General features: G+C 66.5%; 55 protein-coding genes (1 of these 55 only partly in view). 29 read left to right on the top strand and 26 right to left on the bottom strand.

From position 1 onward, the window contains the following. From IP89_RS03005 to IP89_RS03015, 3 genes are all read right to left on the bottom strand, one after another. Positions 1-1,665, bottom strand: a 1,665-nt coding sequence (locus IP89_RS03005; protein WP_043307612.1) for a methyl-accepting chemotaxis protein, incomplete at its 3' end; no start/stop codon positions are given. 211 nt (positions 1,666-1,876) lie between these two features. Continuing rightward, complete coding sequence (locus tag IP89_RS03010) at positions 1,877-2,680, bottom strand: gamma-glutamyl-gamma-aminobutyrate hydrolase family protein (protein ID WP_043307615.1); 804 nt, start codon at positions 2,678-2,680, stop codon at positions 1,877-1,879. Positions 2,681-3,035: 355 nt separating this feature from the next. Continuing rightward, complete coding sequence (locus tag IP89_RS03015) at positions 3,036-3,959, bottom strand: LysR substrate-binding domain-containing protein (protein ID WP_043307617.1); 924 nt, start codon at positions 3,957-3,959, stop codon at positions 3,036-3,038. 142 nt (positions 3,960-4,101) lie between these two features. Between IP89_RS03015 and IP89_RS03020 the strand changes: the two genes are divergently transcribed. Beyond that, positions 4,102-5,487: a NorM family multidrug efflux MATE transporter gene (locus IP89_RS03020; RefSeq protein WP_043307619.1), complete on the top strand. Its 1,386-nt coding sequence runs from the start codon at positions 4,102-4,104 to the stop codon at positions 5,485-5,487. A 1-nt stretch (position 5,488) separates the two neighbouring features. Here the strand turns inward: IP89_RS03020 and IP89_RS03025 are convergent, their stop codons facing one another. Next, entirely contained in the window at positions 5,489-7,162 is a 1,674-nt protein-coding gene (locus tag IP89_RS03025; RefSeq protein WP_177326836.1) for a bifunctional diguanylate cyclase/phosphodiesterase, read from the bottom strand. Positions 7,163-7,459: 297 nt separating this feature from the next. Between IP89_RS03025 and rep the strand changes: the two genes are divergently transcribed. Together rep and IP89_RS03035 are read left to right on the top strand one after the other, a co-directional pair. Beyond that, positions 7,460-9,469: a DNA helicase Rep gene (gene rep, locus IP89_RS03030; protein ID WP_043307624.1), complete on the top strand. Its 2,010-nt coding sequence runs from the start codon at positions 7,460-7,462 to the stop codon at positions 9,467-9,469. Positions 9,470-9,561: 92 nt separating this feature from the next. Next, positions 9,562-10,134: a xanthine phosphoribosyltransferase gene (locus tag IP89_RS03035; RefSeq protein ID WP_043307626.1), complete on the top strand. Its 573-nt coding sequence runs from the start codon at positions 9,562-9,564 to the stop codon at positions 10,132-10,134. A gap of 3 nt (positions 10,135-10,137) precedes the next feature. On the opposite strand, the gene IP89_RS03040 is transcribed toward IP89_RS03035, so the two are convergent. The 6 genes from IP89_RS03040 to dadA form a co-directional block, all read right to left on the bottom strand. Next, the gene (locus tag IP89_RS03040) at positions 10,138-12,273 is read right to left on the bottom strand and encodes an acetyl-CoA hydrolase/transferase C-terminal domain-containing protein (protein WP_043307628.1); all 2,136 of its coding nucleotides are present in this window, start codon (positions 12,271-12,273) and stop codon (positions 10,138-10,140) included. Positions 12,274-12,386: 113 nt separating this feature from the next. Continuing rightward, complete coding sequence (locus tag IP89_RS03045; RefSeq protein ID WP_043307630.1) at positions 12,387-12,812, bottom strand: cytochrome c5 family protein; 426 nt, start codon at positions 12,810-12,812, stop codon at positions 12,387-12,389. A gap of 127 nt (positions 12,813-12,939) precedes the next feature. Beyond that, a complete protein-coding gene (locus IP89_RS03050; RefSeq protein ID WP_043307632.1) occupies positions 12,940-13,488 on the bottom strand; it encodes a cupin domain-containing protein in 549 nt (182 codons plus the stop codon). Between the two features lie 103 nt (positions 13,489-13,591). After that, a complete protein-coding gene (alr, locus tag IP89_RS03055) occupies positions 13,592-14,680 on the bottom strand; it encodes an alanine racemase (protein ID WP_043307634.1) in 1,089 nt (362 codons plus the stop codon). A gap of 62 nt (positions 14,681-14,742) precedes the next feature. Next, complete coding sequence (locus IP89_RS03060) at positions 14,743-15,096, bottom strand: RidA family protein (protein WP_043307636.1); 354 nt, start codon at positions 15,094-15,096, stop codon at positions 14,743-14,745. Further along, complete coding sequence (dadA, locus tag IP89_RS03065) at positions 15,071-16,369, bottom strand: D-amino acid dehydrogenase (RefSeq protein WP_043307637.1); 1,299 nt, start codon at positions 16,367-16,369, stop codon at positions 15,071-15,073. The genes IP89_RS03060 and dadA overlap by 26 nt, the downstream gene beginning before the upstream one ends. A 212-nt stretch (positions 16,370-16,581) precedes the next feature. On the opposite strand from dadA, the gene dadR reads away from it, so the two are divergent. After that, positions 16,582-17,070: a transcriptional regulator DadR gene (gene dadR / locus IP89_RS03070; protein WP_043307638.1), complete on the top strand. Its 489-nt coding sequence runs from the start codon at positions 16,582-16,584 to the stop codon at positions 17,068-17,070. Positions 17,071-17,184: 114 nt separating this feature from the next. After that, positions 17,185-18,507: an FAD-binding oxidoreductase gene (locus IP89_RS03075; RefSeq protein WP_043307639.1), complete on the top strand. Its 1,323-nt coding sequence runs from the start codon at positions 17,185-17,187 to the stop codon at positions 18,505-18,507. A gap of 268 nt (positions 18,508-18,775) precedes the next feature. Here IP89_RS03075 and IP89_RS03080 read toward each other — a convergent pair whose 3' ends face one another. After that, complete coding sequence (locus tag IP89_RS03080; RefSeq protein WP_043307640.1) at positions 18,776-19,009, bottom strand: DUF1127 domain-containing protein; 234 nt, start codon at positions 19,007-19,009, stop codon at positions 18,776-18,778. A 159-nt stretch (positions 19,010-19,168) separates the two neighbouring features. On the opposite strand from IP89_RS03080, the gene IP89_RS03085 reads away from it, so the two are divergent. Together IP89_RS03085 and IP89_RS03090 are read left to right on the top strand one after the other, a co-directional pair. Further along, positions 19,169-20,590 carry a PLP-dependent aminotransferase family protein gene (locus tag IP89_RS03085; protein ID WP_043307642.1) on the top strand — a complete coding sequence of 474 codons (1,422 nt, stop codon included), beginning with the start codon at positions 19,169-19,171 and terminating at the stop codon, positions 20,588-20,590. A gap of 57 nt (positions 20,591-20,647) precedes the next feature. Continuing rightward, a complete protein-coding gene (locus IP89_RS03090) occupies positions 20,648-22,192 on the top strand; it encodes a phospholipase D family protein (RefSeq protein WP_043307643.1) in 1,545 nt (514 codons plus the stop codon). Here the strand turns inward: IP89_RS03090 and IP89_RS03095 are convergent. Continuing rightward, the gene (locus tag IP89_RS03095; protein WP_043307645.1) at positions 22,189-23,331 is read right to left on the bottom strand and encodes an MFS transporter; all 1,143 of its coding nucleotides are present in this window, start codon (positions 23,329-23,331) and stop codon (positions 22,189-22,191) included. The two genes, IP89_RS03090 and IP89_RS03095, sit on opposite strands and share 4 nt — an antisense overlap. 128 nt (positions 23,332-23,459) lie before the next feature. Then, positions 23,460-24,953 (bottom strand): aldehyde dehydrogenase, encoded by a 1,494-nt coding sequence (locus tag IP89_RS03100; RefSeq protein WP_043307646.1) that lies wholly within the window; start codon positions 24,951-24,953, stop codon positions 23,460-23,462. 215 nt (positions 24,954-25,168) lie between these two features. Between IP89_RS03100 and IP89_RS03105 the strand changes: the two genes are divergently transcribed. Further along, positions 25,169-25,531, top strand: a complete 363-nt coding sequence (locus IP89_RS03105; RefSeq protein WP_043307647.1) for a cupin domain-containing protein — start codon at positions 25,169-25,171, stop codon at positions 25,529-25,531. A gap of 129 nt (positions 25,532-25,660) precedes the next feature. Here IP89_RS03105 and rpmG read toward each other — a convergent pair whose 3' ends face one another. Together rpmG and rpmB are read right to left on the bottom strand one after the other, a co-directional pair. Further along, a complete protein-coding gene (gene rpmG, locus IP89_RS03110) occupies positions 25,661-25,816 on the bottom strand; it encodes a 50S ribosomal protein L33 (RefSeq protein WP_021702025.1) in 156 nt (51 codons plus the stop codon). Positions 25,817-25,826: 10 nt separating this feature from the next. Beyond that, complete coding sequence (gene rpmB / locus IP89_RS03115) at positions 25,827-26,063, bottom strand: 50S ribosomal protein L28 (protein ID WP_021702024.1); 237 nt, start codon at positions 26,061-26,063, stop codon at positions 25,827-25,829. Between the two features lie 322 nt (positions 26,064-26,385). Here rpmB and IP89_RS03120 point away from each other — a divergent pair, with 322 nt between their 5' ends. Next, positions 26,386-27,957, top strand: a complete 1,572-nt coding sequence (locus IP89_RS03120) for an ABC transporter substrate-binding protein (RefSeq protein WP_043307648.1) — start codon at positions 26,386-26,388, stop codon at positions 27,955-27,957. On the opposite strand, the gene radC is transcribed toward IP89_RS03120, so the two are convergent. Further along, entirely contained in the window at positions 27,954-28,628 is a 675-nt protein-coding gene (gene radC / locus IP89_RS03125) for a DNA repair protein RadC (RefSeq protein ID WP_043307649.1), read from the bottom strand. The genes IP89_RS03120 and radC overlap by 4 nt on opposite strands. Positions 28,629-28,794: 166 nt before the next feature. Here radC and coaBC point away from each other — a divergent pair, with 166 nt between their 5' ends. The 4 genes from coaBC to argB all read left to right on the top strand — a co-directional run bounded on the left by coaBC (position 28,795) and on the right by argB (position 34,041). Further along, positions 28,795-30,003, top strand: coding sequence for a bifunctional phosphopantothenoylcysteine decarboxylase/phosphopantothenate--cysteine ligase CoaBC (gene coaBC / locus IP89_RS03130; protein WP_043307650.1), 1,209 nt, complete (start codon positions 28,795-28,797; stop codon positions 30,001-30,003). A gap of 23 nt (positions 30,004-30,026) precedes the next feature. After that, a complete protein-coding gene (dut, locus tag IP89_RS03135; RefSeq protein WP_043307651.1) occupies positions 30,027-30,482 on the top strand; it encodes a dUTP diphosphatase in 456 nt (151 codons plus the stop codon). A gap of 1,217 nt (positions 30,483-31,699) precedes the next feature. Continuing rightward, positions 31,700-33,109, top strand: coding sequence for a phosphomannomutase/phosphoglucomutase (gene algC / locus IP89_RS23590; protein ID WP_218185983.1), 1,410 nt, complete (start codon positions 31,700-31,702; stop codon positions 33,107-33,109). 23 nt (positions 33,110-33,132) lie between these two features. Further along, positions 33,133-34,041, top strand: coding sequence for an acetylglutamate kinase (argB, locus tag IP89_RS03145; protein ID WP_043307653.1), 909 nt, complete (start codon positions 33,133-33,135; stop codon positions 34,039-34,041). 18 nt (positions 34,042-34,059) lie between these two features. On the opposite strand, the gene IP89_RS03150 is transcribed toward argB, so the two are convergent. Together IP89_RS03150 and pyrE are read right to left on the bottom strand one after the other, a co-directional pair. Then, a complete protein-coding gene (locus tag IP89_RS03150) occupies positions 34,060-34,611 on the bottom strand; it encodes a DUF4124 domain-containing protein (RefSeq protein ID WP_256203095.1) in 552 nt (183 codons plus the stop codon). Positions 34,612-34,682: 71 nt separating this feature from the next. Further along, positions 34,683-35,324, bottom strand: a complete 642-nt coding sequence (pyrE, locus tag IP89_RS03155) for an orotate phosphoribosyltransferase (protein ID WP_043307655.1) — start codon at positions 35,322-35,324, stop codon at positions 34,683-34,685. A 91-nt stretch (positions 35,325-35,415) separates the two neighbouring features. Here pyrE and IP89_RS03160 point away from each other — a divergent pair, with 91 nt between their 5' ends. Further along, a complete protein-coding gene (locus IP89_RS03160; protein ID WP_043307656.1) occupies positions 35,416-36,195 on the top strand; it encodes an exodeoxyribonuclease III in 780 nt (259 codons plus the stop codon). Positions 36,196-36,217: 22 nt separating this feature from the next. Here the strand turns inward: IP89_RS03160 and IP89_RS03165 are convergent, their stop codons facing one another. Genes IP89_RS03165 through rph form a run of 3 tightly spaced genes read right to left on the bottom strand, consistent with a single transcriptional unit; the run spans position 36,218 to position 38,321 of the window. Beyond that, entirely contained in the window at positions 36,218-37,153 is a 936-nt protein-coding gene (locus IP89_RS03165) for a DUF808 domain-containing protein (RefSeq protein WP_043307657.1), read from the bottom strand. A 58-nt stretch (positions 37,154-37,211) separates the two neighbouring features. Then, entirely contained in the window at positions 37,212-37,577 is a 366-nt protein-coding gene (locus tag IP89_RS03170; protein ID WP_043307658.1) for a DUF4870 domain-containing protein, read from the bottom strand. 24 nt (positions 37,578-37,601) lie between these two features. After that, positions 37,602-38,321: a ribonuclease PH gene (gene rph, locus IP89_RS03175; RefSeq protein ID WP_043307660.1), complete on the bottom strand. Its 720-nt coding sequence runs from the start codon at positions 38,319-38,321 to the stop codon at positions 37,602-37,604. A gap of 157 nt (positions 38,322-38,478) precedes the next feature. On the opposite strand from rph, the gene IP89_RS03180 reads away from it, so the two are divergent. The 7 genes from IP89_RS03180 (at position 38,479) to IP89_RS03210 (ending at position 44,071) form a co-directional block, all read left to right on the top strand. Continuing rightward, positions 38,479-39,342, top strand: a complete 864-nt coding sequence (locus IP89_RS03180; RefSeq protein ID WP_043307661.1) for a YicC/YloC family endoribonuclease — start codon at positions 38,479-38,481, stop codon at positions 39,340-39,342. A 39-nt stretch (positions 39,343-39,381) separates the two neighbouring features. Then, a complete protein-coding gene (gmk, locus tag IP89_RS03185) occupies positions 39,382-40,002 on the top strand; it encodes a guanylate kinase (protein WP_043307662.1) in 621 nt (206 codons plus the stop codon). 105 nt (positions 40,003-40,107) lie between these two features. Beyond that, positions 40,108-40,374, top strand: coding sequence for a DNA-directed RNA polymerase subunit omega (gene rpoZ, locus IP89_RS03190; protein ID WP_043307664.1), 267 nt, complete (start codon positions 40,108-40,110; stop codon positions 40,372-40,374). A gap of 63 nt (positions 40,375-40,437) precedes the next feature. Continuing rightward, positions 40,438-42,546 carry a bifunctional GTP diphosphokinase/guanosine-3',5'-bis pyrophosphate 3'-pyrophosphohydrolase gene (gene spoT, locus IP89_RS03195; RefSeq protein ID WP_043307665.1) on the top strand — a complete coding sequence of 703 codons (2,109 nt, stop codon included), beginning with the start codon at positions 40,438-40,440 and terminating at the stop codon, positions 42,544-42,546. Positions 42,547-42,591: 45 nt separating this feature from the next. Continuing rightward, the gene (locus IP89_RS03200; protein ID WP_043307666.1) at positions 42,592-42,972 is read left to right on the top strand and encodes a RidA family protein; all 381 of its coding nucleotides are present in this window, start codon (positions 42,592-42,594) and stop codon (positions 42,970-42,972) included. Between the two features lie 5 nt (positions 42,973-42,977). After that, on the top strand, positions 42,978-43,709 hold the full coding sequence (locus IP89_RS03205) for a hypothetical protein (RefSeq protein ID WP_043307667.1): 732 nt from the start codon (positions 42,978-42,980) through the stop codon (positions 43,707-43,709). Positions 43,710-43,714: 5 nt separating this feature from the next. Continuing rightward, positions 43,715-44,071, top strand: coding sequence for a type IV secretion protein Rhs (locus IP89_RS03210; RefSeq protein WP_156114977.1), 357 nt, complete (start codon positions 43,715-43,717; stop codon positions 44,069-44,071). Here the strand turns inward: IP89_RS03210 and IP89_RS03215 are convergent. After that, a complete protein-coding gene (locus tag IP89_RS03215) occupies positions 44,068-44,919 on the bottom strand; it encodes an SDR family oxidoreductase (protein ID WP_043307669.1) in 852 nt (283 codons plus the stop codon). The two genes, IP89_RS03210 and IP89_RS03215, sit on opposite strands and share 4 nt — an antisense overlap. A 168-nt stretch (positions 44,920-45,087) precedes the next feature. On the opposite strand from IP89_RS03215, the gene exbB reads away from it, so the two are divergent. The 6 genes from exbB (at position 45,088) to IP89_RS03245 (ending at position 51,971) form a co-directional block, all read left to right on the top strand. Beyond that, positions 45,088-46,200 (top strand): tonB-system energizer ExbB, encoded by a 1,113-nt coding sequence (exbB, locus tag IP89_RS03220; protein WP_043307670.1) that lies wholly within the window; start codon positions 45,088-45,090, stop codon positions 46,198-46,200. A gap of 3 nt (positions 46,201-46,203) precedes the next feature. Continuing rightward, a complete protein-coding gene (gene exbD / locus IP89_RS03225; RefSeq protein ID WP_043307672.1) occupies positions 46,204-46,629 on the top strand; it encodes a TonB system transport protein ExbD in 426 nt (141 codons plus the stop codon). Then, on the top strand, positions 46,626-47,339 hold the full coding sequence (locus tag IP89_RS03230) for an energy transducer TonB (RefSeq protein WP_043307673.1): 714 nt from the start codon (positions 46,626-46,628) through the stop codon (positions 47,337-47,339). Before exbD ends, IP89_RS03230 begins: the two co-directional genes overlap by 4 nt. A gap of 118 nt (positions 47,340-47,457) precedes the next feature. Continuing rightward, entirely contained in the window at positions 47,458-48,390 is a 933-nt protein-coding gene (locus tag IP89_RS03235) for a hydrogen peroxide-inducible genes activator (protein WP_043307674.1), read from the top strand. Then, a complete protein-coding gene (gene recG / locus IP89_RS03240) occupies positions 48,387-50,462 on the top strand; it encodes an ATP-dependent DNA helicase RecG (protein ID WP_043307675.1) in 2,076 nt (691 codons plus the stop codon). The genes IP89_RS03235 and recG overlap by 4 nt, the downstream gene beginning before the upstream one ends. Before the next feature lie 102 nt (positions 50,463-50,564). Continuing rightward, positions 50,565-51,971 (top strand): aminoacyl-tRNA deacylase and HDOD domain-containing protein, encoded by a 1,407-nt coding sequence (locus IP89_RS03245; protein WP_043307676.1) that lies wholly within the window; start codon positions 50,565-50,567, stop codon positions 51,969-51,971. Between the two features lie 43 nt (positions 51,972-52,014). Here the strand turns inward: IP89_RS03245 and IP89_RS03250 are convergent, their stop codons facing one another. From IP89_RS03250 to IP89_RS03265, 4 genes are all read right to left on the bottom strand, one after another. Beyond that, the gene (locus IP89_RS03250) at positions 52,015-52,743 is read right to left on the bottom strand and encodes a hypothetical protein (RefSeq protein ID WP_043307677.1); all 729 of its coding nucleotides are present in this window, start codon (positions 52,741-52,743) and stop codon (positions 52,015-52,017) included. 69 nt (positions 52,744-52,812) lie between these two features. Further along, positions 52,813-53,211: a hypothetical protein gene (locus IP89_RS03255; RefSeq protein WP_043307678.1), complete on the bottom strand. Its 399-nt coding sequence runs from the start codon at positions 53,209-53,211 to the stop codon at positions 52,813-52,815. Positions 53,212-53,349: 138 nt separating this feature from the next. Continuing rightward, positions 53,350-53,622 (bottom strand): HU family DNA-binding protein, encoded by a 273-nt coding sequence (locus IP89_RS03260; protein ID WP_043307679.1) that lies wholly within the window; start codon positions 53,620-53,622, stop codon positions 53,350-53,352. A gap of 284 nt (positions 53,623-53,906) precedes the next feature. Then, positions 53,907-54,074 (bottom strand): rubredoxin, encoded by a 168-nt coding sequence (locus tag IP89_RS03265; RefSeq protein WP_021702151.1) that lies wholly within the window; start codon positions 54,072-54,074, stop codon positions 53,907-53,909. A 153-nt stretch (positions 54,075-54,227) separates the two neighbouring features. Between IP89_RS03265 and IP89_RS03270 the strand changes: the two genes are divergently transcribed. Both IP89_RS03270 and ubiA read left to right on the top strand, forming a co-directional pair. Beyond that, positions 54,228-54,776, top strand: a complete 549-nt coding sequence (locus IP89_RS03270; protein WP_043307713.1) for a chorismate lyase — start codon at positions 54,228-54,230, stop codon at positions 54,774-54,776. Positions 54,777-54,835: 59 nt separating this feature from the next. Continuing rightward, a protein-coding gene (gene ubiA / locus IP89_RS03275) for a 4-hydroxybenzoate octaprenyltransferase (RefSeq protein ID WP_043307680.1) crosses the window boundary here: on the top strand, positions 54,836-55,545 show its 5' portion. Its footprint extends 184 nt past the window's final position; only the first 710 of its 894 coding nucleotides appear in the window; its start codon is at positions 54,836-54,838; the stop codon falls past the right edge of the window.

Here is a 55,545-nt window from a genome sequence, read left to right on the forward strand (position 1 = left end):
TTCCTCCTGGATGCTGCCGATCATGCTGGAGATCTCGGTGGTCGCCTCGCGGGTGCGCGCCGCCAGATTGCGCACCTCGTCCGCCACCACGGCGAAGCCACGGCCCATCTCGCCGGCCCGCGCCGCCTCGATGGCGGCGTTGAGCGCCAGCAGGTTGGTCTGGTCGGCGATGCCGGTGATCACGCCGACGATGCCACCGATCTCCTGCGAGCGCTGGCCGAGGGTGTTGACCACTGTGGCGGTGGCATCGAGCGAGGCGGAGATCTGCTGCAGCGCCGCCGAGGCCTCGTCCATCGAGGCGCGGCCGATGCGCGTCTGCTGGGCGTTGTCGTTGGCCAGGCGCTCGGTGTTGCGCATGTTGTCGGCGATGTCCTGGGCGGTGGCGCTGAACTCCTCCACCGCACCGGCCATGCTGCTGATCTCGCCGGACTGCTGCTCGATGCCCTCGTAGGCGCCGCTGGACAGGCCGCTGAGCACCTGCGAGCGGCTGCCAACCTGCTGCGCCGCGCTGCGGATATGCTCGACCATGGTCGCCAGCGCCTCGCCCATCTGGTTGAAGCCACGCGCCAGCTCGCCGATTTCGTCGGCGCTGCTGGCGCGCGAACGAGCCCGCAAGTCGCCGGCGCCGAGGGCCTGGGCCTGCTCGACCAGCTCGCCCAGTGGGCGCAGGCGCCGACGCAGCAGCACGATCACCGCCGCCACTGCCAGGACCATGGCCGTCAAGCTGCCGAGGGCCAGCTGGCCACCGACACTCCAGGTCACCTCGCGGATTTCCTCTTTCGGCATGTTGGCCAGTACCTGCCAGGGGCCATCGGCGAACGGTGCGGCGACGCTGAAGAAGTCCTGCACGCCGTCATTCCAGAAGTGCCCCTCGCCCGGCTTGCTCAGCAGCCCCTGCAGGCGGTCGCCGACCGATTCCGGGCGCTGCACGCCGGCCGGCGGCACCAGCCACTTGCCCTGCTCGTCGAGCAGCGCCAGCGAACCGCTGCGGCCGATGCGGAAGCGCGCGAGATCGGCGAACTGGGCGTTCTGCGCGTCGGTGTAGTCGAAGCCGACGAACAGCACGGCGCTGACCTGGCCGGCGCTGTCGCGCACCGGGGTGTACTGGGTCATGTAGAAGCGGTCGAACAGCAGCGCGCGGCCGACGTAGCCCTGGCCGGCGAGCAGCTTCTGGTAGGCCGGGTGGGCGTGATCGAGCACGGTGCCGATGGCGCGGTTGCCGTCCTGCTTGGTCAGCGAGGTGGTGATGCGCACGAAGTCGGCACCATCGCGGACGAACACCGTGGCCACGCCGGCGGTGAGGTGACGGAATTCATCGACCAGGGTGAAGTTGTTGTTCAGCGCCTGGCCGTTGAGGTACAGCGCCGGCGGGGTGAGCCCGGCGACCGGCACGCGCTCGTCGGCATGCACCGACAGGCCGCTGGCGAAACGCTGTTCGAACAGGCCGGCCAGGCGGCTGGTGCTCTCGCGCAGGGTGCCGTGGAAGGTGGTGAGCTGGTCGGCGAGCAGGCGCGCCTCGCTGGCCAGGTGATCTTCACGGGTGGTCAGGCTGGCCTGATCCAGAGAGCGAAGCGCGAAGAGGGTACTGCCGCTGATGAGCAGAATCAGGAGGATCGCGAGGGCAACGGCGAGTTGCCAGGCGATGCGAGACCTGGGCTGGGACATTTTTGTGTCTCTCCGGACGGTATTTGGATGCACGCAAAGGCGCGGGATCACCGCCAGCCCTTGAAGGGCGGCGAGAATACCTGATCGGAAGAGTATGGATTATGAATTTGAAGGCATTGCGCCATCAAAAGTCATCAGACAACGTACCAGCGTGACTTTTCGGTCAGCCCATGGCCGAAACAGCATCGTGTTTCGGCCATGGGGCCGCGTCTTAGCTGGCCAGGTTGAGCGGCACGCCAGCCTGACGCTGGCGGCAGGCTTCGCCGAAGACCTGGAACATCTTCACCGAATCGGGGTTCAGCGCGGCTTGCCATTCCGGGTGCCACTGCACGGCGAACAGGAACGGCGAGATGCTCGGTGCATGAATGGCCTCGACCAGGCCGTCTTCAGCATGCGCCAGCGGCTCCAAGCCCTTGCCCAGGGTCTTCAGGCCCTGACCATGCAGCGAGTTGACGCCGATTTCCTCGGTGCCCAGCACTTTGGCCAGCCAGCTGCCGGCCTCGATGCGCACCTTGTGCGCCTCGCCGTACTGCACGGCGACCGGGTCTTCCGGGTTCTCGCGATGGTCGTTGAAGCCCGGCTCGCTGTAGAGCTTCTGGTACATGTCGCCGCCCAGGGCGACGTTGATTTCCTGCATGCCACGGCAGATGCCGAAAATCGGCAGGCCGCGGGCGATAGCGGCCTTGATCAGTGGCAGGTCGAACAGGTCGCGGTCGCGATCCTGGCCCTTCTCGGGGGTCAGGTTCTCCTGGCCGTAGAGGGTCGGATCGATGTTCGAGCCGGCACCGGTCAGGTACACGCCGTCGGCCATGTCGAGGTACTGCTCGAGGTCATCGGTACCGCAGCAGGTGGGCACCAGCACGGGTACACAGCCGGCGATCTCCACCAGCGGCGTAATGTACTTGTGGGTCATCACCTGATAGTCGTGCCCTTTGCGCTCTTGAGCGCCCATGGTCATCAGCACGACGGGTTTGCGTTTGGCAGAAGTGTTCTTGGCACTGTTGTTGTTGGACATACGTCACCTTGGGGCAGATCGGGTCTGCCGTTGCTGTGCAGGTGGGTCGGGAGATCGACGCACTACCTGTTTGGCACGGTTTCCGTCTGTCGGCGGCGTAGCTGGCCTCGCCTGGAGGCATGGGAATGGAAGGTAACGAGCCTCCCGCGACGGCCGCTTTGGACAGACGAACCGCCAACACAGTCTGCCTGAGCCGTAAAATATGTCAAACAATTCAAGCGCATGGCGTTTGAAAATCAGAGCAAAACCAGGCGCCACAAGGGCCGCATCATGGCGCCTGCAGACGAGCGGCGGCGAATTGACCGCCCAGAAAGTCCATTATTTTTTACGCAGCATGTACAAAATCCTGAATGCATCAGCGGCCGATGCGCGCCACCGCTGGCAGGTGCATCTGCGCCACTTCGGCCAATAGGAAGTCGCGCAGCCGGCGCAGGCGCTCCTCGCCGCGACGGCCCTTCGGCCATACCAGGTAATAGCTGTCGCCACTGGCCACGGCGCTGGGCCAGGGCAGGCCGAGGCGACCCTGTTCGGCATCCTCGGCGATCATCACCAGGTCGCCGATCGACACACCATAGCCGCGCTCGGCGGCGACGATGCCCAGCTCCAGGGTGTCGAACACCTGGCCACCACGCAGCGGTACCTGCTCCTCCAGGCCCATGGCCTGCAGCCAGCGGCGCCAGTCGCGGCGGTCCGGGGTCGGGTGCAGCAGCTCGGCAGCCTGCAGGCGCTGCAGGTCCCAGGGTGTATCGGCGGCCTGCGGCGCGCACACCGGGATCAGCCACTCGGCGAACAGCTCGGTGCTCTCCCATTCGCCCGGGAAGCCGGCGTTGCCGGCCAGCAGCACGGCGCAGTCGAACGGCTCCTGGTGGAAGTCGACCTTGTCCACGTCCATCCAGGCACTGGTCAGTTGCACCTCGATATCCGGGTTGAGCAGCCGAAAGCGCGACAGTCGCGCCAGCAGCCAGCGCATGGTCAGGGTCGAGGGCGCCTTCAGGCGCAGTGTGGTGTCGTCGGTGCTGAGCGCCGTGCAGGCGCGCTCCAGCGCATCGAAACCATCGCGCACACCAGGGAGTAGCATGCGCGCACTCTCGCTCAGGCGCAGGTGGCGGCCGGCACGCTCGAACAGGCTGCAGCCGAAGTGTTCTTCGAGGGTACGGATATGCCGGCTCACCGCACTCTGGGTAATGGCCAGCTCCTCGGCAGCGCGGGTGAAGGAAGCGTGCCGGGCGGCAGCCTCGAAGGCACGCAGGGCATACAGGGGCGGTAGGCGACGCGCCATGGCGATGGCTTTCCATGAGTATTAGTCATGCCAAGCATCGCATTTTTCCTTTTGTGCGTGGCGCTCGCGATCCCGAGAATAAGCGCCATCTTCTCGCCGCCCGGAACTTTCCGGCGGCGCCTCTCGCTGAGCCCTACTCATCATGCCGCACGCCACCCGCGACGAACTGGTCGCCCTCTTCCGCCTCGCCGGCCCACTGATCACCGCGCAGCTGGCCCACGTACTGATGGTGTTCACCGACACCATCATGATGGCCAAGCTCGGCCCCGAGCAGCTGGCCGGCGGCGCTCTGGGCGCTACCTGCTACTACATGCTGTCGCTGTTCTGCGTCGGCATGATGGCCGCGGTGGGCAGCCTGGTCGCCATTCGCCATGGTGCCGGCGACCCCGCCGGCGCCACCCGTCTGCTGCAGAGCGGCCTGTGGCTGGCGCTGCTGCTGGGCGTCGTCGGCGCCCTCTGCCTGCGCTCCCTCGGCCCGCTGCTGCCGCACTTGGGCCAGCAACCCGGCACCGCGCTGCATGCCATGGACTTCCTCGGCGCGCTGGCCCTGGCCCTGCCCGGCTACCTGTGCTTCATGGCCCTGCGCGGCTTCACCAGCGCCATCGGCCATCCCGGTCCGGTGATGACCATCGGCATCGTCGGCGCCCTGGCCAACTTCGTCATCAACTATGCGCTGATCGAAGGCTGGCTGGGCCTGCCCAACCTCGGCCTGGGCGGCATCGGCATGACCACCGCCCTGGTCAGCACGGGCATGGCGCTGGCCCTGGCCTTGTACATCCTGCGTTCGCCGATCTACCGCCAGTACGCGCTGCTGCGCGGCCTGCTGCGCCCACGCAAGGTGGAGATGCATGCGTTGCTGCGCCTGGGCCTGCCGATCGGCGGCACCTACGCCGCCGAGCAGGGCATGTTCACCTTCGCCGCGCTGTGCATGGGCGCCCTCGGCAGCGTGCAGCTGGCGGCGCACCAGATCGCCATCCAGGCGGTGACGCTGGCCTTCATCCTGCCCCAGGGCCTGTCCTACGCCGTGACCTTCCGCGTCGGCCAGCACTACGGCGCCGGGCGCCTGGCCGAGGTACGCCGCGCCGGACGCCTGGGCATCGCCAGCGGCGCCTGCTGCATGCTGTTCTTCGCCCTGCTGTTCTGGCTGATACCGGAGCAGGTGGTGGGGCTGTTCGTCGACCGCAGCGACCCGGCCTTCGCCGAGGTGGTCGGCCTGGCCGTGAGCCTGCTGGCGGTGGCGGCGCTGTTCGAGCTGTTCGACGGTACCCAGAGCATCGCCATGGGCACCATCCGTGGCCTCGGCGACGGCAAGACCACCCTGCTGGTCGGCCTCGGCTGCTACTGGCTGATCGGCATCCCGCTGGCCTGGACCCTGGCCTTCCCGCTCGGCTGGGGCGCGCATGGCGTGTGGTGGGGACTGGCCGGTGGCCTGGCCTGTGCGGCAGTCGGCCTGACTCTGGGCTTCGAATGGAAGACCGCGCGCCCGCTGCCCGTGCAGCCGGGCGCGGCTCAGGCCTGCGCGGGCTGACTCAGCAGGGTACGCCGGCGAGTAGTGGCTGGCGGATGCCGAACACCAGGAAGCGCGCCAGGTCGGCCAGCGGCAGAGGCTTGCTGATCAGGTAGCCCTGCACCTGGTCGCAGCCGAACTGGCGCAGCAGGGCGAGCTGTTCGGCGTTCTCCACGCCCTCGGCGACCACCTCCAGATGGAGGTTGTGTGCCAGATTGATCATCGCTCGCACCAGCTGGCGATTCTCCGCGCGCGCGCCCATGCCGGCGACGAAACTCTTGTCGATCTTCAGCAGGGTGATCGGCAGGTTGTTGAGGTGCACGAAGGAGGAGAAACCGGTACCGAAGTCGTCCAGCGAGAAGCGCACACCGAGCCGGCCGAGGGCCTGCATGGTCTGCTGCACCTGCTCGCTGCGGCGCATCACGGCGGTTTCGGTCAGCTCGAATTCGAGCCACTGCGCGTCCACCCCGCGCTCCTCGATCAGGCGGCCGAGGGTGGCCAACAGCTGGCTGTCCTGGAACTGGCGGAACGACAGGTTGACCGCCATGTGCAGCGTCGGCAGGCCACGCCCGCGCAGCCACTGCATGTCGCGCAAGGCACGCGAGATCACCCAGTAGCCCAGCGGCACGATCAGCCCGCTCTCCTCGGCCAGCGGCACGAATTCGTCCGGGCCGAGCAGGCCGCGCTCAGGGTGACGCCAGCGCACCAGCGCCTCCAGGCCGAGGATGCGGCCGCTGGCCAGGCACAGGCGCGGCTGGTAGTGCAGCTCCAGCTCGTCGCGACGCAGCGCCCGGCGCAGCTCGCTCTCCAGGTCGGCCATGCTGCGCGCACCGCGGTGGATGCGCTCGTCGTACAGGTGATAGGTGCAGCCTTGGGCCGCCTTGGCCTGCTGCATGGCGATGTGCGCGTGCCACAGCAGCGGGTCGGCGCTCTCGCCGGCGCGGGTATGGGCCAGGCCCAGGCTGCAGCCGAGCAGCAGGCTCTCGCCATCGACCCAGTAGGGCTCGGACAGCACCTCGGTGATGCGTTCGGCCAGGCGCTCGGCGCGCTGCGGGTCGCGGCGGTTGTCGATGAGCAGGGCAAATTCGTCGCTGCCCAGGCGGGCCAGGTCGTCGCCGGGCTCCAGCTGCGCCTTGAGGCGTGCCACCACCTGCAGGATCAGACGGTCGCCGCCCTGGTAGCCGAGCGAGTCGTTGACGTGCTTGAAGTTGTCCAGATCCAGATGGCCGAGGACCAGGCCACGGCCCTGGTGCTCAGCCAGGCGCGTCGCCAGCAGGGTCTGGAAGCCCTGGCGGTTGGCGATGCCGGTCAGCGGGTCCTGCTCGGCCAGGCGCTGCAAGGTGTTCTGCAGGCGCGCGCGCTCGCCGGCGTAGCGCAGGCAGCGGCGCAGCATGTCGACGCTGAGCTGGTCGCGCACCAGCCAGTCGCAGACATCGACCGGCGCCTCGGCGGGCTCTTCCTCGAGCAGCAGTACGGTGGGTAGTGGGCAGCAGCCGGGCACCGGCTGGTAGGTGGGGGTGGCCAGCAGCAGGCCGCTGCCGCCATCGTCGAACAGGCTGCTGGCCGCCTGCCAGGACGGCGCGGTGATCAGCGGCAGCGCACTGCCCATGGCCGACAGGCGCGCGCGCAGCAAAGCAGCCCACTCTGGCTCATCGGCCAGCAGGACCAGGCGCATGGGTTCGGCGTGCGCGGACAAATGACCTCCCCAGGGTCAAGGGTGACGGCTTGGCTCCGTCTGTTGTGCACCGTTCTGCGGTGTTCTTGTCTGCCGGTCCTTGTGCAGATATCTGCGCATCCTGCGGGAAAGACATAGCAGGGACAACCGTACAGGGTGTCGCACTGTATCCAGTATGTTTAAAAATAGTGACTTAGCACACATTCCTGATGCTTTTTATCGGGAACCAGCCCCGCCGGGCGGCTGTCAGCATGCGCCCCGCCGGCCTGCGCCGGCTGCTAGAATGCCGCCTCGTTTTTTCTGACCCGATTTCTTCCCATGTCCCGACTCAATCCTCGGCAGCAGGAAGCCGTGAACTATGTCGGCGGCCCGCTATTGGTGCTCGCCGGCGCCGGCTCCGGCAAGACCAGCGTGATCACCCGCAAGATCGCCCACCTGGTGCAGAACTGCGGCATCCAGGCCCGCCACATCGTCGCCATGACCTTTACCAACAAGGCCGCGCGCGAGATGAAGGAGCGTGTCGGCACGCTGCTCAAGGGCGCCGAGGCGCGCGGCCTGACCGTGTCGACCTTCCACAACCTGGGCATGAACATCATCCGCAAGGAATACGCGGCGCTGGGCTACAAGCCGGGCTTCTCGATCTTCGACGACGGCGACATCAAGGCCCTGCTGACCGACATCATGCAGAAGGAATACGCCGGCGATGACGGCGCCGATGAGGTCAAGAACTACATCGACAGCTGGAAGAACGACCTGATCCTGCCCGACGAGGCGCTGGCCAACGCGCGCAACCCCAAGGAGCAGACTGCGGCGGTCGTCTACCTGCACTACCAGCGCACGCTCAAGGCGTACAACGCGGTGGACTTCAACGACCTGATCCTGCTGCCGGTGAAGCTGTTCCAGGAGAACCGCGACATCCTCGAGAAGTGGCAGAACCGCATCCGCTACCTGCTGGTCGACGAGTACCAGGACACCAACTCCAGCCAGTACCTGCTGGTGAAGCTGCTGGTAGGCATGCGCAACCAGATCACCGTGGTCGGCGACGACGACCAGTCGATCTACGCCTGGCGCGGTGCGCGGCCGGAGAACCTCAACCTGCTCAAGGAAGACTACCCGTCGCTGAAGGTGGTGATGCTGGAGCAGAACTACCGCTCCACCAGCCGCATCCTCAAATGCGCCAACACCCTGATCGCCAACAACCCGCACGCCTTCGAGAAGCAGCTGTGGTCGGAGATGGGCATGGGCGACGAGATCCGCGTGATCCGCACCCGTAACGAGGATGCCGAGTGCGAGCGCGTGGCCCTGGAGATCCTCACCGAGCACCTGCGCACCGAGCGCCCGTACAGCGATTTCGCGATCCTCTACCGCGGCAACTACCAGGCCAAGCTGATGGAGCTGAAGCTGCAGCACCATCAGATTCCCTATCGCCTGTCCGGCGGTACCAGCTTCTTCGCCCGCCAGGAGGTGAAGGACCTGATGAGCTACTTCCGCCTGCTGGTCAATCCGGACGACGACAACGCCTACCTGCGGGTGATCAACGTGCCGCGCCGCGAGATCGGCTCGACCACCCTGGAGAAGCTCGGCAACTATGCCAGCGAGCGCGGCGTGTCGATGTACGCCGCCAGCGACGAACTGGGCCTCGGCGAACAGCTCGACAGCCGCTATACCGAGCGCCTCAGCCGGTTCAAGCGCTACATGGACAAGATTCGCGAACTCTGCGCCGGCAACGACCCGATCGGCGCCATTCGTAGCATGATCATGGATATCGACTACGAGAACTGGCTCCGGCAGAACGCCTCCAGCGACAAGGTCGCCGAGGCGCGCATGGGCAACGTCTGGTTCTTGGTCGAAGCGCTGAAGAACACCCTCGACAAGGACGAGGACGGCGACATGACCATCGAGGACGCCATCGGCAAACTGGTCCTGCGCGACATGCTGGAACGCCAGCAGGAAGAGGAAGACGGCGCCGAAGGTGTACAGATGATGACCATGCATGCCTCCAAGGGCCTGGAGTTCCCCTCGGTGTACATCATCGGCTTCGAGGAGGAGATCCTCCCGCACCGCTCCAGCATCGAGGCCGACACCATCGAGGAAGAACGCCGCCTGGCCTACGTCGGCATCACTCGCGCCAAGCGCAACCTGGCGCTGACCTTCGCCGCCAAGCGCAAGCAGTACGGCGAGATCATCGACTGTTCGCCGAGCCGCTTCCTCGATGAGCTGCCACCGGAAGACCTGGTCTGGGAAGGCCAGGAAGATGCGCCCGCCGAGGTGAAGAGCGCACGCGGCAATGACGCCCTGGCCAACATGCGGGCAATGCTGAAAAAATAGCCGCCAGCTATTTTTGGCCCCCGAAGACTGGCCGCCAGGCACGACCTGGCAGCAAAGAAACCTGATCTGCCAATGAACAAGAGGGCAATGGCGTGGAAGCGCTGAAAGAGAAAATCCGTGAAATGGGTGTCGTGCTGTCGGATCAGGTGCTGAAGGTCGACGCCTTCCTCAACCACCAGATTGACCCGGCGCTGATGCAGAAGGTCGGCCATGAGTTCGCCGAGCGCTACCGCGACCAGGGCGTGACCAAGATCGTCACCATCGAGGCCTCCGGCATCGCCCCGGCGGTGATGGCCGGCCTGGAGCTGGGCGTGCCGGTGATCTTCGCCCGCAAGTTCCAGTCGCTGACGCTGAAGAACGAGCTGCTGATCTCCAAGGTGTTCTCCTTCACCAAGCAGACCGAGAGCACCATCGCCATCTCCGCGCGCCACCTGACCCCGGCCGACCACGTGCTGGTGATCGACGACTTCCTCGCCAACGGCCACGCCGCCAAGGCGCTGATCGACCTGATCCAGCAGGCCGGTGCGAGCATCGCCGGCCTTGGCATCGTCATCGAGAAGTCCTTCCAGGACGGCCGCGCCCTGCTGGAAAGCGAAGGCTACCGCGTCGACTCGCTGGCCCGCGTGGCCTCGCTGGCCGACGGCCAGGTGCGCTTCCTCGACTGAGCCTCAGGCCACCGCGGTGGCCTTGAGCGCCGCCAGCAGCAGGCGCTGGTAGAGCTGCTCGCGCATGCCGCGCGGCTGCTCCAGCGCCATGCGCCGCAGATGCTCGGCGTACTCGTCGGCCTGCGGCAGGTCGAACAGGGTCGCCGCGCCCAGCTCGAGCAGCTCGCTCGGCCGCAGCTTGCTCTGCACCCACTGCAGTGCGCGCAGCAGGTCTTGCTCCTCGCGGGTGAAATCGCAACCCAGCGGGTACTCGGGAAACAGCGCGGGAAACTCGGCGCGCCAGGCCTGCAGGCGTTCCGGGCGGTTGTTGCGGTACTCGGCGCCCAGCTGAAAGTCCTCGGCCAGCTTGCCGGCCTTCTGCGCGGCGATGATCAGCTCGTCCTGAAAACGCGAATCGGCGATGCACAGCAGCGCCTCGATCACCTGCGCGTCGTTCTTGCCACGCAAATCGGCGATGCCGTACTCGGTCACCACGATGTCGCGCAGGTGCCGCGGAATGGTGGCGTGGCGGTAATCCCAGCGAATGTTCGAGCTGACCTCGCCACCGTCGCCGCGCCAGCTGCGCAGCATCAGGATCGAGCGCCCACCCTGCAGCTCGTGGGCCTGGGCGACGAAGTCGTACTGCCCGCCGACACCACTGAGCACACGGCCATCCTCCAGCTGATCGGCGACCGCCGCGCCGAGCAGGGTGACGGTGAAGCAGCTGTTGACGAAACGCGCGTCGCGCCGCTGCAGGCGTTTCAGCGTCTCGCCGCCGTACAGGCGGTTGATGTAGCTGATGGCAGTCATGCCGATGCGCTGGCGCTGCTCATCGCCCAGTTCGACCAGGCGCTGGTAGAACGCCTGCGGGCCGAGGAAGAAGCCACCGTGCACCAGCACCCCACCACGCGCCGGGCCCAGGTATGGCGCCAGCGCGGCGAAGCTGGCGCCATCGCCGAGGTCAGCCGCCAGGCGCTGGCCATCGGGCAGCAGCAGCTCGCCCAGCTGCAGGCGCACCTGCCCGTCCACCAGGCCGTTGCGCTGCAGCCATGCCAGGGTCGGGCCGTCGAGCCGCAGCGGCAGGCCGACCCGGCGTAGCGCCTCGATGCTGCACAGGCGCCCATCGCCATCCAGCCCGCCCTCCCCGGCCAGGCGCTGCAGACGTTCGTCCGGATACACCGCGCGGCGAATCACCCCGGCCTCCAGCAGCGCCAGCAGGCCCTGCATGAACATCTCGCTGCAGCCATACAGCCCGCTGACGAAGGGGCGCACCCCGCCTTCGCGCTCGATCAGCTCGCCCCAGCGCTGCGGCACTTCCATGGCATGCAGCAACGCGCAGTAGGCGTGGTTGTCGGCCTGGCGCGCCAGCAGCGCCGCCGCCACCGCGTCGGCCATGGCGCCGATGCCCAGCTGCAGGGTGCCGCCATCCCGCACCAGGGCGCTGACATGCAGGCCGATGGCGTGGTCCTGCAGGCCGACTGGCAGGCTCGGCGTGGAGAACAGCCGGTGCCGCTCGACGGGCTCGATCAGCAGGTCGAAGCTCGCCGCCGGCACCTCGGCGGCGCCGCCCATGTAGGGCAGGTCGGCATGCGCCTGGGCGATCAGCAGGATGGTCTCGCCGGCGCGACGACGCTCCTCCAGGCCGGGCAGCAGGTCGAGGGTGATGTCCGGGTTGCAGCTCAGGCTGAGCTGCTCGGGGTGCCGCGCATCCTGCGCCACCAGCTGGGCGATGACGTTGATACCCTTGCGCTGCAGGTCGCGCGCCACCTGGCTGTAGTTGAGGCTGATGTAGTTCTGCTGCGCCTGCGGGTTGTGCAGCTGGCTGCCCGGCTGCAGGTAGAACTCCTCGATGCGCACGTTGCCCGGCAGGTCGCCGCAGCGCAGGTCGGTCAGGTAGTCCAGCTCGACGTGGTCGCCATACACCCGGCGCAGGAACGGCCCACTGAAGCGTTGCTCCAGCTCGCTGCGCGGCTGCGGGCGGGCCAGCGACAGGGCGGTGTAGATGATCAGCTCGCGCTGCGGCAATTCGCGGATGCGCTGGTACAGCGCGTTGACGAAGCGGTTGGGCTTGCCCAGACCCAGCGGCAGGCCGAGGCGAATCGGTCCGTCGATGCGCTCCAGCACCCGCTCCACGGCCTGTTCCAGTGTGCAGCTCGGCACTCGGCGCCCTCCTCTGGTTGTCGGAGGTTGGACCGCTGCGCCGCTTTTTCGCTCAGGTAAAAACGACAAAGCCGCCCGGAGGCGGCTTTGCAATCAACGCGAGAAGACGGCGATCAGAGACCGGACATCTTCTTGATGGCGCCCTTCAGCTCATCATCCGAGCAGGTGGCGCAGGTGCCTTTCGGCGGCATGGCGTTGATACCGGAGATGGCCTTGGCCAGCAGGCCGTCGAGGCCGCCCTGCTCGCTGGCGCGTTTCTTCCAGTCGGCAGCGTCACCGATTTTCGGCGCGCCCAGCACGCCGGCACTGTGGCAGGCGCCACAGTGAGCGGCGATCACGTCGTCAGGCGACTTGGCGCCACCACCACTGGCAGCGGCAGCCACGGCGCCGACGCCTTTGCATTCTTCACCCTGGATGCAGACCTCGCCCACCGGCTTGATGCGCTCGGCGATTTCATCGTTGGTCGCAGCCTGAGCGCTCACAGCCCACAGGGCCAATACGGCAGCTTGAGCCGCCAGCATCTTTTTGATCAGGTTCACGGTACACCCTCATTGTGGCTAGTCACGCTCGCGGCCACGGTTTCGCGAGCGCGCGCAGTATAACGGTTAGACCGCCCCGCCGGAACAACCCAACTTGTCGCAGGGGCATTGCCCTGCGCCACGGCTCTTAGAAGTTGGCCGGTGTGGTTGCGCTGATCAGCCGAGCCGGCTGGTCGAACGGGTTGCGGAAGCGGTGCGGCTTGGTGCTGTCGAAGTAGTAGCTGTCGCCCGGCTCGAGGACAAATACCTCGGCGCCCACGGTCAGCTCGAGACGCCCATCCACCAGCATGCCGGCCTCTTCGCCGTCGTGGTTGAGCATCTCCTCGCCGGTATCGGTACCCGGTGGGTAGATCTCGTCGAGGAAGGTGATGGTCCGGTTCGGATGCGCCTTGCCGATCAGCTTCATCGTCACGGCACCGCTGGAAAGGTCGGTCAGTTCGTCGGCCCGGTAGACCACCTGGGTCTGGTTGTCCTGTTCCAGGTCGAGGGAGAAGAACTCCACCAGCGACATGGGAATCCCACCGAGCACCTTTTTCAGCGAGCTGATCGAGGGGCTCACGCTGTTCTTCTCGATCATCGAAATGGTGCTGTTGGTGACGCCCGCACGTTTGGCGAGTTCACGCTGGGAAAGGCCTTTGAGTTTGCGAATAGATTGCAGTCGAACACCGACGTCCAATGCGGGGGTCCTCCTTGGGAGCAAGGCATTTGGGTGGCCGTATCATGCGGCCAGTGTTCAGTATTTACAACACTGCAGACACAATTGCTCCCAGCCGCGCCCGCTAGCCACCGGAATAGAGCCTCGGCACCCGCTTGAGGTTGCAGAACAGCTGGTACGGAATGCTGCCGCAACCATAGGCCACCTCGCTGGCGGAGACATTGCGTCCCCACAGCTCGACCCGGCTGCCGAGGCCAGCGCCCGGCAGGTCGGTGAGGTCGACAGTGAGCATGTCCATCGACACCCGGCCGATCAGGCGGGTCATCTGCCCATCGACCAGCACCGGAGTGCCAGTGGCGGCATGCCGCGGATAGCCATCGGCATAGCCCATGGCAACCACGCCGACGCGAGTCGCGCGCTCGGCGATGAAGCGCGCGCCGTAGCCCACCGGCTCGCCGGCCGGCAGCTCGCGTACGCTGATGATCTTCGACTCCAGGGTCATCACCGGGCGCAGACGCGCGGCCTGGGCCTGGTCGTGTTCGAAGGGGGTGGCGCCGTAGAGCATGATGCCCGGGCGTACCCAGTCACTCGGCTGCTGGTCTTCAAAGAGCCCCGGCCAGCCGAGGATGGCCGGCGAGTTGCGCAGGCTGATCTCGGCCTGCAGATCGCCGCGTGCCTCGTGGAACAGCGCCAGCTGCTCGGCGCTGCGCGGGCTGTCTAGCTCGTCGGCACGGGCGAAGTGGCTCATCAGCACGATCTTCTCGACCTTGCCGCTGGCCAGCAGGCGGGCATGGGCATCGCGGTACTCGGCCGGGTGCAGACCGACCCGGTGCATGCCCGAGTCGACCTTCAGCCACACGCGCAGCGGCCGCGCCAGGCGAGCGCGCTCGATGGCCTCGACCTGCCAGGCCGAGTGCACCACGCACCACAGCTGGTGCTGGTCGATCAGGCCCAGCTCGCTCTCCTCGAAGAAGCCTTCGAGCAGCAGGATCGGCTGGCGGATGCCGGCGTAGCGCAGCTCCAGCGCCTCTTCGATGCAGGCCACGGCGAAACCGTCGGCCTCCGCCTCCAGCGCCTGGGCGCAGCGCACCGCGCCATGGCCGTAGGCGTCGGCCTTGACCACCGCCAGGGCTTTCGCGCCGCTGATCTCGCGGGCGAGGCGATAGTTGTGACGCAGGGCTTCGAGGTCGATCAGGGCACGGGCGGGGCGCATTTCGGCTTCTTCGATTCGCTTAAAAAAAAACCGGCGGGGGCGCCGGGCGAGTCAGGGATGAATCAATTCTGTGCAGCGACGACCATCATCTCCACCAGCACGCGCGGGTCGTACAGCTTGCCTTCGACGCAGGCTCTGGCCGGGGCGGCGCCTTCGGCGACCCAGGCGTCGTACACCTCGTTGAGGCCGGCGTAGTCGGAGGCGATGTCCTTCAGGTAGATGGTCACCGAGAGGATCTTCGACTTGTCGCTGCCGGCCTCGGCCAGGAAGCGATCGATATTGGCCAGGGTCTGGCGGGTCTGCTCACGGATATCGCCGGCGTAGTCGTCAGCCAGCTGGCCCGCCAGGTAGACGGTGCCGTTGTGGATGACGATTTCGCTGTAGCGCTTCTCAATGCGCAGGCGCTGGATGGACATGCTTGTGGCTCTCCTTGGTGCGGCCATAACGGGAAATATCCAGGCCTTCGGTGCTGATCTGCGGGCGCTTGTTCGCCATCAGGTCGGCGAGGAAGCGACCGGAGCCGCAGGCCATGGTCCAGCCAAGGGTACCGTGTCCGGTGTTGAGGAACAGATTGCGGAATGCCGTGCCGCCCACGATCGGCGTGCCGTCCGGGGTGGCCGGGCGCAGGCCGGTCCAGAAGCTGGCCTGGCTGACATCGCCGCCTTCCGGGTAGAGATCATTGGTGATCATCTCCAGGGTGGCGCGACGCTTGGGGTTGAGGCTCAGGTCGAAGCCGGCGATCTCGGCCATGCCGCCGACGCGGATGCGGCCGTCGAAGCGGGTGATGGCGACCTTGTAGGTCTCGTCGAGAATGGTCGAGCTCGGCGCCATCGCCGCATTGGTGATCGGCACGGTCAGCGAGTAGCCCTTGAGCGGGTAGACCGGGGCGTTGATGCCCAGCGGCTTGAGCAGTTGCGGGCTGTAGCTGCCGAGGGCCAGCACGTAGCGATCGGCGGTTTCCAGCTTGCCATCGATCCACACGCCGTTGATCCGATCACCGGCCGCATCCAGGCGCTGGATGTTCTGGCCGAAGCGGAATTCCACGCCCAAGGCCTTGGCCATGTCCGCCAGCTTGGTGGTGAACATCTGGCAGTCGCCGGTCTGGTCGTTGGGCAGGCGCAGGGCGCCGGCCAGCTTGTGCTTCACCCCGGCCAGGGCCGGCTCGACACGGGCGATGGCGTCGCGGTCGAGCAGTTCATACGGCACGCCGGAGGCTTCCAGCACGGCGATATCCTTGGCGGCGGCATCGACCTGGGCCTGGGTACGGAACAGCTGGGTGGTGCCGAGCTGGCGGCCTTCGTAGGCGATGCCGGTTTCGGCGCGCAGTTCGTCGAGGCAGTCGCGGCTGTACTCGGACAGACGCACCATGCGCTCCTTGTTCACCGCGTAGCGAGCGGCGGTGCAGTTGCGCAGCATCTGCGCCATCCACAGGTACTGGTCGACATCACCAGTAGCCTTGATCGCCAGCGGCGCGTGTTCCTGCAGCAGCCACTTGATGGCCTTCAACGGCACGCCCGGGGCGGCCCAGGGCGAGGCATAGCCGGGGGAGACCTGGCCGGCGTTGGCGAAGCTGGTTTCCAGGGCCGGGCCGTTCTGGCGGTCGACTACCACCACCTCGAAACCGGCGCGGGCCAGATAGTAGGCGCTGGCGGTACCGATCACACCGCTGCCAAGAACCAGAACGCGCATTGTGGCCTCCATCAGGCGTTTGTTTTGCTGAGCGTTATGCGGCGCAGTATAGGAAGTAGAAGCCAGCGATATTCACTGTTTATCAATCGCCATTTGGCGTTAGTTCTCGGCACAGAGCGCTTTCACAGGATGGCGACAGGCGATATGGCTAGACTTAAGCCATACTTCCAGTGAATTATCCCGTTCAGTTATTTCGCACACCGGAGCCCACCATGCGCACCCAGCACCAGAGCCGCCGCGAACTGGACAAGATCGACCGCAACATCCTGCGCATCCTCCAGGAGGACGGGCGCATCAGCTTCACCGAGCTGGGCGAGCGAGTCGGCCTGTCCACCACGCCCTGCACCGAGCGCGTGCGGCGCCTGGAGCGCGAAGGGATCATCATGGGCTACCACGCCCGCCTCAATCCGCAGCAGCTCAAGGCCAGCCTGCTGGTGTTCGTCGAGATCAGCCTGGACTACAAGTCCGGCGACACCTTCGAGGACTTCCGCCGTGCCGTGCTCAAGCTGCCGCACGTGCTGGAGTGCCACCTGGTCAGCGGCGACTTCGACTACCTGGTGAAGGCGCGGATCAACGAGATGGCCAGCTACCGCAAGCTGCTCGGCGACATCCTGCTCAAGCTGCCGCACGTGCGCGAATCGAAGAGCTACATCGTCATGGAAGAGGTGAAGGAGAGCCTCAGCCTGCCGGTGGCTGACTGAGCCGAGTCTTTCCCGCCAGGCACGCCGGTTTTTCCTGGAGGCCTCTTGGTCGCCAGCCTCGCGCGCGCTTATCCTGCGTCAAACTTTAACAACACCTTACTCAGGATTTCGCACATGAACGCCCGGCTCAATCAGCCCGTCCACAGTGACCAGCACGCCGCTTCCTACTACGCGGCCACGGTCAACCGGCAGCTGGCGCAGCCGCCCCTGGCCGGCGAGGTGGTGGCGGACGTGTGTGTGGTCGGCGGCGGCTTCTCCGGTCTCAACACCGCCATCGAGCTGGCGCGCAAGGGCTTCTCGGTGGTCGTGCTGGAGGCTCACCTGATCGGCTGGGGCGCCAGCGGGCGCAACGGTGGCCAGCTGATTCGCGGCGTCGGCCACGGCGTCGAGCAGTTCGAGAACGTCATCGGCGCCGACGGCGTACGCCAGCTCAAGCTGATGGGCCTGGAGGCGGTCGAGCTGGTGCGCCAGCGCGTCGAAGACTTCGCCATCGACTGCGACCTGACCTGGGGCTACTGCGACCTGGCCAACAAACCGTCGCACCTGAAGGACTTCGCCGAGGACAAGGCCGAGCTGGAGAGCCTCGGCTATCGCCACGAACTGCGCCTGCTGCAGCCGGAACAGATGCACCAGGTGGTCGGCTCCGAGCGTTACCACGGCGGCATGATCGACATGGGCTCCGGCCACCTGCACCCGCTCAACCTGGCCCTGGGCGAGGCGGCGGCGGCGCTATCGCTCGGCGTGCAGCTGTTCGAGCACTCGCCGGTGACGCGTATCGACTACGGCACCGAAGTGAAAGTGCACACCGCCAGGGGCGCAGTGCGCGCCAAGACCCTGGTGCTGGCCTGCAACGCCTACCTCAACGGCCTCGATCCGACCCTCGGCGGCAAGGTACTGCCCGCCGGCAGCTACGTGATCGCCACCGAGCCGCTGGGCGAGGAGCGCGCACGTAAGCTGATCCCGCAGAACATGGCGCTGTGCGACCAGCGCGTGACGGTGGACTACTACCGCCTCTCGGCCGACAAGCGTCTGCTGTTCGGTGGCGCCTGCCACTACTCCGGCCGCGATCCGGTGGACATCGCCGCCTATATGCGACCGAAGATGCTGCAGGTCTTCCCGGATCTGGCGGACGTGCGCATCGACTTCCAATGGGGCGGCATGATCGGCATCGGCGCCAACCGCCTGCCGCAGATCGGCCGGCTCAAGGACCAGCCCAACGTCTACCACGCCCAGGCCTACGCCGGGCACGGGGTCAACGCCACCCACCTGGCCGGCAAGCTGCTGGCCGAGGCCATCGCCGGCCAGCAGGGCGGCGGCTTCGACCTGTTCGCCAAGGTGCAGCACATGACCTTCCCCGGCGGCAAGCACCTGCGCTCGCCCCTGCTGGCGCTGGGCATGGCCTGGTACCGCCTGAAGGAAGCGGTCGGCTTCCACTGAGCCCTAGGGTCTGTTGACGTTTCGCCGCGACCGCGACGGAGCCAGTTTTTGCGCGGAGCTAGGCGCGAGACGCGAAGTTTGGTCGTCCAAATGAGCTGTCGAGTAACGACGTTCCGCGCAAAAACTGGCCCGTCCCTGCGGGTTGCGCGGGAAATTGCGCCATGCGTCGTTGCGGGACTTGGCAAGGGATCGCCATTACCTGCGTCCCGCGCCTAACCTGGCGCAATTTTGCGCAGCAACGCGGCTTGCGCCGAAACGTCAACAGACCCTAGCTGTCCCGCCATAGCGTCCAGAACGGACGCTCGGCCTCGGCCAGTGCTTCGGCGCGGTTGAGGCCGATGTCGGCGAGCTGCGCGTCGTTCAGGCGCAGCAGCGCCTTGCGCGTGCTCAGGCGGCGCCAGAAGGCATTCCAACGCCCCAGCAGACGCAGGCTGGTCGCCAGTGCGCCACCCTGGCGCTGCTCCTCGCCCTGCGGGTAATCCTGTTCTGTGGCCCGAGTCATGTCGTTCTCCTTGCAGCCATCTGTATGGAGGAACATGATGCAAAGCGGCGCCAATACAATACAGATTCAAATTATCTGCTTTTCACCCATACAGAATGGACGAATTCACCTCTGAATCGTCTTTTTTAGCGCCATCTGTATGGTCGAGCGGGAGGCCACATGCTCTATCGCAATCTTGCCGAGATCCTTGGCGACCGCATCGAACAGGGTCTCTACCGCCCCGGCGACCGCCTGCCCTCGGTGCGCGCCCTCAGCCAGGAACACGGCGTCAGCCTGAGCACGGTGCAGCAGGCCTACCGCGAGCTGGAAGACGGCGGCCTGGTCGAGCCACGACCGAAGTCCGGCTACTTCGTGCCGCAGAGCAGACAGAAGCCGGCCCTGCCGATGATCAGCCGTACAGCGCAGCGCCCGGTGGAAGTGTCGCAGTGGGACCAGGTGCTGGAACTGGTCAGCACGCCGCCCTATGGCGAGGTGGTACAGCTCGGCCGCGGCATCCCCGACATCGGCGCACCGACCCTCAAGCCGCTGCTGCGCAGCCTGTCGCGCCTGAGCCGGCGCCAGGGTCTCAAGGAGCTGAGCTACGGCAGCCTGGAGGGCGAGATCCTGCTGCGCCAGCAGGTGTCACGCCTGGCGCTGGACTCAGGCTGCCAGATTCCCGCCGAGGACATCGTCATCACCACCGGCTGCCACGAGGCCCTGTCCACCGCGCTGCGCGCCGTGTGCCAGCCCGGCGACATCGTCGCGGTCGACTCGCCGAGCTTCCACGGCGTAATGCAGGCGCTCAAGGGCTTCGGCCTCAAGGCCCTGGAGCTGCCCACCGACCCGCTCACCGGGATCAGTCTGGAAGCCCTGGAGATGGCCCTTGAGCAGTGGCCGATCAAAGCCATCCAGCTCACCCCGACCTGCAACAATCCGCTCGGCTACGTCATGCCCGAAGCCAACAAGCGCGCCCTGCTGGAGCTGGCGCAGCGCTACGACGTGGCGATCATCGAGGACGACATCTACGGCGAGCTGGCCTACAAATACCCGCGCCCGCGCACCATCAAGTCCTGGGACGAGGACGGCCGCGTGCTGCTCTGCAGCTCCTTCTCCAAGACCCTGGCGCCGGGCCTGCGCATCGGCTGGATCGCCCCCGGCCGTTACCTGCAGCGGGTGCTGCATATGAAATACATGAGCACCGGCATGAGCGCCCAGCTGCCGCAGCTGGCGCTGGCCGAGTTCATCGGCGCCGGCCAGTACGAGCCACACCTGCGGCGCATGCGCGCGCAGTACGCGCGTGGCCGCGAGCTGATGACCGGCTGGGTCAGCCAGTACTTCCCCGCCGGCACCCGCGCCAGTCAGCCGCAGGGCGGCTTCATGCTCTGGGTGGAGATGCCACAGGGCTTCGACAGCCAGCGCCTCAATCGCCTGCTGGCGCCGCACAAGGTGCAGGTGGCGCCGGGCAGCATCTTTTCCGCCGCCGGCAAGTACCGCAACTGCCTGCGCATGAACTTCGCCAGCGCCCAGGGCGGCGCCATCGAGCAGGCCGTGCGGCGGGTCGGCGAGACGGTGGGCGAGCTGCTCGACGAACTTTCCCTGTGAATCTTTGCGCTGCGGTTGGCGTCCCAAGCTGAAGGGAAGAGCCAAGCGGAGGCCAGTGTGCGCCACGCCCTGCTGTTCGTCCTGCTGCTGGCCCTGGGCGCCTGCGGCAGCCAGGTAGCCATCCAGCCCAGCCAGACGCTGCCGGCCGACGCCTCGCCCTTCGGCCGCCAGCTGCAGAGCCTGGCCGCCCGCCATGAGGGGCGCTCCGGCTTTCGCCTGCTGCCAGCCAGCGACGAGGCCTTCGCCGCCCGCGCCGAACTGGTCCGCGCCGCGCAAAGTAGCCTCGACCTGCAGTACTACATCGTGCATGACGGCCTCAGCACCCGCACCCTGTTCGACGAGGTGCTCAGCGCCGCCGACCGCGGCGTGCGCGTGCGCCTGCTGCTCGACGACACCAGCAGCGACGGGCGCGACTACGAGATCGCCCTGCTCGCCGCCCACCCGAACATCCAGGTGCGGGTATTCAACCCCCTGCACCTGGGTCGCGCCACCGGGGTGACCCGCACCCTGGGCCGCGCGCTCGACCTCGGCCAACAGCACCGGCGCATGCACAACAAGCTGTGGCTGGCCGACGGCGCTGCGGCCATCGTCGGCGGGCGCAACCTGGGTGACGAATACTTCGACGCCGAGCCCAGCCGCAACTTCACCGATATCGACCTGCTCACCGTGGGGCCGGTGGCCGAGCAGCTGGCGCACGGCTTCGACCAGTACTGGAACAGCGCGCTGAGCAAGCCGATCCAGCAGTTTCTCTACCGCGCGCCAGACGCCGCCGATCTGAACCAGGCACGCCAGCGCCTGCGCAGCTACCTGGCCACCGCGCGGGTCGAGCAGAAGACGCTGTATGAGCGCCTGCAGGCCTATCGCGAGGAACCACGCCTGCAGCACTGGCTGAGCGAGCTGATCTGGGCGCCGGGACAGGCGCTGTGGGACGCACCGGCCAAGGTCCTGGCGGACGGCGAGCCGGACCCGCAGTTGCTGCTGGCCACTCAGCTGGCGCCGCGCCTGGAGGGCCTGCGGCAGGAACTGATCCTGGTTTCCGCCTACTTCGTGCCCACCGCGGACGGCATGCGCTATCTGGTCGGGCATGCCGAAGACGGCGTGAGCATCCGCCTGCTGACCAACTCGCTGGAGGCTACCGACGTGCCGGCCGTGCATGGCGGCTACGCGCCCTACCGGCGCGAGCTGCTGGAGCATGGCATCCGCCTGTTCGAACTACGCCGCCAGCCGGGCCAGGGTTCCGGCGGCAGTGGACCGTACAGTTTCAGTGGCGCCTCCAACTCCAGCCTGCACAGCAAGGCCATCGTCATCGACCGTCGCTATGCCTTCGTCGGCTCGCTGAACTTCGACCCACGCTCGCTGCTGTGGAACACCGAAGTCGGCGTGCTGGTGGACAGCCCCGAGCTGAGCGAGCACGTGCGCCGCCTGGCCCTGGAGGGCATGCGCCCGGCGCTCAGCTACGAGGTGCGCCTGGTCGATGGGCAGCTGCGCTGGCGCGCCGAGGACGACGGCCGCCTGCATGAGCTCACGCGCGAACCAGGCAGCCGCTGGCGCCGCTTCAACGCCTGGTTCGCCGACCTGATCGGCCTCGAGCGCATGCTCTAGCGTTCGGCGATCAAGCTGCCATGCCGTTCGCGCCAGGACAGCCAGACGAAGCCCGCCGCCCCCAGCGCCATCATCATCGGCAGCGCGTGGCCGCTCAGCCACTGGCTGGCGGCGCCGGTCAGCAGCGGGCCAAGCAGGCAGCCGATGCCCCACAGCTGCGAGACGTGGGCGTTGGCGCGAACCAGTTCGTCGTCGCGGAAGCGCTCGCCGATCAGGATCAGCGACAGGGTGAACAGGCCGCCGGCGCTGGCGCCGAACAGCACCCAGATCGGCCAGATCAGCGGCGTGTGCAAGAACAGCGGAATGCTCAGGCTGGACAGCAGCAGGACCACGCCACACAGGCGGAACAGCGAGCTGCGCGACACCCGGTCGGCCATCCAGCCGATCGGCAGCTGCAGCGCCGCATCGCCCACCACCACCACGCTGGCCATTAACAGCGCGACTTCCTGAGTGAAGCCCTGGTGCAGGCCGTAGACCGGCAGCAGGGTCAGCATCATCGCCTCGAAGGCGGCGAACAGGCCGACCGCCCAGGCGATGGTCGGCATGCGCCGGCAGAAGTCGAACAGGCCACGACCGGAGGCGCTATGGCCATCGACCCGCGGCGCACCGCTGCGGCCGAGCAGCACCAAAGAGCCGAACACCAGCAGGCCGGTGCCGCTCCAGAAACCGAGGTCGGTATCGGTGCCGAGCAGAGTCAGCAGCAGCGGCCCGGCCAGCTGGCTGAGCGCATAGCCGGTGCCATACAGCGCCACCAGGCGACCGCGCCAGCGCTCCACCGCCAGCTGGTTGATCCAGCTCTCGCCGAGGATGAACACCACGGTCAGCGCCACGCCGAGGAACAGGCGCAGCGCCAGCCACACCGGGTAGTGCTGCACCAGCGCCAACAGCGCCACCGACAGTGCGCCGAGCAGCAGGCACAGCTGCATCACCCGGGTGGTGCCCAGCCACGCGGCCAGGCGCCCGGCAATCAATGAGCCGAGCAGTACGCCAATCGCCGGGGTCGCCGCCATCACGCCGATGGCGAAGTTGCCATAGCCCCAGCTCTCCAGGCGCAACGACACCAGCGGCATGGTCACGCCCAGCGCCAGGCCGATGCTGATCACTGCGGTGCAGACCGCGAAGTAGGTACCCCAACGCATAGCAATATCCTTTGCGGCAAAGCAAAACGGCCGAGTTTCCCTAAGGAAACCCGGCCGCAGGTGTGGCTCACGCAGAGCCGGCCCCGAAGGGCGGACCTTCAGGCGCCGCAGCGCCCGTCAATCAGCGCTTACAGCTTGATCCAAGTCGCTTTCAGTTCGGTGTACTTGTCGAAGGCGTGCAGCGACTTGTCGCGGCCGTTGCCGGACTGCTTGAAGCCACCGAACGGTGCGGTCATGTCGCCCATGTCGTACTGGTTGATCCACACGCTGCCGGCACGCAGGGCCTTGCCGACCAGGTGCGCCTTGGACAGGTTGCTGGTCCACACACCGGCAGCCAGACCGTAGATGGTGTCGTTGGCGATGGCCACGGCTTCTTCGGTGGTGTCGAAACCGATCACCGACAGCACTGGGCCAAAGATCTCTTCGCTGGCGATACGCATGGCGTTGGTCACGCCATCGAAGATGGTCGGTTCGACGTAGGTGCCGCCGGTCTCTTCCAGTACGCGCTTGCCACCAGCCACCAGCTTGGCGCCGTCATCGTGACCAGCCTGGATGTAGGCCAGCACGTTGTTCATCTGGGTGGTGTCGACCAGGGCGCCGACGTTGGTGGCCGGGTCCAGCGGGTTGCCCGGTTTCCAGGCCTTGATCGCCTCGACCACCATGGGCACGAACTTGGCTTTGATCGAGTTCTCCACCAGCAGGCGCGAGCCGGCAGTGCAGACTTCGCCCTGGTTGAAGGCGATGGCGCCAGCAGCACCCTCGGCGGCGGCCTGCAGGTCCGGAGCGTCGGCGAAGACGATGTTCGGGCTCTTGCCGCCGGCTTCCAGCCAGACGCGCTTCATGTTCGATTCGCCGGCGTAGACCATCAGCTGCTTGGCGATCTTGGTCGAGCCGGTGAACACCAGGGTGTCGACGTCCATGTGCAGGGCCAGGGCCTTGCCCACGGTGTGGCCGAAGCCCGGCAGTACGTTGAACACGCCGGCCGGGATGCCAGCCTCGATGGCCAGCTGGGCGATGCGGATACCGGTCAGCGGCGACTTCTCGGACGGCTTGAGGATGATCGAGTTGCCGGTGGACAGGGCCGGGCCCAGTTTCCAGCAGGTCATCAGCAGCGGGAAGTTCCACGGCACGATGGCGGCGACCACGCCAACCGGCTCGCGGGTGACCAGGCCCAGTTCGTCGTGGGCGGTGGCGGCCACTTCGTCGTAGATCTTGTCGATGGCCTCACCGCTCCAGCGGAGGGCGCGCGAGGCGGCCGGCACGTCGACGTTCAGCGAGTCGCTGATCGGCTTGCCCATGTCGAGGGTTTCCAGCAGGGCCAGTTCCTCGGCGTGGGCGTCGATCAGGTCGGCGAAGCGGATCATGATCTCTTTACGCTTGACCGGCGCCAGGCGCGACCACACACCGGACTCGAAGGTGGCGCGGGCATCTTTCACCGCCAGTTCGGCGTCGGCCAGGTCGCAGCTGGCCACCAGGCCGAGCAGACGGCCGTCGACCGGGCTGATGCACTCGAAGGTCGCGCCGGATACCGACTCGGTGTATTCGCCATGGACGAAGGCACGGCCTTCGATCTTCAGGTTCTGGGCGCGCTGTTCCCAGTCGGCACGGGTCAGGGTGGTCATGCGAGGATCCTCGAGTGAAAGCGTGTGGCAAATAGGCAACACGCAGTGTCAATTATTCTGCCAGGCCGATTGCCGGCCATCGTGCTCGCCACACTAAACCAGAGCGCCCTGGCTTTTCAATATTTTTGACAGATACCGAGCAAACGCCTTGCGTTGTTCGTTTTATCAAACATAGACTGCCGGGCATCTGTGCTCACAAGAATAGGAAGACAGCCATGCACATCGACCAGATTCTCGACTTCGCCAGCGCCGGGACCGCTCCCGAGCACTACCGTCCCGCCGCCGAGAAGATTCTCAAGGGCGATCCCGAGCAGAGCGTGCGCAACCATTACGGTAGCCCCTGCGGCCAATTCAACGTCGGCATCTGGGAAGGCGCCGTCGGCCAGTGGACCATCAACTACACCGAGCACGAGTACTGCGAGATCCTCCAGGGCGTATCGGTGATCCGCGACCAGGACGGCAACGCCAAGACCGTGCGCGCCGGTGACCGCTTCGTCATCCCGGCCGGCCTCAAGGGCACCTGGGAAGTGCTGGAGCCCTGCCGCAAGGTCTACGTGATCTTCGAAGCCAAGGCCTGAGCCCCGCCGAACACCAGATTCAGAGTCACCCTGATTAGCCCGCGCCCGCGGGCTTTTTTTTGCCTGCACTTTTTCACAGGCAAGAAAAAACCCGCCGAGGCGGGTTTCTTCGTACAAGGGCCGGATCAATTACTTGATCTTGGCTTCCTTGTAGGTCACGTGCTTACGGACGACCGGATCGTATTTCTTGATCTCGATCTTGTCCGGAGTAGTGCGCTTGTTCTTGTCGGTGGTGTAGAAGTGGCCGGTACCGGCGCTGGACACCAAACGGATCAGTTCACGCATGATTAGCTCCTTAAACCTTTTCGCCGCGAGCGCGCAGCTCGGACAGAACTACGTCGATGCCGCGCTTGTCGATGATGCGCATGCCCTTGGCGGAAACGCGCAGACGCACGAAGCGCTTCTCGGACTCGACCCAGAAGCGATGGTGCTGCAGGTTCGGCAGGAAACGACGACGGGTTTTGTTGTTTGCGTGGGAAACGTTGTTCCCGGTTACCGGACCCTTACCGGTAACTTGACAGACTCTCGACATGCCTCAGCCCTCTAAACCACATGCCCAACCCGGCATGGGTTGGCCGCTTGAACTCAATAGTCATTTGGCGCTCAGCGCCACGTTTCTCAGGGGTCTTACCGGCTTTTTGCGTCGCCGCTTGACCGGGCCCCTAGAAAAGAGCGCTGCTTTATACCAGAACACCCAATCGCTCGCAAGAACGAGCCTACGCGAAAAATACCGTCCACGGCCAGAAACGGCGGCCTCTGGCGCCCTTCCGCGCTTGACCGCTCGTCGCCCCGCGCCGTTGTCTGCCGGCCCCCTTTGCTCTACGGTGTGACGCTCGTCGTCCGGAGGAACCCCGATGCGCCTAGCCGCCCTGCCCCTGCTGTTCGCCCCCCTGCTGAGCCAGGCCGCCACTCTCGCGGTGTGCACCGAGGCCAGCCCGGATGGTTTCGACGTGGTGCAGTACAACTCGCTGACCACCACCAACGCCTCCGCCGACGTACTGATGAACCGCCTGGTCGAGTACGACGCCGCGGCCGGCAAGCTGCTGCCCAGCCTGGCCGAGCGCTGGGAGGTGTCCGCTGACGGCCTGAGCTGGACCTTCCAGCTGCGCGCCGGGGTGAAGTTCCAGCGCACGGCCTGGTTCACCCCAAGCCGCGAACTGAACGCCGACGACGTGCTGTTCAGCTTCCAGCGCATGCTCGATGCCAGCCACCCCTGGCACAAGGTGGCCGCCAGCGGCTATCCGCATGCCCAGTCGATGCAGTGGCCGGCGCTGATCGAACGCGTCGAGGCGCCGACCCCGACTAGTGTGCGCTTCGTCCTCAAGCACCCGGACGCCACCTTCCTCGCCACCCTGAGCATGGGCTTCGCCTCCATCTATTCCGCCGAGTACGCCGCCCAGCTGCTGGCCGCCGGTACGCCGGAGAAGCTCAACAGCCAGCCGGTCGGCACCGGCCCGTTCATCCTCAAGCGCTTCCAGAAGGATGCGGCGATCCGCTACGTCGCCAACCCCGACTACTTCGCTGGCAAGCCCGGAGTCGACGGCTTGGTATTCGCCATCACCCCGGACGCCAACGTGCGCCTGCAGAAGCTCAAGCGCGGCGAATGCCAGATCGCCCTGTCGCCCAAGCCATTGGACGTGCAGGCCGCTCGCCAGGATGAGCGCCTGGCGATCAGCGAGACACCGGCCTTCATGACTGCCTTCGTCGCCCTGAACAGCCAGCACCCGCCACTGGACAAGCCGCAGGTGCGCCAGGCGATCAACCTGGCCTTCGACCGGGCCAGCTATCTGCAGGCCGTGTTCGAGGGCAGCGCCAGCGCCGCCAGCGGCCCGCTACCGACCAACAGCTGGGGCTACGCCGAGTTGCCGGGCTACCCGCATGATCCAGCACGGGCCAAGGCGCTGCTGGCCGAGGCCAGCCTGGCCGACGGCTTCAAGACCACGATCTGGACCCGCCCCTCCGGCAGCCTGCTCAACCCCAACCCGACCCTCGGCGCCCAGCTGCTGCAGGCCGACCTGGCCAAGATCGGCATCCAGGCCGAGATTCGCGTGATCGAGTGGGGCGAGCTGATCCGACGCGCCAAGGCCGGCGAGCATGACCTGCTGTTCATGGGTTGGGCCGGCGACAACGGCGACCCGGACAACTTCCTCACCCCGCAATTCGCCTGCGCCTCGGTCGAATCCGGGCTGAACTTCGCCCGCTATTGCGACCCACAACTGGACACGCTGATCGCCGAGGGCCGCGCCGGCGGCGACCAGGCCGCGCGCAGCGCGCTATACCGCCAGGCGCAAAGCATCATCGAGCAGCAGGCGCTGTGGTTGCCACTGGCCCACCCGACCGCCTACAGCCTGCTGCGCAAGGGCGTGACGGGCTACCAGGTCAGCCCCTTCGGCCGCCTCGATTTATCCAACGTCAAGCTGAACTAGACCCAGCCGTACTCAGCCATCGACAGCGGCTCGCCGTCGCCGACGATGAAGTGGTCGAGCACGCGCACCTCGATCATCCCGAGCGCCTCCTTGAGCCGCTCGGTGAGCAAACGATCGGCCTGGCTGGGCTCGGCGACGCCGGATGGGTGGTTGTGCACCAGGATGGCCGCTGCGGCGTTGTGCGCCAGGGCGCGCTTGACAACCTGCCGCGGATAGACGCTGGCGCCGTCGATGGAGCCGAAGAACAGCGCCTCGAAGCAGATCACCCGATGCTTGGCATCGAGAAACAGGCAGCCGAACACCTCGTGCGGCTCGTGGCGCAGGCGTGCCTTCAGGTAATCGCGTACCGCCTGCGGACTCTCCAGCGCCGAATCGCGGCGCAGCCGCTCGGCCAGGTGGCGGCGGCCCATCTCCAGCACCGCCTGCAGCTGGGCGAACTTGGCTGGACCCAGCCCCAGGTGCTGGCCGAAGGACTGCAGATCGGCCTCGAGCAGGGCGCGCAGGCTGCCAAAATCGGCCAGCAGATGGCGCGCCAGGTCCACCGCGCTCTTGCCGGCCACGCCGGTACGCAGAAAGATCGCCAGCAGCTCGGCATCGCTCAACGCCGCCGCTCCCAGCTCCAACAGTTTCTCCCGCGGCCGCTCCGCCGCGGGCCAGTCGCGAATACTCATCCAACCTCCTTGTCGAAAACCTGCCGGCAACCCTTGCCAGCCCCGTGCAGCCCGCTGTTCCGGCGCAGGCCCTGTGCTATCTTAGCCCGGTTTTTTCGCACGCCGACCGATCTGGGGAGGGAGGTCGCCGTGCTGCTATCCACACCACATTATTAAAGGCAGGCCTATGCAGCGGCTGTATCGGAAACGCATCGTCCTGGGCGTCGGCGGCGGCATCGCCGCCTACAAGAGCGCGGAGCTGGTCCGTCGCCTGCGCGACCAGGGTGCCGAAGTGCGAGTGGTGATGACCCGCGGCGGTCGTGAGTTCATCACCCCGCTGACCCTGCAGGCCCTCTCCGGCCACCCGGTGCACCTCGACCTGCTCGACCCGGCCGCCGAAGCCGCCATGGGCCATATCGAGCTGGCCAAGTGGGCCGATATGGTGCTGATCGCTCCGGCCACCGCCGACATCATGGCGCGCCTGACTCAGGGCGTCGCCGACGACCTGCTGAGCACCCTGGTACTAGCCACCGACGCCCAGGTCGCCCTGGCCCCGGCGATGAACCAGGCCATGTGGCGCGACGATGCCACCCAGGCCAACGCCCAGGCACTGGAAAAACGCGGCTATCGCCTGTTCGGCCCGGCCGCCGGCAGCCAGGCCTGCGGCGATGTCGGTCTGGGCCGCATGCTCGAAGCTGACGAGCTGGCCCAGCGCGCCGCCGACTGCTTCCAGTGGCAGGCGCTGACCGGCAAGCACGTGCTGATCACCGCCGGCCCGACCCAGGAAAACATCGACCCGGTGCGCTACATCACCAACCACAGCTCCGGCAAGATGGGCTTCGCCCTGGCCGAAGCCGCCGTGGAAGCTGGCGCCAAGGTGACCCTGGTGACCGGCCCGGTGCATCTGCCGACGCCTGACCGGGTCAACCGCATTGACGTGGTCAGCGCCCGCGACATGCTGGCCGCCTGCGAAGCCGCCATGCCCTGCGATCTGCTGATCGCCTCCGCCGCCGTCGCCGACTACCGCCCGGAAGTGGTGGCCACGCAGAAGATGAAGAAGGACCCCAACAGCGGTGACGGCCTGCTCCTGCAGCTGGTGCGCAACCCGGACATCCTCGCCACCATCGCCGGCCGCGCAGATCGCCCCTTCAGCGTGGGCTTCGCCGCAGAAACCGAGAATCTTCTCGACTATGCTGCGCGCAAGCTGAAGGACAAGAACCTCGACCTGATCGTCGCCAACGATGTGGCCAACCCGACCATCGGCTTCAACAGCGAAGAGAACGCCATCACCGTGATCGACCGCGAGCTGCAGGCGAGCGCCTTCGCCCAGACCAGCAAGAGCAAGATCGCCCGCCAGTTGGTGGCCTTCATCGCCGAGCGCCTCAACCGCGCCTGATTCATACGTCTACGGAACCCACCATGCACGCTCTGCAAGCCAAGATTCTCGACCCGCGCCTGGGCAGTGACTTCCCCCTGCCGCAGTACGCCACCCCTGGCTCCGCCGGCCTCGACCTGCGCGCCATGCTCAAACAAGACACCGTGCTCGAGCCGGGCCAGACCCTGCTGATCCCCACCGGCCTGTCCGTCTATATCGGCGACTCGGGCCTGGCCGCGCTGATCCTGCCACGCTCGGGCCTCGGCCATAAGCACGGCATCGTGCTCGGCAACCTGGTCGGCCTGATCGACTCCGACTACCAGGGCGAGCTGATGGTGTCGTGCTGGAACCGCGGCCAGACGCCGTTCACCATCGCCATCGGCGAGCGCATCGCCCAGCTGGTGCTGGTACCGGTGGTACAGGCCCACTTCGAGCTGGTCGAAGAGTTCGACGCCAGCCAGCGCGGCGCCGGCGGCTTCGGCCACTCCGGCAGCCACTGAGTCCGCCCATTCGGGAAGAATCGCCAGGGAGACGTTGCGTGAAATTCAAACGTGCAGCCAAGGATAACGACTCGCTCATCGCCAGCGCGCCGAGCAAAGCCACGCCCAAGAGCGGCAATGACCAAAAGGCCCTGGTGCCGGGCGCCATCGCCGCCATCGGCGGGCTGGCCCTGGCCGCCGCCCTGATCGGCTACAGCGTCAGCAACAGCGGCAACCAGCAGCAACAGCAGTTGATCGAAGCGTGGGGCAGCAGCCAGGCCGGCGCCCTGCAACAGGCCCAGCGCCAGCTGCAGGCCGACACCCTGGCCGCGGCTCAGGACCCGGCCCTGCTGGTCGCCCTGCAGAGCGGTGACCGCGGCCTGATCAGCACTGCCGAGCGCGGCCTGCAGCATTGGCAGGGCGTGGTCGATGCGCACATCAATCTGCCGGCTCGCGCCGCGCTGGATGTCGGCCGCAGCGGACCGATGAACTTCGCCGCGCTGGACATGTTGCGGCGCCTGGAGAACGGCCAGCAGCCACCGATCGAGGCCTATAAGATCGGCGAGCGCTGGCTGGCCTATAGCGCGGCGCCGCTGCGCACGCCGGGCAGCGAGCAGCTGCAGGGCACCCTGCTGCTGGTAGTCGACCTCGGCCGCCTGCTCGAAGCGCTGCCCGCACTGCCGGCGGAAGCCGGGCAAGTCCAGCTCAGCCAGCAGTTCGGCAACAGCGGTGCGCAGTTGCTGCTGCAGCGCGGCATCGCTGGCGATGACGCGGCGAAACGCTTCGATACCGGCAACCCGAACTGGCTGCTCGACTTCACCCCCGGCCCGAGCATGAGCAGCGCACCGCTGCCGCCGGCGATCCTGGCCATCGCCGCCCTGCTCGCGCTGGGCGGCGCCCTGCTCGGCCTGATGCTGACCCGCAATCACCTGCTCGGCCGCCTGCGTAGCGACGTACAACAACTCGCTGGCATGTTGCAGGAGCTTTCCAGCGGTAAGTCGGTCAAAGCCTTCAGCTTGCAGTTCGCTGCCCTCGACGGGCTGGCGCAGAGCCTGGCGCGCCTGCCGCGCCCCAAACAAGAAGCCTCGCGCAATGAGGCCGGCAGTCCCCAAGCAACTGCCCAAGCGGCAGCGGCCAAGCCCGCCCAGCTAGCGGACCCGCTGTTCCAGGCTACCGATATCCTCGATATCGACATTCTCGACGAAGACCAGGACCTCCTGGGATTGGAGCAACCATTCATGGATAGCGCCGTGCAACAGAACGTACAGACCCCACCCAAGCTTCCCGCCACCATCTTCCGCGCCTACGACATCCGTGGCGTGGTCGGCGATACCCTGACCGCGGAGGCCGCCTACTGGATCGGCCGCGCCATCGGCTCGGAGAGCCTGGCCAAGGGCGAGCCGAATGTCGCCGTCGGCCGTGACGGCCGCCTGTCCGGCCCGCAGCTGGTGCAACAGCTGATCCAGGGCCTGCTGGACTGTGGCTGCAACGTCACCGATGTCGGCATGGTGCCGACTCCGGTGCTGTATTTCGCCACCAACGTTCTGGAAGGCAAGTCCGGCGTGATGCTGACCGGCAGCCACAACCCGCCGGACTACAACGGCTTCAAGATCGTCATCGCCGGCGACACCCAGGCCAACGAGCAGATCCAGGCGCTGAAGACCCGCATCGACAACAACGACCTGGCCAGCGGCGTTGGCAGTGTCGAGCAGATCGACATCCTCGACCGCTACTTCAAGCAGATCCGTGACGACATCGCCATGGCCAAGCCGATCAAGGTAGTGGTCGACTGCGGCAACGGCGTGGCCGGGGTGATCGCGCCCAAGCTGATCGAGGCCCTGGGCTGCAGCGTGATCCCGCTGTTCTGCGAGGTGGACGGCAACTTCCCCAACCACCACCCGGACCCGGGCAAGCCGGAAAACCTGGAAGACCTGATCGCCCGCGTGAAGAGCGAAGGCGCCGACCTGGGCCTGGCCTTCGATGGCGACGGCGACCGCGTCGGCGTAGTGACCAACACCGGCACCATCGTCTATCCGGACCGCCTGATGATGCTGTTCGCCAAGGACGTGGTATCGCGCAACCCCGGCGCCGACATCATCTATGACGTCAAGTGCACCCGCCGCCTGGGCGCGCTGATCAGCGGCTATGGTGGCCGCCCGGTGATGTGGAAGACCGGCCACTCGCTGATCAAGAAGAAGATGAAGGAAACCGGCGCCCTGCTGGCCGGCGAAATGAGCGGCCACGTGTTCTTCAAGGAGCGCTGGTTCGGCTTCGACGACGGCATCTACAGCGCCGCGCGCCTGCTGGAGATCCTCAGCCAGGATCGCCGCGACGCCGAGCACGTGTTCTCTGCCTTCCCGCTGGACATCTCCACGCCGGAGATCAACGTCACCGTCACCGACGAGAGCAAGTTCCGCCTGATCGACCGCCTGCAGCGCGACGGCGTGTGGGGTGAGGCCAACCTGACCACCCTCGACGGCGTACGCGTCGACTATCCGAAGGGCTGGGGCCTGGTGCGCGCCTCCAACACCACGCCGGTGCTGGTACTGCGCTTCGAGGCGGAGACCGAGGAAGAGCTCACGCGGATCAAGGAAGTGTTCCGCGCCCAGCTGTACAACGTCGCCCCTGACCTCAATCTGCCGTTCTGATCTGCTTCGGAGTCCGTTCCACCATGACCCTCAATCGTGATGCCGCCACCAATGTCGCCAAGGTCCTGTCCGAAGCGCTGCCGTATATCCGTCGCTTCGTCGGCAAGACCCTGGTGATCAAGTACGGCGGCAACGCCATGGAGAGCGACGAGCTCAAGGAAGGCTTCGCCCGCGACATCGTGTTGATGAAGGCAGTCGGCATCAACCCGGTGGTGGTGCATGGTGGCGGCCCGCAGATCGGCGACCTGCTCAAGCGCCTGTCGATCGAGAGCCACTTCATCGACGGCATGCGCGTCACCGATGCGCAGACCATGGACGTGGTGGAGATGGTCCTCGGCGGCCAGGTCAACAAGGACATCGTCAACCTGATCAACCGCCACGGCGGCAGCGCCATCGGCCTGACCGGCAAGGACGCCGAGCTGATCCGCGCGAAGAAGCTCACCGTGACCCGCCAGACCCCGGAGATGACCCAGCCGGAGATCATCGACATCGGCCACGTCGGCGAAGTGGTCGGGGTGAATACCGAGCTGCTGAACATGCTGGTGAAGGGTGATTTCATTCCGGTGATCGCGCCAATCGGCGTCGGCACCGACGGCGAGTCCTACAACATCAACGCCGACCTGGTGGCCGGCAAGGTGGCCGAGGCGTTGAAGGCGGAGAAGCTGATGCTGCTGACCAACATCGCCGGCCTGATGGATAAGCAGGGCGAAGTGCTGACCGGCCTGACCACCGAGCAGGTCGACAGCCTGATCGCCGACGGCACCATCTATGGCGGCATGCTGCCGAAGATTCGTTGCGCTCTGGAGGCGGTACAGGGCGGAGTGACCAGCGCGCACATCATCGATGGCCGCGTGCCGAACGCGGTACTACTGGAGATCTTCACCGACAGCGGCGTGGGCACCCTGATCACCAACCGCAAGCGCCATCACTGATGGCGCCGCGCGGCGGGGTTACTCGCCGCGCAGCTTGATCAGCCGCTCGCGGTCTGCGGCAAACGAGGCCTGAGCATCGAGGCGGCCTTGCTGATAGCGCTGGATATCCTTTTCGATACCCGCCTGTTCGGCCTTGAGGTTATCGATCTGCACCAGCAGGTGCTCCGGCACCTGCCGACCGACCCGCTCATAATCGGCAGCCTGCCCCTGGAGATTGGCTTGCTGGGTGCGCAGCGAGTGCAGATTGCTCTGCGCCACGCTGATCACTCCATCCAGCTCCGCCAGCTTACGATCTCGCGCGCGATCCACATCCGATGGCTCGGAGTAGATACGCAAGAGCTGGGCATCCGACTTGGCCCGCGCCTTCTCTTCGGCCAACCGCTGACGCTCCTCGAGGCTGGGAGCCGGCGCAACGCTGCGCAGTACTCGACCATCGCTATCGAGCACCTCGTAGCCATTGGCGATGAACTCCGGAGGAACGCCCTGCCGGCTCAGCACCACCCTGCCCTGATTGTCCTTGTAACGATAGGACTCCGCGCCCTCATCCTGCGCGCTGGCAGCTGAAGCCATGTGAGGTAGTGCGGCGATTATCAGAACCAAGAGCTTTGCCGATCGGAGCATGGAGCGTTCCTTGTTCGAGTTCAGATGCCGTACTGCGCGCGGTAGGCCTCCACCGCCGGCAGGTGTTTCTTCAGCTCAGCATCTTCGGCCAGATAATCCAGCACCTGCTCCAGGGAAACAATACTGACCACCGGCATGCCGTAGTCACGTTCCACTTCCTGGATCGCCGACAGCTCGCCCTGGCCGCGCTCCTGGCGGTTCAGCGCGATCAGCACGCCGGCCGCCTGGGCGCCCTGGGCCTGGATGATCTGCATGACCTCACGGATCGCGGTGCCGGCGGTGATCACGTCGTCGACGATCATCACCCGCCCGGCCAGCGGCGCGCCGACCAGGGTGCCACCTTCGCCATGGTCCTTGGCTTCCTTGCGGTTGAAGCACCAGGGCAGGTCGCGCTCGTGCTGCTCGGCCAGCGCCACGGCAGTGGCGGCGGCCAGTGGGATGCCCTTGTAGGCCGGGCCGAACAGCACGTCGAAGTCGATACCGGCGTCCATCAGGGCGGACGCATAGAAACGTCCCAGCTTGGCCAGGGCCAGGCCGCTGCTGAACAGACCGGCATTGAAGAAGTAGGGGCTGGTACGCCCGGACTTGAGGGTGAACTCACCGAAACGCAGCACGCCGCGTTCGATGGCAAAACGGATGAATTCGCGTTGATACGCCTGCATGCAAAGCTCCGTAGGCACGGATTTAGCTATGAATTTAGCTAATGGGAATGAGCTCGGGTATCATACACGCAGGTGTTTTTGGGGGCCATTTATGCGGATCATCAGTGTGAACGTGAATGGTATTCAGGCCGCAGTCGAGCGAGGTTTGCTCAGCTGGCTGCAGGCCCAGAATGCCGACGTGATCTGCCTGCAGGATACAAGAGTCTCCTCCTTCGAACTGGACGATCCGGCCTATCAGCTGGATGGCTACTTTCTCTATGCGGCCGATGCCGAAGTGCCCGCTCAAGGTGGTGTGGCGCTCTACTCGCGCCTGCAACCCAAGGCGGTGATCCACGGCCTCGGTTTCGAGATGGCTGACCGTTACGGACGTTACCTGCAGGCCGATTTCGACAAGGTGAGCATTGCCACCCTGTTGCTGCCGTCCGGCCTGGGCGGCGACGAGAGCCTGAACCACAAGTTCAAGTTCATCGACGACTTCACGGCCTACCTGGACAAACAGCGCCGCAAGCGCCGCGAGTACATCTACTGCGGCTCGCTCTATGTGGCGCACCAGAAGCTGGACGTGAAGAACTGGCGCGACAGCCAGCAGCTCCCGGGTTTCCTGGCGCCTGAGCGTGCCTGGATGGATGAGGTGATCGGCAACATGGGCTATGTCGATGCCCTGCGCGAAGTCAGCCGCGAAGGCGACCAGTACAGCTGGTGGCCAGACAGCGAACAGGCCGAGCTGCTAAACCTCGGCTGGCGCTTCGACTACCAGCTGCTGACCCCGGGCATGCGCCGCATCGTGCGCAACGCCAAGCTGCCACGCCAGCCGCGCTTCTCCCAGCACGCACCGCTGATCGTCGACTACGACTGGCTGCTCAGCGTCTAAGCAGCCAGCCCGTCGTTCGTGGTCAGGCGCGCAATGCGCCCCAGGCCTTGCCTGCCACGCTGACCAGCACCAGCACCAGAGCGCCGACCAGCACGCCGAACAAGGCGTCGATCAGGGTCGGCGCCAGCACGGCCAGCACACCGCCGACAGCAGGCAGCGCCGCAAGCGGCTCGATCCAGTGATGGATCAGCTCGTGAGCGCCGGGAATGCCATGGGTCAGGATGCCGCCGCCAACCATGAACATGGCCGCGGTTCCCACCACCGACAGCACCTTCATCAGCCAGGGTGCCAGCCACAGGATGCAGCGCCCCAGGCTCTGCACCGCCGCGCTGGCGCGCTGACTGAGGTACAGGCCGGCGTCATCCAGCTTGACGATGCCGGCGACCAGGCCATAGACCCCGACCGTCATCAGCAGAGCAATGCCGGACAGCACGATGACCTGCTGCAGGAAGGCCTGTTCGGCCACCACGCCCAGGGTGATGGCGATGATCTCGGCGGAGAGGATGAAGTCGGTACGCACCGCGCCCTTGATCTTGTCACGCTCGAAGGTCTGCATGTCCACCGCCGGATCGGCCAGCGCCTGCACATGCTCGGCATGGTGCTGCTGATCTTCCTCCTTGCTGTGCAGATACTTGTGCGCAAGCTTCTCGAAGCCCTCGAAGCACAGGAACGCGCCACCGAGCATCAGCAACGGCGTGACCAGCCAGGGCGCAAAGGCACTGATCAGTAGCGCCGCCGGCACCAGGATCAGCTTGTTGATGAACGAGCCCTTGGCCACCGCCCAGACCACCGGCAGCTCGCGCTCGGCCTTGACCCCGGTGACCTGCTGCGCGTTCAGCGCCAGGTCGTCGCCCAGCACTCCAGCGGTCTTCTTCGCCGCCACTTTGGTCATCACCGAGACGTCGTCCAGCACACTGGCGATGTCGTCGAGCAGGGTTAACAGACTGGCTCCGGCCACTTCAGGCTTCCTTGTTCCTTAGGTTGCAGAAAAAGGCCCCGCATGCGGGGCCCAGGGATTATTTGATCAGTCGCCAACACAGCGGGTAGCGATAGCTGCGACCCTCGTTGGCCTTGATCCCGCCGATGATGGTGAGGATCAGCGCGGCCAGACCGAGCAGCGGCAGCAGCAGGAAACCGATCACCACCACCGCGAGCAGAATGCACACCAGCGCGGCGATGGAGACGGTGATGTGGAAGTTCAGCGCTTCCTTGCCCTGGTCGTCGACGAAGGGGTCGAGGTCGCGCTTGAGCTGCCAGATGATCAGCGGCCCGAGCAGATTTCCGAAGGGAATCAGCAGGCCGGCGAAGGCCGCGAAGTGGCAGAACATCGCCCATTGACGGGCTTCCGAACTCGGGGTGGGATTGACGCTCTGCTCTTCCATGGGGCTCTCCGCGACGGGTTGGGATCAGTCGGCCAGGCTGGCGCGCTGCAGCTCGAACAGCTCGCGCATGCCCTGTTGGGCCAGCGCCAGCATGGCATTGAGCTCTTCCGGCTGGAAGGGGGCGCCTTCGGCAGTGCCCTGAATCTCGATGAAGCCGCCACCATCGGTCATCACCACATTGAGATCGGTCTCGGCAGCGGAGTCCTCCAGGTAATCCAGGTCCAGCACCGGCTCACCCTGATAAATGCCCACGGAAACGGCGGCGACCATCTGCTTGAGCGGCTCGCCCTTCAGCCCGCCGCGCTTCTTCAGCACCTTAAGCGCATCAGCCACCGCCACCATGGCACCGGTGATGGAGGCGGTACGGGTGCCGCCGTCGGCCTGGATCACGTCGCAGTCGATATAGATGGTGTTCTCGCCCAGCTTGCTCATGTCCAACGCGGCGCGCAGCGAGCGACCGATCAGGCGCTGGATCTCCAAAGTGCGACCGCCCTGCTTGCCCTTGCTCGCCTCACGCTGATTACGATCGCCAGTGGCGCGTGGCAGCATGCCGTACTCGGCGGTCAGCCAGCCCTGGCCCTGGCCCTTGAGGAAACGCGGCACGCCGGACTCGATGCTGGCGGTGCAGATCACCTTGGTGTCGCCGAACTCGACCAGCACCGAACCCTCGGCGTGCTTGGTGTAGTTGCGGGTGATGCGCACGGAACGCAACTGGGTGGAAGCACGGCCGCTGGGACGTTTCATCTGCTGGTACCTGTAAGAAAGCGGAAATCTCGGGCACGCAACGCCCGACCTGCCGGCATTATAGGGCCGCTGCAGACGCCACGACACGCCAGATTGGGCCGGCGGTCGCACTGCGCTACAATCTCGCGCCTCATTCAACTTCCACGAGGTTCTCCACATGGTGCACAGCATGACCGCCTTCGCCCGCGTCGAGGGCGCCGAGGCCAACGGCACCCTGAGCTGGGAACTGCGCTCGGTCAACCACCGCTACCTGGAACCCCACCTGCGCCTGCCGGAAGCCTTCCGCGACCTCGAAGGCGCGGTGCGCGAAGCGCTGCGCCAAGGCCTGTCGCGCGGCAAGGTGGAATGCACCCTGCGCTTCGCCGAGGAGAATGCCGGCAAGAGCCTGCAGGTAGACGAGAACCGCGCTCGCCAGCTGGTCGCCGCCGCCGAACAGATCGCCGCGCTGATCCAGCAGCCAGCGCCGCTCAACCCTCTGGAAGTGCTGGCCTGGCCCGGCGTGCTGGTGGCCGACGCCAGCGACCCGCAGGCACTGAACGCTGCCGCACTCAAGCTGTTCGAGCAGGCCCTGGGCGAGCTGAAGAACGGCCGCGCCCGTGAAGGCGCCGAGCTGGCCAAACTGCTCAACGAGCGCCTGGACAACATCCTCGAAGAAGTCGCCGCCCTGCGCGTGCTGATCCCGGAGATGCTGGCCAACCAGCGCCAGAAGATCGAGACCCGCTTCGCCGAGATGCAGGCCGAGCTGGACCCGCAGCGCCTGGAGCAGGAGCTTGTGCTTCTTGCCCAGAAGAGCGATGTGGCCGAAGAGCTGGATCGCCTGAGCACCCACGTCACCGAGGTACGCCGCGTGCTCAAGGCCGGCGGTGCCGCTGGCCGCCGCCTGGACTTCCTCATGCAGGAACTCAACCGCGAGGCCAACACCCTCGGCTCCAAGGCCTTCGACCCGCGCAGCACCCAATCCGCCGTGACCCTGAAGGTCCTGATCGAGCAGATGCGCGAGCAGGTCCAGAACATCGAATAAGCCGCTAGGCTTGATCCAAAGCGCCACCAGGACAGACAGATGACCGCCACCACCGGCACCCTCTATATCGTTTCCGCCCCCTCCGGCGCCGGCAAGACCAGCCTGGTCAAGGCCCTGCTCGACAGCGAGCCACGCATTCGCGTCTCCGTCTCGCACACCACCCGCGCCATGCGTCCGGGCGAGCAGGACGGGGTCAACTACCACTTCGTCGATCACGCCGCCTTCAACGGCATGATCGAGCGCGGCGAGTTCATCGAGCACGCCCAGGTCTTCGACAACTTCTACGGCACCTCGCAGAAGTGGCTGGAGCAGACCCTGGCCGAGGGCTTCGACTTGATCCTTGAGATCGACTGGCAGGGCGCCCAGCAGGTGCGCAAGCTGATGCCGCAGACCAAATCCATCTTTATCCTGCCGCCGACTCAGGAGGCCCTGCGCCATCGCCTGACCAACCGCGGCCAGGACAGCGCCGAGATCATCGAGCGGCGCATGCGCGATGCAGTCAGCGAGATGAGCCACTATGTCGAGTTCGACTATCTGGTGATCAACGACGATTTCGACCACGCGCTGAGCGACCTCAAGGCGATTTTCCGCTCCAACCAACTGCTCAGCGACTCGCAAAGCCAGCGCCACGCCGGCCTGCTCGGCGAACTGTTGAGATAAGCGGGCACCGAAAGGCCTTCCCTAATTGCTGGTGATTTTTTAGACTATTCAGTCCGCTCGCCCATCCGGGCCCAGCCTTATTTGCTATTTGCCACGAGGAACACCATGGCCCGCGTTACCGTTGAAGACTGCCTGGAGAACGTAGACAACCGCTTCGAGCTGGTCATGCTGGCCACCAAGCGTGCCCGTCAACTGGCCACCGGCGGCAAGGAGCCGAAGGTCGCCTGGGAAAACGACAAGCCCACCGTCGTTGCCCTGCGTGAGATCGCTGGCAACCTGGTAGACGCCGAATTCGTCGCCCAGGAAGACCTCGTCGAGGAAGAGCCGCTGTTCGCCGCTGCCTTCGAGGAAGAGGCCAACGAGCCTCTGTAAGCCTATGCCTGGTCGAAGTCACGCGGCACCGGGTCAACCAGAAGCGCGGCAGGGGGCAATCCCATGCCGAGCATAGACACCCTCGCCGACCGACTCTCGACCTACCTGGCCGCGGACCAGGTCAATCTGGTCCGCCGCGCCTACTTCTACGCCGAGCAGGCTCACGACGGGCAGCGCCGCCGCAGCGGTGAGGCCTACGTCACCCACCCGCTCGCCGTCGCCAATATCCTCGCCGACATGCACATGGACCATCAGAGCCTGATGGCGGCCATGCTGCACGACGTGATCGAGGACACCGGCATCGCCAAGGAAGCCCTCCACGCGCAGTTCGGCGAGACCGTCGCGGAGCTGGTGGACGGGGTCAGCAAGCTGACCCAGATGGACTTCCAGACCAAGGCCGAGGCGCAGGCCGAGAACTTCCAGAAGATGGCCATGGCCATGGCGCGCGATATTCGCGTTATCCTGGTCAAGCTGGCCGACCGCCTGCACAACATGCGCACCCTGGAAGTGCTGTCCGGCGAGAAGCGCCGGCGCATCGCCAAGGAAACCCTGGAAATCTACGCACCCATCGCCAACCGGCTGGGCATGCACAGCATGCGCGTGGAATTCGAGGACCTCGGCTTCAAGGCCATGCACCCGATGCGCTCCGAGCGCATCCGCACTGCGGTCAAACGCGCGCGCGGCAACCGCAAGGAAATCGTCGCCAAGATCGAGGAATCGATCACCGCCTGCCTCGAACGCGAAGGCATGCACGGCGAGGTGATCGGCCGCGAAAAGCACCTCTACAGCATCTACCAGAAGATGCGTGGCAAGCGCCGGGCGTTCAACGAGATCATGGACGTCTACGCCTTCCGCATCATCGTCGACAAGGTCGACACCTGCTACCGCGCCCTCGGCGTGGTGCACAACCTGTACAAACCCCTGCCGGGCCGCTTCAAGGACTACATCGCGATCCCCAAGGCCAACGGCTACCAGTCGCTGCACACCACCCTGTTCGGTATGCACGGCGTGCCCATCGAGATCCAGATCCGCACCCGCGAGATGGAAGAGATGGCCAACAATGGCATCGCCGCGCACTGGCTGTACAAGGCCGATGGCGACGAAGCGCCCAAGGGCAATCACGCCCGCGCCCGCCAGTGGGTCAAGGGCGTACTGGAGATGCAGCAGCGCGCCGGCAACTCGCTGGAATTCATCGAGAGCGTGAAGATCGACCTGTTCCCCGACGAGGTCTACGTCTTCACCCCGAAGGGCAAGATCATGGAGCTGCCGAAGGGCTCCACCGCGGTCGACTTCGCCTACGCCGTGCATACCGACGTCGGCAACAGCTGCATCGCCTGCCGCATCAATCGGCGCCTGGCGCCGCTGTCGCAGGCACTGGAGAGCGGCTCGACGGTGGAAATCGTCACCGCCCCCGGCGCACGACCGAACCCGGCCTGGCTCAACTTCGTGGTCACCGGCAAGGCGCGCACGCACATCCGCCATGCGCTCAAGCTGCAGCGCCGTTCCGAGTCGATCAGCCTGGGCGAGCGCCTGCTGAACAAGACCCTCACCGGCTTCGACAGTCACCTGGAGAAGATCGCTCCGGAGCGCATCCAGGCCGTGCTCGGCGAATACCGCCTGGAAGTGCTCGAGGACCTGCTGGAAGACATCGGCCTGGGCAACCGCATGGCCTATGTGGTCGCCCGCCGCCTGCTCGCCGAGACCGGCGAAGCCGCGCCGAGCACCGATGGCCCGCTGGCCATCCGCGGCACCGAAGGCCTGGTGATGAGCTACGCCAAGTGCTGCACACCGATCCCGGGCGACCCCATCGTCGGCTACCTGTCGGCCGGCAAGGGCATGGTGGTGCACCTGGAGAACTGCAAGAACATCGCCGACATCCGCCACAACCCGGAGAAGTGCATCCAGCTCAACTGGGCCAAGGATGTCGCTGGCGAATTCAACGTCGAACTGCGCGTCGAGCTGGAGCACCAGCGCGGCCTGATCGCCCTGCTGGCCAGCAGCGTCAACGCCGCCGACGGCAACATCGAGAAGATCAGTATGGACGAGCGCGACGGCCGCATCAGCGTGGTCCAGCTGGTCGTCAGCGTGCATGACCGCGTCCATCTGGCCCGCGTGATCAAGAAGCTGCGCGCCCTCACCGGCGTCATCCGCATCACCCGCATGCGCGCCTGATCGCGCGGCGCCACAGAACAACAAATCCCTGGAATCGGAGTTCCCATGAGCAAGACCGTCATCACCTCGCCCAACGCCCCGGCCGCCATCGGCACCTACTCCCAGGCGATCAAGGCGGGCAACACCGTGTACCTGTCCGGGCAGATCCCGCTGGACCCGAAGAGCATGGAACTGGTGCAGGGCTTCGAGGAGCAGACCGTCCAGGTGTTCGAAAACCTCAAGGCCGTGATCGAGGCCGCCGGCGGCTCGTTCAAGGACGTGGTCAAGCTGAACATCTTCCTTACCGACCTCTCCCACTTCGCCAAGGTCAACGAAGTCATGGGCCGCTACTTCGAGCAGCCGTACCCGGCCCGCGCCGCCATCGGCGTGGCCGCCCTGCCGCGCGGCGCGCAGGTGGAAATGGACGGCATCCTGGTTCTCGACTGAGTCCCATGCGCCACCTTCTGCCGCTCGCCCTGAGCGCCGGGCTGCTGGCCGGCTGCGCCGGTCCGCAGAGCCCGGACGGTACCTGGATTAACCAGCCGATCATCGACGCCGCGCGCACCGGTATCCCGCTGCGCGAGGCGCTGCTGGCCCATGGCCCGAACCTGGAATGGCGCCTGGATAGCCAGCGTGGCCTGGCCGCCTACAGCAACGGCTTCGAGGCACCCGAAGGTCGCCTCAGCACCAGCGAAGACGGCCAGCTGCAGGTGGATTACCAGGGCGACTATCAGGAGCATCTGCTTCAGCAGGGCGATGAACTGGTGCAACAGGCCAGCGCCTACGGTCCCGAGCAGCACTTCAGCCGCCCGGTGCAGCAGGCCGAGGCCGGCGCGCCGCTCGGCAGCAGCTTCGAGTGGGCGCTGTACCAGGCCTACCTGGGCGGCGAGTGGAAGATTCGCGAGGGCGTCGGCGAGGGCGGCCTGGTGCTGTTCCACCCCGACGGCCGTCTCGAAGGCCTGCCCGGCGCCGAGCGCTATGCGCTGTGCCTGGCCGGCGACTGCGCGTCCATGGCCGGCGAGAACGACAGTCTGTGGCTGCAGCTCGGCAACCAGGGCGCGCCCTGGTTGTTCGAGCGCGACGGCGACCAGCTACGCATCCTCGAGGCGCTCAACCAGTCTGCCCCTGACGAAGTACCCAGCTACCGCCCCGGCCGCCAGGCCTGGTTGCTGGAGCGCGACTGAGCGACATGCGCCCGATCCTGCTCTGTCTCCTCCTGGCGAGCCTGACTGCCCAGGCCGAACAGCGCCATTACGACGACAGCGGGCGCTATCTGGGACGCACCGACGATGATGGTCGCACCTACGATGACAGTGGGCGCTACACCGGCCGCACCGATGCGGACGGCCGTCAGTACGATGCATCCGGACGCTACACCGGACGAGTCGACGTCGATGGTCGCCGCTATGACGACAGCGGCCGTTATACCGGCCGTCAGGATCAGGATGGTCGTCACTACGACGACTCAGGGCGCTATCAGGGGCGCGAAGACCCGGACGGGCGCCGCTACGACGATAGCGGGCGCTACACCGGGCGTAGCGACTAGTCGGCTGCCAGCACCGCCGCATAACCCTCGCGATAGCTGGGGTATTGCGGCGCCCAGCCCAGGGCCCGCGCCCGGGCATTGCTGCAGCGCTTGCTGCCGGCGCGGCGCACGCTGTTCTCCTCGGCCCACTGGCTCACACCCATCTGCTCGCGCAACCAGCCGACCACCTCGTGCAGTGGCGCCGGCTCGTCGTCCACGCCCAGGTAGCAGTCGGCCAGCTCGGCGCCCTCGGCGTCGGCCTGCAGCAGGAAGGCCAGCAGCCCGGCGGCATCCTCGGCATGGATGCGGTTGGCGTACAGCGGCGGCTCGCTGGCTACTCGGTAGCCCTGGCGCACCTGGTTGAGCAGCCACTGGCGGCCCGGACCGTAGATGCCGGTCAGGCGCACCAGGGTCGCCGGCAGACCACTGGCCAGCGCCAGCTGCTCGGCTTCGAGCATCACCTTGCCGCTATAGCCCTCGGCCTCGGCCGGCGCCTCCTCGTCGATCCATTCACCACCTTGCTGGGCATACACCCCGCTGCTGGAGACGAACAGCAGACGGCGCGGTCGCTGGCCATGCTCGGCCAGCCAGGCCAGCACATGGCGCAGGCCGTCGACATAGGCGCTGCGGTAGCCGGCCTCGTCGTGCTGGCTGGCCGCCGCGCAGTACACCAAGTAGTCCAGCTCGCTCTGCGGCCAGGCCGCCGGGCACGCCGGCTGCTGCAGGTCGCCGGCCACCGGCTGCACCACCGCCGGCAGCTGCGCGACATCGCGCCGCAGGCCATACAGCGTCCAGCCGGAGGGCTGCAGACGCAGGGCCAGGCGGCTGCCAACGTCACCGCAGCCAGCAATCATCAGGGTCTTGGACATGGAGAAGCTCTACCTCGCAGGAAAGGAAGGGGGTTACCGGAAATCCGGAGCGGGTGGAATAGTTACATTATTGCTTTCACAAACAAGAATTACTTGCAATAATACAGGCCGTTTTTTGCACGGGGCACCCTCCCCGTCCGACGCTCCCCCACTTCAGGTCCGGCCAGCATGAACTCTACCGCCCTCCGCGCCCAGCCCACTTTCTTCTCTCGCCTGGCGCTGCCAGCTCTGCTGCTCGGCCTGCTGCTGCCGTTCGGCGTACACGCCGAAGAGGTGGCCCCGGCTGCCCAGCAACCGGCCGCCACTACCCCGGCTACCGCGCCGACCGGCACTCCGGCTGATCCGGCCGCCGTCGCCCCCGCAGCCACTGGCGAGACCCTGGCCCCGGCGCCCGTGACCCATCCGCAAGCCGAGGCCCTCAAGGCCAAGCTGGACGCCCTGGGCGAGCAGGCCACCCCTGAGCAGGTCGAAACCGCTCGCCTGGAGTTCCTGCAGCAGAACAACATCGTCGGCGCCGATGCCGAGCAGCTGCAGGCCGCCCTGCAGGCGCTGCAAGGCGACGCCGAACAGGTCGAGGAAGAAGTGCTGCACGACCTATCGCCGTGGGGCATGTACCAGAACGCCGACCGCGTGGTGAAGAGCGTGATGATCGGCCTGGTACTGGCCTCGATCCTGACCTGGACCGTGTGGGTCGCCAAGGGTCTGGAACTGGTCATCGCCCGCCGCCGCCTGCAGCGCGAGCTGCCTGAGCTGAAAGCCGCCCGCACCCTGGCCCAGGCCGCCGAGCAGGCGCGTGCCAAGCACAGCTTCAGCTCGCAGCTGATCGAAGACGCCCGCGACGAGCTGCGCCTGTCCGCCGGCTGCAAGGAGAAGGAAGGCATCAAGGAACGCGTCAGCTTCCGTCAGGAGCGCCTGGTCGCCGCCAGCGGCCGCGCCATGAGCCAGGGCACCGGCGTGCTCGCCACCATCGGTTCCACCGCGCCCTTCGTCGGCCTGTTCGGTACCGTGTGGGGCATCATGAACAGCTTCATCGGCATCGCCGAATCGCAGACCACCAACCTCGCCGTGGTCGCCCCCGGCATCGCCGAAGCCCTGCTGGCCACCGCCCTGGGCCTGGTCGCGGCGATCCCGGCCGTGGTCGTGTACAACGTCTTCGCCCGCTCCATCACCGGCTACAAGGCGCAGGTCGCCGATGCTTCCGCCCAGGTCCTGCTGCTGGTCAGCCGCGACCTCGATCAGCCGGCTGGCGAACGCGCCCAGCCTGTCGCCAAGGCGGTATGAGCCATGGGGCTGCATCTGCAAGAGGGCGGTGACGACCTCCAGGAAAACCACGAGATCAACGTCACCCCGTTCATCGACGTGATGCTGGTGCTGCTGATCATCTTCATGGTCGCCGCACCGCTGGCCACCGTGGACGTGAAGATCGACCTGCCGGCCTCCACCGCCAAGCCGGTGCCGCGCCCGGACAAGCCGGTGTACCTGAGCATCAAGGAAGACACCAGCCTGTACCTGGACAACCAGCAGATCGATCCGACCCAGCTCAAGGCGTCGCTGGACCGCATGACCGGCGGCGACAAGGAGAAGACCATCTTCGTCCGTGGCGACAAGGGCGTGGACTACTCCGACCTGATGACCGTGATGGATCAGCTGCGCGGTGCCGGTTACCTGAAGATCGGTCTGGTCGGCCTGGAAACGGTCGGTAGCAAATGAGCCAAGCTCGCCGCCTGCCGCTGTGGGCCGTCAGCCTGATCGCCGTGATCGCGCTGCACCTGGTCGTCTATTACGCCGCCCTGCTGTGGAAACCGGCGATCACCCCGGTCCTGCTCGAACCCGCCGCCATGCTGATCGAGCTGGAGCCGGTGACCGCGCCGCCGGAGCCGACTCCGCCGCAGCCGATCGTCGAGCCCGAGCCGGAGCCGATCCCCGAGGTGGTGGAAGCGCCGAAGCCCAAGCTGGCCATCGTCAAGCCCAAGCCGAAGCCCAAGGTCAAACCGCAGCCGCCCAAGCCCGAGGTCAAGCCGCAACCCGAGGCGCCCAAGGTCGCCAGCCAGGAGAAGGCCGCCGCACCGGTTAAAGCGCCGGCTCAGCAGCAGACCAACCAGGGCGAGATCGACCGCGAGAAGGCCCTGTGGATGGCGAAGCTGCAGGCTTACCTGAGCAAGCGCCTGCACTATCCGGAGCGTGAGCGGCGGATGAACCGTGCTGGCAGCAAGCATGCCCTGCTGGTCAACTTCACCATCGACGCCCACGGCCGCATCCTCGCCAGCGATGTGAAGCGCTCCACTGCGCGCGGCTCCTTCGACCAGGACGTGCAGCGCCAGCTGCGTCGGGCCAGTCCGGTACCGCCACCGCCAGCGAAGATCCTCAGCGGCAACAGCATGTCGATCGACTATCCGCTGAACTTCACGCTGACCCGCTAAACGCCTGCCGAACCCTCGGCAGGCGGCCTGGCCGACCGGGGCGCATCTTTCTGAGCGGCCCGGTTGGTTCCATTGAATGCAGCCGCTATGCTTGGCCGCATCTCAATGGAATTTACCTATGACCCTCACCGAACTGCGCTACATCGTCACCCTCGCTCAGGAACAGCATTTCGGCAGGGCCGCCGAACGCTGCCACGTCAGCCAGCCGACCCTCTCGGTGGGTGTGAAGAAGCTGGAAGACGAGCTCGGCGTGCTGATCTTCGAGCGCAGCAAGAGCGCTGTACGCCTGACCCCGGTCGGCGAGGGCATCGTCACCCAGGCGCAGAAGGTGCTGGAGCAGGCCCAGGGCATCCGCGAGCTGGCCCAGGCCGGCAAGAACCAGCTGGCCGCGCCGCTGAAGATCGGCGCCATTTACACCGTCGGCCCCTATCTCTTCCCGCACCTGATCCCGCAGCTGCACCGCGTCGCGCCGGACATGCCGCTGTACATCGAAGAGAACTTCACCCACATCCTGCGCGACAAGCTGCGCACCGGCGAGCTGGACGCGATCATCATCGCCCTGCCGTTCCAGGAAGCCGACGTACTGACCAAGCCACTGTACGACGAGCCGTTCTTCGCCCTGCTGCCGGCCGGCCACCCCTGGGCCGAGCGCGAGACCATCGACAAGGAACTGCTCAACGACAAGAGCCTTCTGCTGCTCGGCGAGGGTCACTGCTTCCGCGACCAGGTATTGGAAGCCTGCCCGTCGCTGCGCAAAGGTGGTGAGGACTCGGCCAAGCACACCACGGTGGAATCCAGCTCGCTGGAGACCATCCGCCACATGGTCGCCTCCGGCCTCGGCGTGTCGATCCTGCCGTTCTCCGCGGTCGACAGCCACCACTACGCCCCCGGCGTGATCGAGGTGCGCCCGCTGACCGCGCCGGCGCCGTTCCGCACCGTGGCCATCGCCTGGCGCGCCAGCTTCCCGCGGCCCAAGGCCATCGAAGTGCTGGCCGACTCGATCCGCCTGTGCTCGGTCGCCCGCCCCCAGGGTGAAGCCGCCTCGGCATGACCGAGCTGGCACAGGTCCCGGTCACCGTGCTCAAGGGCGTCGGTGACGCGCTGGCCGAGAAGCTAAGCAAGGTCGGCCTGGAAAACCTGCAGGACGTGCTGTTCCACCTGCCGCTGCGCTACCAGGACCGCACCCGCATCACCCCGATCGGCGCCCTGCGTCCGGGCCAGGACGCCGTGGTCGAGGGCATAGTGGCTGGCGCCGACGTGGCCATGGGCCGCCGCCGCAGCCTGCTGGTGCGCCTGCAGGACGGCACCGGCACCCTGTCCCTGCGCTTCTTCCACTTCAGCCAGGCGCAGAAGGATGGCCTCAAGCGCGGCACCGCCCTGCGCTGCTACGGCGAAGTGCGCCCCGGCGCCACCGGCCTGGAGATCTACCACCCGGAATACCGCGCGCAGAGCGGTGACGAGCCGGCGCCGGTGGAACAGACCCTGACGCCGATCTACCCAACCACCGAGGGCCTGACCCAGCAGCGCCTGCGCCAACTCAGCCAGCAGGCCCTGGCTCGCCTAGGTCCGCAGAGCCTGCCCGACTGGCTGCCCGCCGAGCTCGGCCGCGACTACCAACTGGGGCCGCTGGCCGACGCCATCCGCTACCTGCATCGGCCACCGCCGGATGCCGACCAGGAAGAGCTGGCCGAGGGTCGCCACTGGGCCCAGCATCGCCTGGCCTTCGAGGAGTTGCTGACCCACCAGCTGTCGCTGCAGCGCCTGCGCGAACAGGTCCGCGCCCAGGCCGCACCGGTGCTGCCGCCGGCCAAGAAACTGCCACAGCAGTTCCTCGCCAACCTCGGCTTCGCCCCCACCGGTGCGCAGCAGCGCGTCGGCGCCGAAATCGCCTATGACCTGGCGCAGTCCGAGCCGATGCTGCGCCTGGTGCAGGGCGACGTCGGCGCCGGCAAGACCGTGGTCGCCGCCCTCGCCGCCCTGCAGGCACTGGAGGCCGGCTACCAGGTGGCGCTGATGGCGCCGACCGAGATCCTCGCCGAGCAGCACTTCCTCAACTTCACCCGCTGGCTGCAGCCACTGGGCATCGAGGTCGCCTGGCTGGCCGGCAAGCTCAAGGGCAAGGCGCGCAACGCTGCGCTGGAGCAGATCGCCGGCGGCGCGCCGATGGTGGTCGGCACCCATGCGCTGTTCCAGGACGAGGTGCGCTTCCACAAGCTCGCGCTGGTGATCATCGACGAGCAGCACCGCTTCGGCGTGCAGCAGCGCCTGGCGCTACGGCAGAAGGGCATCGATGGGCGCCTGTGCCCGCACCAGTTGATCATGACCGCCACGCCCATCCCACGAACCCTGGCGATGAGCGCCTACGCCGACCTCGACACCTCGATCCTCGACGAGCTGCCGCCTGGGCGCACCCCGGTGAACACCGTGCTGGTCGCCGACAGCCGCCGCATCGAGGTGGTCGAGCGGGTGCGCGCGGCCTGCCGCGAGGGGCGCCAGGCCTACTGGGTGTGCACCCTGATCGAGGAATCCGAGGAGCTGACCTGCCAGGCCGCCGAGACCAGCTTCGAGGAGCTCTCCAGTGCTCTGGGCGAGCTGCGCGTCGGCCTGATCCACGGGCGCATGAAGCCGGCCGAAAAGGCCGCGGTGATGGACGCCTTCAAGCGCAACGAGCTGCAGCTGCTGGTCGCCACCACCGTCATCGAGGTCGGCGTCGACGTGCCCAACGCCAGCCTGATGATCATCGAGAACCCCGAGCGCCTGGGCCTGGCCCAGCTGCACCAGCTGCGCGGCCGGGTCGGCCGCGGCAGCGCCGCCAGCCACTGCGTGCTGCTCTATCACGCGCCGCTGTCGCAGCTCGGCCGCGAACGCCTGGGCATCATGCGCGAGACCTGCGACGGCTTCGTCATCGCCGAGAAGGATCTGGAACTGCGTGGCCCCGGCGAGATACTCGGCACCCGCCAGACCGGCCTGCTGCAGTTCAAGGTCGCCGACCTGATGCGCGACGCCGACCTGCTGCCAGCCGTACGCGAGGCCGCGCAGGAGCTGTTGGCGCGCTGGCCGCAGCATGTCAGCCCGCTGCTCGAACGCTGGTTGCGCCATGGCCAACAGTATGGCCAAGTGTGATACAGAGCACGAAACACCGGCGGTCGCCCGTCCGACGGCCGCGCCTTGGCTCAGCCCCGCTGGTTATACTCCAGAAAAAGTAGTCCCTGCCGGATCCCGCATATGACCGAAGTCGCCCTCGCTCCTGATTCCGCCCCGCGCCCGCCGGCGGTAATCCTGCAACTCCTCGAGAAGCTCGGCGTACCTTGCCTCATCCGCGCCGAACATCCCGCCCACCCGGCCGCGCGCCGGGTGCAGGCCGCCCTGCTGGAAGATGCCGTCGGCGCCCTGCTGGTGCTCTTCCCGCAGAGCCAGCTGCTTGATCTCAATCGCCTGGCCGAACTGACCGGGCGCAAGCTCACCGCGGTCAAGCCCGAGCGCATGGAGCGCATGCTGGCCAAGCACGACCTTGGCCTTCTGCCCGGCCTGCCGCCGCTGACCAGCTCGCCCTGCCTGTACGACGAGCGCCTGCTGCAGGAACCCAGCCTGCTGGTGGAGTCCGGCCAGCCCGGCGTACTGCTGGAAATCGACAGCGAACACTACAAGTCGGTGCTGCTGGCCAAGGCCAGCGCCGCACGCTTCGGCGAGCCGCTGGCCGGCATCCGCCCGAACCTGAATCGCCCGGACGACGACCGCGCCGAGATCACCCAGGCGGTGCAGGCCTTCACCGCCCGCCGCATCCAGCAGCGTCTCGAGGAAACCATCGAGATCCCGCCGCTGCCGGAAACCGCACAGAAGATCATCAAGCTGCGCGTCGACCCGGACGCCACCGTCGACGACATCACCGGCGTGGTCGAGACCGACCCGGCGCTGGCCGCTCAGGTGGTCAGCTGGGCCGCCTCGCCCTACTACGCCGCCCCCGGCAAGATCCGTTCGGTGGAAGACGCCATCGTCCGCGTGCTGGGCTTCGACCTGGTGATCAACCTGGCCCTCGGCCTGGCCCTGGGCAAGACCCTGGCCCTGCCCAAGGACCAGCCGCAACAGGCCACGCCCTACTGGCAGCAGGCGATCTACACCGCCGCCATCATCGAGGGTCTGACCCGCGCCATGCCGCGCGCGCAGCGCCCGGAAGCCGGCCTGACCTACCTCGCCGGCCTGCTGCACAACTTCGGCTACCTGGTCCTGGCCCACGTTTTCCCGCCGCACTTCTCGCTGATCTGCCGGCACCTGGAAGTCAACCCGCACCTGTCCGCCGGCTATATCGAGCAGCACCTGCTGGGTATCACCCGCGAGCAGATCGGCGCCTGGCTGATGCGCTTCTGGGACATGCCGGAAGAGCTGGCCACCGCCCTGCGCTTCCAGCACGACCCGGCCTACGACGGCGCCCACGCTGCCTACCCGAACCTAGTGTGCCTGGCGGTCAATCTGCTGCGCAGCCGTGGCATCGGCAGCGGCCCGCAGCACGATCTGCCGGACGAACTGTTCGAGCGTCTGGGTATCAGCCGTGACAAGGCCGAGGACGCGCTGAACAAGGTGCTGCAGGCGGAAGCGGCGCTGCGCGAACTGGCTTCGCAGTTCAACCATCACTGATCGATGCCTTTCATGAAAAAGGGGCCTGCGGGCCCCTTTTGCGTTACTTGAGCTTGGCTCGCCTGGCGGCGAACACTTCCGGCAACGCCTTGACGCTGGCATCCAGCACCGCGCGCAGCGGCTCCTGCTCGTACAGCGCCGCGTACTCGCCGAGCTGCTCGCTGGGGGTCTGACGGTAGGCGTAGAGCATGAAGGCCTCAACGCCCTTAGCGCTGGACTCACGCAGCGGTGCCAGCTGCGCGGCGGTCTGCTCGGCCAGGGCCTTCTCGTCGAGATTGCCGCCACGCGCGCGCAGGGCCAGCAGCGCCTGGGTCTTGCCGACCTCGTAGCGCAGCAGGGTGGCCAGCTCGGTGGTGTGCGCGGCCTTGTCCAGGCGCTGCACCAGCTCCAGGCGCTTGCCCAGCGGCGGGCGCTCCTGCAACTGCTTGCGATAGGCGGCCAGGCCACCATCGCCACCCACCGCGCGCTCGGCTGCGGTGAAATGCTGGGCCAGCGGGCTTTCCAGCAGCTGCAGGGCCTGCTTCAACTGCTCCGGCTTTAGCTTGGGCGCCACTCGCCCGGCCAGGTCGGCGCACAGCGGTACGGCGGAAAACGCCTGGCCCAGCGCCTTCTGCTGCTCGGCATTCATGCCGCGCTGCAGCAGGGGCGCACTCTGTTCGCAGAGCAGCTTGACCCCGGCCAGGTCAAGCACCCGCTCCAGGGTGGCATCGGCGGCCTGCGCAGGACCAGCCAGCGCGAACAGGGTAGCGGCGAGAATAAGCGGCAAACGCATGACAAACAGTTCCGTGGAAAAGCTCAGCCTAGCCAAGCGGCAGGCGGCAAACCAGAGCGGGAAAGCGGCTCAGGCCGCTTTCTTGACCTCGGTCTTCTTTTTCTTCTTCGGCACCACGTGCTTGAGCAGGCCCTGGAACCAGATCACCAGTGCCGGGTTGCCCTGGATCTGGATATCCTTGTTCTGGATGCCCTGCATGAAGGCCAGCTGCTTGTTCTTGGCGTTCATGGTGGCGAAACCGTAGACCGCATCCTTGAAGCCGATGGCGAAGGCCGGCTCACGGGCCGCACCGGCATGGCTGGTGACGCGCTGGTCCTTGATGCGGTAGTGACGGGCAACCTTGCCGTCGAGGGTGTGCAGCTGGAAGACCAGATCCTTGCCGTCCAGCTGCTGCTGGAACTCGGGATTGGTACGGCTGGCCTTGGCCATCAGGCGGCCCAGCATCCAGAGGAGAAAGCGGAACTTCATGGCGCGCGGCCTCGCAGTGATGGATTCGGCGGCGCATTGTAGCGATTTGAACAGGACACTACATCCCGTCTGGCAGGCGGCTTGCGCGGAATGGCGGGGGAGTGGCCCGGAGCCTCGCGGCTCCAGGCCGGGAGTTGCTTAGTTGACGGCGTCCTTCAGGGACTTGCCCGGCTTGAAGGCCACAGTGTTGCTGGCCTTGATCTTGACCGGAGCACCGGTCTGCGGGTTCTTGCCGGTGCGGGCGCCACGGTGGCGCTGCAGGAAGGTACCGAAGCCAACCAGGGTGACGCTGTCCTTGCGGTTCAGCGCGCTGGTGATTTCTTCGAGAACAGCGTTGAGTACGCGATTGGCCTGGTCTTTGGTCAGGTCAGCCTTTTCGGCGATGGCCGCGGCGAGTTCGGGTTTGCGCATAGATGCCTCTTTGACGGTTTGTTGTTGTTGTGTCCGTGCTGTCCGTCCGGAACAGCGCCCAAGGCGCCGCAACAGCTCTGCGCTGCGGCAGACCGGGAGGAGAATGGCACGCCATCCGGGACTGCGCCAGTGCTGCCGGGCAGTTTGCACGGGCAGACATCAGGGCGATAGCGACAGAACGACCGTCATTTCCGCCACACCGCCGTCAACACCGCGAATCCAGAGCCCTGAAACGCCAACGGCGGCCCTGGGGCCGCCGCTGCGAAGCCTCGAAACTGAGGCGATCAACCGATTTCGATCATCTCGAAGTCGGCCTTGCCCACGCCGCAATCCGGGCACAGCCAGTCGGCCGGCACGTCTTCCCAGCGGGTACCGGGCGCGATGCCGTCGTCGGGCCAACCCTGGCTCTCGTCATAGATCAGGCCACAGACCACACATTGCCACTTCTTCATGCTCTACCTCATCGTGGGCCGTCTCTGCGGACGCTGCGCCCTGGTCAAAAAATCAGCAGGCTTTTTACTGGCATGCGCCGCCATGTGCAAGTGCCGGGCGACCGTTACCGCTGTGTTAAGCTCGCGGCCTCCCAGGAAGTCGAAGCCGTTGTCGTGCCCTCCTCCGCCCTTGCCCACCCTCCGCGCTGGCTCAATGCCGCTCAACTGCACCCGGTGCCCGCACCACTGCTGCGCGACTGGCTGTTCAATCAGGAGTCGCTGACCCGCCGCCTCACTGCCCTCAGCCAGCAGCGTTTCTCCGTGCAACCGCTGCAACAGGGCTGGCAGGTACTGCGTGTCGACGAGTGTAACGCCCTGCAGGTGCCGGCCGGCAGCATGGGCTGGGTCCGCGAGGTCTACCTGCTCGGCGCCGGCCAGCCTTGGGTGTTCGCCCGCAGCGTGGCGGCGCGCCATGCGCTGGAAGGCTCCGGTCTCGATCTCGGCAAGCTGGGCAGCCGCTCGCTGGGTGAGTTGCTGTTCAGCGACCGCGCCTTCGCCCGTGGCGAGCTGCAGGCCTGCCGCTACCCCGCCGCCTGGCTGCCGAGCGAGGCGCGTGCCGAACAGCTCTGGGGACGCCGCTCGTGCTTCCGCCGCGACAGTCTCGGCGTGCTGGTGGCCGAGGTGTTCCTGCCGGCCTTCTGGACTCACGCGGCCGAGAACTAGACGCCGCCCGCGCGGCGCACATGCTCTTATAATCGGCGCACTCGCACCGGAGACCGCCGATGTACCAATCCTTCCTGCTCGCCCTCAATCGCGTCCACCCGCGCACCTGGGACTTCGTCCAGCTGATGCGCCTGGAAAAGCCCATCGGCATCTACCTGCTGCTGTGGCCGACCCTCTGGGCCTTGTGGGTGGCGAGCAAGGGCGTGCCGAGCCTCAAGCTGCTGCTGATCTTCGTCCTCGGCACCCTGTTCATGCGCGCCGCCGGTTGCGTGATCAACGACTACGCCGACCGCAACTTCGACGGCCATGTGGCGCGTACCAAGGCCCGGCCGCTGGCCGATGGCCGGGTGACGCCGCGCGAGGCGCTGACCCTGTTCGCCGTGCTGGTGACGATGAGCTTCGTGCTGGTGCTGTTCACCAACCTGACCACCATCCTGCTGTCCTTCGGCGGCCTGGCTCTGGCGGCCTGCTACCCCTTCATGAAGCGCTACACCTACTACCCGCAGGTGGTCCTGGGCGCGGCCTTCTCCTGGGGCATGCCGATGGCCTTCAGTGCGGTGACCGGCGAGCTGCCGCCGCCCGAGGCCTGGCTGCTGTACATCGCCAACCTGCTGTGGACGGTGGCCTACGACACCTACTACGCGATGACCGACCGCGAGGACGACTTGAAGATCGGCGTGAAGTCCACCGCCATCCTGTTCGGCGACGCCGACCGCGTCATCATCCTCACCCTGCAGGGCCTGGCGATTCTGTGCCTGGCCATGGCTGG

The sequence above is a fragment of the Pseudomonas sp. ML96 genome (assembly GCF_000761545.1).
Taxonomy (GTDB): Bacteria; Pseudomonadota; Gammaproteobacteria; order Pseudomonadales; family Pseudomonadaceae; genus Aquipseudomonas.

What these genes read in the sequence shown, in the direction of transcription:
- IP89_RS03010 (WP_043307615.1), bottom strand. Translation starts at nt 2,680, where the DNA reads ATGTCCAACAACAACAGTGCCAAGAACACTTCTGCCAAACGCAAACCC.
- IP89_RS03015 (WP_043307617.1), bottom strand. Translation starts at nt 3,959, where the DNA reads ATGGCGCGTCGCCTACCGCCCCTGTATGCCCTGCGTGCCTTCGAGGCT.
- IP89_RS03020 (WP_043307619.1), top strand. Translation starts at nt 4,102, where the DNA reads ATGCCGCACGCCACCCGCGACGAACTGGTCGCCCTCTTCCGCCTCGCC.
- rep (WP_043307624.1), top strand. Translation starts at nt 7,460, where the DNA reads ATGTCCCGACTCAATCCTCGGCAGCAGGAAGCCGTGAACTATGTCGGC.
- alr (WP_043307634.1), bottom strand. Translation starts at nt 14,680, where the DNA reads ATGCGCCCCGCCCGTGCCCTGATCGACCTCGAAGCCCTGCGTCACAAC.
- IP89_RS03060 (WP_043307636.1), bottom strand. Translation starts at nt 15,096, where the DNA reads ATGTCCATCCAGCGCCTGCGCATTGAGAAGCGCTACAGCGAAATCGTC.
- dadA (WP_043307637.1), bottom strand. Translation starts at nt 16,369, where the DNA reads ATGCGCGTTCTGGTTCTTGGCAGCGGTGTGATCGGTACCGCCAGCGCC.
- dadR (WP_043307638.1), top strand. Translation starts at nt 16,582, where the DNA reads ATGCGCACCCAGCACCAGAGCCGCCGCGAACTGGACAAGATCGACCGC.
- IP89_RS03075 (WP_043307639.1), top strand. Translation starts at nt 17,185, where the DNA reads ATGAACGCCCGGCTCAATCAGCCCGTCCACAGTGACCAGCACGCCGCT.
- IP89_RS03080 (WP_043307640.1), bottom strand. Translation starts at nt 19,009, where the DNA reads ATGACTCGGGCCACAGAACAGGATTACCCGCAGGGCGAGGAGCAGCGC.
- IP89_RS03085 (WP_043307642.1), top strand. Translation starts at nt 19,169, where the DNA reads ATGCTCTATCGCAATCTTGCCGAGATCCTTGGCGACCGCATCGAACAG.
- IP89_RS03095 (WP_043307645.1), bottom strand. Translation starts at nt 23,331, where the DNA reads ATGCGTTGGGGTACCTACTTCGCGGTCTGCACCGCAGTGATCAGCATC.
- IP89_RS03100 (WP_043307646.1), bottom strand. Translation starts at nt 24,953, where the DNA reads ATGACCACCCTGACCCGTGCCGACTGGGAACAGCGCGCCCAGAACCTG.
- IP89_RS03105 (WP_043307647.1), top strand. Translation starts at nt 25,169, where the DNA reads ATGCACATCGACCAGATTCTCGACTTCGCCAGCGCCGGGACCGCTCCC.
- rpmG (WP_021702025.1), bottom strand. Translation starts at nt 25,816, where the DNA reads ATGCGTGAACTGATCCGTTTGGTGTCCAGCGCCGGTACCGGCCACTTC.
- rpmB (WP_021702024.1), bottom strand. Translation starts at nt 26,063, where the DNA reads ATGTCGAGAGTCTGTCAAGTTACCGGTAAGGGTCCGGTAACCGGGAAC.
- IP89_RS03120 (WP_043307648.1), top strand. Translation starts at nt 26,386, where the DNA reads ATGCGCCTAGCCGCCCTGCCCCTGCTGTTCGCCCCCCTGCTGAGCCAG.
- radC (WP_043307649.1), bottom strand. Translation starts at nt 28,628, where the DNA reads ATGAGTATTCGCGACTGGCCCGCGGCGGAGCGGCCGCGGGAGAAACTG.
- coaBC (WP_043307650.1), top strand. Translation starts at nt 28,795, where the DNA reads ATGCAGCGGCTGTATCGGAAACGCATCGTCCTGGGCGTCGGCGGCGGC.
- dut (WP_043307651.1), top strand. Translation starts at nt 30,027, where the DNA reads ATGCACGCTCTGCAAGCCAAGATTCTCGACCCGCGCCTGGGCAGTGAC.
- algC (WP_218185983.1), top strand. Translation starts at nt 31,700, where the DNA reads ATGGATAGCGCCGTGCAACAGAACGTACAGACCCCACCCAAGCTTCCC.
- argB (WP_043307653.1), top strand. Translation starts at nt 33,133, where the DNA reads ATGACCCTCAATCGTGATGCCGCCACCAATGTCGCCAAGGTCCTGTCC.
- IP89_RS03150 (WP_256203095.1), bottom strand. Translation starts at nt 34,611, where the DNA reads ATGGCTTCAGCTGCCAGCGCGCAGGATGAGGGCGCGGAGTCCTATCGT.
- pyrE (WP_043307655.1), bottom strand. Translation starts at nt 35,324, where the DNA reads ATGCAGGCGTATCAACGCGAATTCATCCGTTTTGCCATCGAACGCGGC.
- IP89_RS03160 (WP_043307656.1), top strand. Translation starts at nt 35,416, where the DNA reads ATGCGGATCATCAGTGTGAACGTGAATGGTATTCAGGCCGCAGTCGAG.
- IP89_RS03170 (WP_043307658.1), bottom strand. Translation starts at nt 37,577, where the DNA reads ATGGAAGAGCAGAGCGTCAATCCCACCCCGAGTTCGGAAGCCCGTCAA.
- rph (WP_043307660.1), bottom strand. Translation starts at nt 38,321, where the DNA reads ATGAAACGTCCCAGCGGCCGTGCTTCCACCCAGTTGCGTTCCGTGCGC.
- IP89_RS03180 (WP_043307661.1), top strand. Translation starts at nt 38,479, where the DNA reads ATGGTGCACAGCATGACCGCCTTCGCCCGCGTCGAGGGCGCCGAGGCC.
- gmk (WP_043307662.1), top strand. Translation starts at nt 39,382, where the DNA reads ATGACCGCCACCACCGGCACCCTCTATATCGTTTCCGCCCCCTCCGGC.
- rpoZ (WP_043307664.1), top strand. Translation starts at nt 40,108, where the DNA reads ATGGCCCGCGTTACCGTTGAAGACTGCCTGGAGAACGTAGACAACCGC.
- spoT (WP_043307665.1), top strand. Translation starts at nt 40,438, where the DNA reads ATGCCGAGCATAGACACCCTCGCCGACCGACTCTCGACCTACCTGGCC.
- IP89_RS03200 (WP_043307666.1), top strand. Translation starts at nt 42,592, where the DNA reads ATGAGCAAGACCGTCATCACCTCGCCCAACGCCCCGGCCGCCATCGGC.
- IP89_RS03205 (WP_043307667.1), top strand. Translation starts at nt 42,978, where the DNA reads ATGCGCCACCTTCTGCCGCTCGCCCTGAGCGCCGGGCTGCTGGCCGGC.
- IP89_RS03210 (WP_156114977.1), top strand. Translation starts at nt 43,715, where the DNA reads ATGCGCCCGATCCTGCTCTGTCTCCTCCTGGCGAGCCTGACTGCCCAG.
- IP89_RS03215 (WP_043307669.1), bottom strand. Translation starts at nt 44,919, where the DNA reads ATGTCCAAGACCCTGATGATTGCTGGCTGCGGTGACGTTGGCAGCCGC.
- exbB (WP_043307670.1), top strand. Translation starts at nt 45,088, where the DNA reads ATGAACTCTACCGCCCTCCGCGCCCAGCCCACTTTCTTCTCTCGCCTG.
- exbD (WP_043307672.1), top strand. Translation starts at nt 46,204, where the DNA reads ATGGGGCTGCATCTGCAAGAGGGCGGTGACGACCTCCAGGAAAACCAC.
- IP89_RS03230 (WP_043307673.1), top strand. Translation starts at nt 46,626, where the DNA reads ATGAGCCAAGCTCGCCGCCTGCCGCTGTGGGCCGTCAGCCTGATCGCC.
- IP89_RS03235 (WP_043307674.1), top strand. Translation starts at nt 47,458, where the DNA reads ATGACCCTCACCGAACTGCGCTACATCGTCACCCTCGCTCAGGAACAG.
- recG (WP_043307675.1), top strand. Translation starts at nt 48,387, where the DNA reads ATGACCGAGCTGGCACAGGTCCCGGTCACCGTGCTCAAGGGCGTCGGT.
- IP89_RS03245 (WP_043307676.1), top strand. Translation starts at nt 50,565, where the DNA reads ATGACCGAAGTCGCCCTCGCTCCTGATTCCGCCCCGCGCCCGCCGGCG.
- IP89_RS03250 (WP_043307677.1), bottom strand. Translation starts at nt 52,743, where the DNA reads ATGCGTTTGCCGCTTATTCTCGCCGCTACCCTGTTCGCGCTGGCTGGT.
- IP89_RS03255 (WP_043307678.1), bottom strand. Translation starts at nt 53,211, where the DNA reads ATGAAGTTCCGCTTTCTCCTCTGGATGCTGGGCCGCCTGATGGCCAAG.
- IP89_RS03260 (WP_043307679.1), bottom strand. Translation starts at nt 53,622, where the DNA reads ATGCGCAAACCCGAACTCGCCGCGGCCATCGCCGAAAAGGCTGACCTG.
- IP89_RS03265 (WP_021702151.1), bottom strand. Translation starts at nt 54,074, where the DNA reads ATGAAGAAGTGGCAATGTGTGGTCTGTGGCCTGATCTATGACGAGAGC.